The organism is Microcoleus sp. CZ3-B2 (assembly GCF_036705055.1).
Taxonomy (GTDB): Bacteria; Cyanobacteriota; Cyanobacteriia; order Cyanobacteriales; family Microcoleaceae; genus Microcoleus.
In genome coordinates this window covers 1-40,487 of the sequence record NZ_JAUBTN010000055.1, presented here as the reverse complement: position 1 = coordinate 40,487, position 40,487 = coordinate 1, and the positions used below count along the sequence as shown (strand labels likewise).

Below are 40,487 nucleotides of genomic sequence, written 5' to 3'. Positions count from 1 at the left end.
GACTACTGACTACTGACTACTGACTAATGACTACTGACTACTGACTACTGACTACTGACTAATGACTACTGACTAATTACGCATTTGGTTTAAGAATGCAATAAGTTTTCTGGTAAAACTATCAAAGTAGTGCCTTTTCGTCCCACGACAATGACGTTTTGGTTGGGAGGGATGGTAGCCTTGGTGTCTTCGCAACGAGCTTGCCAAGAATTCCCCTCATAAATCACCCGTCCAGCTTCGCCGGGGGGAATTTCTGTTAAAGTTTTAGCTTCGTGAGAATCTGCGATCGCCCTTACCTTGCCTTTTGGTATCAAGCGCCGGGACACCAGCACAAAAACTGTCGAAAATACCATCCACAGGAATATCTGTAAATTAACATAAGGTAAAACTAGAGAGCATCCAGCTACAGCGAAGGCGCTCAGCCCCATCATAAAAGCCACAAAAGCAGTCGGGAGAAATAACTCTGCCAAACAGAGCAAAGTCCCAGCTAGCAGCCAAAGAAGCGTGGGAGTCAAGATCATAAAAGAATTGGTGATACTATGAAATATCTTAGATTGGAAATTTGAGATTTAAAAAGTGTCAACAACAGACTCTGCAAGGGTTTGCGAATTGCTAGCCCGATCGCGGTATCGGGTTGAGGCTGCTCCGGCCCCAGTCAGGGTTCGATCGTACTCAAAGTTAAAGTTTTAGTAACTTAGATTACAATTCTAGCCGATCTCCATTGGCAGCAACTACAATTTCTAGCGCCCCAAAGGCAGTTAAAAAATTGATAGGGGCTAAAATCAGTTTATTCTCAAGCTCGTGAATTGGAGCTGGAGAATCAAATATCTTCAGAATGTTTTTACACAAACTCTTTCGATATGATTAGTAGTTTCTCAGAACCCATTTATTGCCCGAATCTGAGCTGTCCCGAACCCCGCAATACCTTTGGCCGCCAGCACTGTGCAGCTTGCGAAACCAATTTAATTTATCGGTATTTGTGGGCTGTGGGCCCAGCAGCCGAGGAAGTGCCGGCGGGTAAGGTAATAGCCGATCGATATTTTGTCATTGCACCCCAACTCTGGCTAGAAAGCCGTCCCTCTATTCCTCCTAGCGTCCCCGAACAACTGCCCGATAGCATCGCGCCATACCTGCATTTGTATCCCCAACGGCTGCATACGCCGGAAGTATACGGTTTTTGTTCCGTGGGGGAAGCACCCGAAGCCACTGAGGTGCTGTTGCTGGAAAATGTGCCAGTTAATAATTTTGGTAGCCTGCATCCTTCTATTTTAGAAGCTTGGGCTCACACCGGTGCGGCGCGCCAAGTTTACTGGCTGTGGCAAATGCTTCAACTGTGGACACCGCTTTCGGAACAAGGAGTCGCTGCGAGTTTGCTGGTACCGGAAAATTTGCGGGTGGAAGGTTGGCGGGTACGCCTGCTGCAACTGCACCCTGGAAATTTTGTACCGACGGTTAAGGATTTGGGAGATGTTTGGTCTGGTTTGGTGGAATCTGCCGCGCCAGAGGTGCAGTCGAGACTCGGAGAGATTTGTCTGTTTATGCGCCGCAGCAGCATGAATTTAGAGGCGATCGCCCTAGAACTCAACGATTTATTATTAGAACAAGCGGCTTTATTGCCCCTGCACTTAGAAGTAGTAGGCATGACTGATACCGGGCCGCAGCGCGCCAAAAATGAAGACAGTTGCTATCCGACTGCTGCGGATTTACAATTTAGCAAAACTTCAGATGGCGACAAACTAATTCCTTACTTAACAATGGTTTGCGATGGGGTTGGAGGCCACGAAGGAGGAGAAGTTGCCAGTCAATTAGCCGTGCAGTCCCTGAAAGCTTTAGTCCAAAATTTGCTCGCAGAAATCGCTGAACAAGAAGAGTTGATGACGCCAGAAATGGTAATTAAACAACTCGAAGAAATAGTCAGAGTTGTGAACAATGTGATTTCCAATCAAAATAACGAGCAGGGAAAAGAGTTGCGGCAGCGGATGGGGACGACTTTGGTGATGGCCCTCCAGTTGCCTCAAAAAATTAAAGTTTCCGATGATTTACCGTCGAATAACAGTCACGAACTTTATTTGATCAATGTTGGAGACAGCCGCGCTTATTGGATTGGCAAAAATTACTGTCAGCGGCTGACTGTGGACGATGACGTAGCGTCAAGGGAAGTCAAGCTAGGACACAGTTTATACTGGGAGACTCAATTGCGATCGGATGCAGGAGCCCTGACTCAAGCTTTGGGCACGCGAGACGGCGATTTCCTACGCCCGACGATTCAGCGATTTATTCTCGAAGAGGAAGGCTTACTGCTGCTGTGTTCCGACGGTTTGGCCGACAACGACTGGGTAGAGAAATCTTGGGAGAATTACGGCCCTCCGGTGCTAGAGGGCCAAATGTCTTTGGAAGCTGCAGTTCAGTCTTGGATTAGCCTCGCCAACGAGAAAAACGGTTACGATAACACCTCTGTCGTGGCAACTTACTGTCGGACGTCGCCGGAGAAATTGGTACTGTTTCATCCCGCCTCCGCGCCAACCTCAGCAGCAGTGTCAGCGCCAGTGTCTCTCCAGTCGGTGTCCCTGCCGATGTCAGGGTCAGCATCTCTCCAGAAGACTGGGAAGATCCCAGAATCTCAGCTTTCAGAATCGTCCAAACAGTTGCTGTATCCCGAAACAGCCCCCGCCCCGGAACCAGTTAAAAAACAGCAGTCCAAACGTTGGTTGCCGCTGTTGGGGCTGTTGGGGCTGATGTTAGCCTGCGCTGGTTTAGGTTTGTGGGTACGCAGCCTCCAAAGCCCTCAGCCAGAGCCCGAACAACTTCCGCCACCGCCGGAAACTTCCGCCCCGAGTCCTGCAGAAAGTCCCTCGCCCGGTTCACAGAGTCCCTCGCCCGGTGCTGAAAGTTCCTCGCCGTCGCCAGAATCAACTCCTGGCGAAATTCCCGCGCCTTCGCCAGAATCAACTTCTGGCGAAAGTCCCTCGCCGTCGCCAGAATCAACTCCAAGCGAAATTCCCGCGCCGGAAGCGGAAACTCCTTCGCCATCACCGCAATAAAGGAGATTTCAATCAGCGGGACTTTTTAAAGAATGCAGATACTTTCCGGCGGCACGGCAACTCGAACTCGATCGCCAATTTGGTGCCGCTGTAAGTCATCTCGGTGCAAGTTTTGTCGGCGAAGGGCGATCGAGCTTTTAGCAGTCAAGCGCACCCTATACCGCGTATCAGTGCCAATATAAATCGCCTCTTCTACTGTTCCCGGCCAGCTATTTTCAGCATCATAATTAGCCGGATAAATAGCAGCTTTTTCCGGCCGCAACACCAAGGTAACAGTTTTCCCAGCCGGCAAATCTTCTGCAGTCGCAACTAACACGGGCAACTCTTGGTCAACCAGCACGACTACTTGACCCTGTTGCCTTTCTACTACTCGCCCGGTCAAAAAATTGCTGTCGCCAATAAAATCAGCAACAAACCGCGTTTTCGGATATTCATAAATATCAACAGGTGTCCCGACTTGTTGCAGTTTTCCTCCTTCCATCACTGCAATTCTATCCGACATTGTGAGCGCTTCTTCTTGGTCGTGAGTTACATAAATAAATGTAATTCCCAATTTTCGCTGCATTTTTTTTAATTCTAATTGCATCTCTTTACGCAATTTTAAATCCAGCGCTCCCAGGGGTTCATCTAACAGCAAAACAGAAGGCTCTTTGACCAACGCCCTCGCCAGCGCTACTCGCTGCTGCTGTCCCCCTGACAGTTGGCGGGGATAGCGTTTTTCTACATCTGTTAACTGTACTAATGCTAAGGCTGCCGCCACGCGATCGCGAATTTTTGGCTGAGGCAAATTCTCCATTTCCAACCCAAATGCAGCATTTTGTGCTACTGTCATGTGCGGAAATAAAGCATAATTTTGAAATACCGTATTCACTGGGCGGTGAAATGGCGGGCGATTTTGCATCGGTTGGCCGTGAATGTAAATTTCGCCTGCTGTGGGAGTTTCAAAACCTGCGATCGTTCGCAAAGTTGTAGTTTTGCCACAGCCGGAAGGGCCGAGCAAAGAAAAGAATTCGCGATCGAAAATTTGCAGGTTGATGTTATCTACAGCTAAGAAATCTTGACTGCGGACACTTTTAAATATTTTGGAAATGTTGACAAGTTCGACTGCGTGCATTGTGTTAGTATCTATGAGTTATAGCATTTCGAGCGAAAAATGAGGTGCCGCTGGGCATTACCTCACAACGCGATCGAACTGCTATATGAGCAATAAAAAATATGAGTTATAGTCCGGTTAAACTGATATATTTTACTATTCTTAATTACTTGTTTAGGAACGGGCAAGATGCTTGTTCCACAAAACTTAATTTTATTGTGGAACGGGCCCGAGAGCCCGTTCTTAACGGTGGCGCAACTCCAATACAAACTAAAAATTTAAGCAAACCAGCCCGCCACCTGTTTGATATCTACTTTCCCGCTCCTGCTTTAACTTCCGTCCAAGCTCGATCGTACAATGCTGTTGTTTTCCCGACATCCTGCAAAAACTTCATTTTAGCAAGCACCTCAGCCGGCGGATAAATTTGAGGATCTTTCAAATCTTTAGGATCGATTAAACCTCGATCGATGGCTGCTTTATTCGGCGAACCAAAGTGGGTGAAATTAGAAATTTTTGCTCCTATCTCTGGTTCCAAAGTGAAGTTGATAAATTTCTCGGCTAACTCTTTGTTGGCTGCACCTTTGGGAATTGCCATATTGTCAGAAAACACAATGGTTCCTTCTTTGGGAATAGCGTAACGGAGATTTGGGTTCTCTTTCATCACCTGAAAAATATCGCCGCTCCATTCCATTGTCAGATTGACTTCTCCTTGCTCCAGCAGAGTTTGACCCGTGTCTGGGACAAAAGCGGCAATGATATTTTTATTTTTAATCAGCAAATCGCGGGCTTTGTTAATTTCTTCGGGATTTGTGGTATTTGGGTCAAATCCTAAATACATTAAAACCCCTGCAAAAGTGTATCTGGCATCATCTTGCCATGCGACTTTTCCGGTATATTTGGGGTCGAACATTGCCGCCCAACTGTTGATATCGCCCTTGGTGGCGTTCAAGTTGTAGCCAATTCCCATTGTTCCCCACTGGTAGGGTAGAGAATACTTATTTTGGGGATCGAAAGATTGATTAATAAACTTAGCATCAAGGTGGATTTTGTTGGGGATGTTCTGCAAATTTAGCGGCTCAATCATATTCTCCGCTGCCATGACTTTTACCATGTAATCGGCGGGAAATATTAAGTCGTAACCGGGGTTTCCCTGTTTGAGTTTGGCGTATAGTGCGTCGCTGTTCTCGAAAGTGTCGTATTGAATTTTAACATTGTTCTCTTTCTCGAATTGGGCGATCGCTTCTGGGGCGATATAACTTGCATAATTGTAAATGTTGAGGACTTGCTGTTGGTTGCCACCTGTGGGGCTGCAGCCGAAAGCTACCGTTGCACTCATCACAAACAAAAGTAGAAAATTCAGCAGGCGTTTCATAGGTTTGGTGAGTTATATCGAACAATAATTATGACACAAAAAACATTTTTTTAACTTTTTTGAACTTTGAGCGACGATACAACCAGCAACAAGGAAGCCAGCAACATCAAAGTTGAAATAGCATTGATAGCTGGCGTTACTGAAAATTTTATCATGCCGTAAACAAATAGTGGCAGAGTCATGGAACCGACGCCAGTGGTGAAGAATGTCACGACAAAATCATCTAGAGACAAAGTAAAAGCTAGCAATGCTGCGCTAAAAATAGCGGGCCAAATCAGCGGAAAAGTGATGCGCCAAAAAGTCCGCCATTCGTTAGCGCCCAAGTCAAAAGCTGCTTGTTCTAATTGAGGATCGAGTTCCGCCAAACGCGCCCTGACAGTAATCGTCACAAATGAAATATTAAAGACAACGTGACCGATAATTACTGTAGGTAAGCCGAGATTGAGGCGAATTCCGGTGAGATTTTCTACGATCCGAAATGCGAGGGTAAAGAAAACTAGCAGCGAAATGCCGATCGTAATTTCGGGCATAATAATCGGCAAAAACAGTAAAACTTCTACCGCTTTCCGTCCCGGAAAATGAAAGCGTTCCAACGCTAGCGCCAGCATTGTACCGAAAATTGTCGCTACCACAGTGGAAATAGCTGCAATCAGCAAGCTGTTGTTGAGTGCGGGCAAAATTCCGCTGCTGCTGCTAGCAATCGTCGCACCTGTATTGCTAAACAAGCTGCGATACCAATCGAGGGTAAAACCGCGCCAAACGGCATTGAATCTGGATGTGTTGAAGGAGTAAATAATTAAGATGAGAATTGGCAAATAAAGAAAGGCAAATGCTAGTGTAGCTTGTACCCACAGCCATTTTTTCCCAGTCGCCCGCACTAGCAAATCTAGTTTAGTTTTAGTCATTAGTTAGTGGTTAGTGGTTAGTGGTTATTGGTTATTAGTTAGTGGTTAGTGGTTATTGGTTAGTGGTTATTAGTTATTGGTTATTAGTTAGCAGTAATTATTAGTGAACAGTCAACAGTCAACAGTCAACAGTCAACAGTCAGTAGTCAACAGTCAGTAGTCATTGGTAATTCGGAATTAGAACCAACCAATAAAAAATAATAATCAACTGCCCGCCACCAACAATCAACTACCAAAAACCATCGCCTCAAATAAATAATCTCATAAACCCGCCCTCACCTAACTGTAAATCTCAATTTATAGCGGTTTTCAAGCTTAGTGAGGTATGCCCAATGCCCTATATCCTATGCCCAATGCCCACTCCTAGCACCTCATGTTACGCTCGAAAGGCTATACCTCTTTAAGTTTCATCAGAGACGCGGAAGTAAACCAAAACAGGAATCAATATGATTACTGTTAATAACATAGAAAGCGCGGAACCAAAGGGCCAATCGCGGGCTTTCATAAACTGATTTTGAATTAAGTTTCCCACCATTACTGTTTTAGATCCGCCCAATATATCGGGAGTAATAAAAGCGCCAACTGAGGGGACAAATACTAAGATGGAACCTGCAACTATTCCGCGAGTTGTTAATGGGAAAAATACGCGCCAGAATGTTCTAATATCATTTGCTCCTAAATCTTGAGCTGCTTCTACTAATGAAAAATTGAAGCGTTCTATGCTAGAATATAAAGGTAGAACCATGAAAGGTAAATAGCCGTAAATCAGACCGATCGCCACAGCGAAAGGTGTAAAAAGCAAGTTTAACGGTTCGCTAATAATTTGCAGGCTTTGCAGGGCTGTGTTAACTACTCCTTCGCTACGCAGCAGAATTATCCAGGCGTAGGTTCTCACCAAAAAGTTAGTCCAAAATGGAATAATTACCAGCAAAAGTAAGGCATTTCGCCAGCGGGGAGGACGGGTGGCGATGAAAAATGCTAGGGGATAGCCCACTAAAAGGCAAGCAGCGGTTGTTAAAAAAGCTAAAAAGAGCGATCGCCCAATTACTCCTAAAAACAGTCCGCTGAACAAACGCTGGTAGTTGCTGAGAGTAAATACCCAAGTAACGCCGCCGTAGGTACCGCGTTCTAAGAAACTGTACAAAAGTACAATTAGCACCGGCAAAATGAAGAAAACGATCAGCCATGCGGAAGCGGGAAATAATAACAGCAACAGGCTATACAATTTTCGATGTTCGATGTTCGATTTGCGATCGGGAAGGATCGATTTCATAAGGGTTTGTGGCTACCCGTGCGTATAGGACTAATAATCCCACACATTTTATATCAAATCCGCAGGTTAAGCGGCAGCATTTATCTAGGGGGTAGAATTCGGGCTTTGAGCTTCCGGCGAGGGTAATTGGCGGTTTAAGTCAATATTCAAGTTTTCGCGGCGGAATTGGAAGCGGAAGACGACTTTGCGATCGCCCGCTGCATTTTCTGTCGGATTCGCATCTAATTCTCCCCGACCAGAAACTAATACTTTTTGCTGCAATTGGGCTTTTTTAGGAAAATTTACCTCATCAGAAAACATATAATTAGAAACAGCTAAAGCCCTTCGCAAACTCAGTTCCAGATTTTTTGGTTCTGCACCAGCAGAACTGGTATGTCCTTCAATGACAACGCGAGAAATTTGTTTTTCAAATTGTTTGTTAGCAAAAAGCACTTGGCTGTAAATGGGAATGAAGGCTTGCAAAAACTTTTTCCCTTCTGGTTTGAGGACAAAACTGTTATTATCAAACAAAATGCGATCGCGAATGCTGACATCTCCGGTTCCGGGGTCAACAGTAAAAACATCTTTGTCTCCAAGTTTCCCTTCTAAAGCATTGACAATAATCTGCGGTAATCCTTTAAATGCGTCTTGATATTGCTGCAATTCCAGTCGCAGTTTTTCCACCTGAAGGATTTTTTCATCCAGCATTTTCACCTTTTCGCTGAGTTGAATTTGCACAGTGATGAACAGGAGGGCGAACAACATCAACAAGCCGGACATTAAATCGCCGATGGACAGCAGGACGCTGGAATCTTCCTCTTCTTCTATTTCCGGTGCATTGTCTAAATCGGATAAATCGCTCATGTTTGTGGTGTGGCTGATTTGTTAATTAGTTCTTAGTCAGGACTTTAGTCATTCTTAAATGCGGACTGAAGTCCTCACTACAAACCTGACTATTTTTACCTTATTTCTTCGTCCCTAAATTATCAGCAGCCGCTACCAAATAATGAGCAACCTGCATCAAACCATCGGAAGATTCTTGCAAACCATTGCACACTTTCGCCATCGAAGAATCCGCTTCTTCAAAAAACTTGTGCTGCGATGACGTAGTTTTTTCCAAATAGCCAATTAATTGATTATTACCAGATTGCAGGGCGCGATCGAACTGATCTGTCATATTTTGATAAGCACTCTCAACCCGCCGCACTTGTTCTTGTTCCGCTTGCAAAGCTGCATTTAATTGATTTACCAAACTTGTATAGGTAGTTTGCAATCTTTCTCCTTCGATATTGAACTGATTTGCCATTTTTTCATAAACGCTTTCTACCCGCAGCACTTCTTGTCCGGTTATCTTCGCTAGTTCCTGTAACTGCGCCAAACGCTGGCTGGAATTCAACCCCACAGAATTAGCAAACTGGCTCACTTCTGCGGCTGTTGTCAAAATTTTGTCCATACTTTCGTCAACTTGCTGCGACATCAATTTGCGCTTCTGCGATTCTTCTTGAAAAACTTTTTGCAAGCCCAGTACAACCTGCGCTAAACCTTTTTGCTGTTTACCTAAAGTACCTTCTAATAAATTATTTTGTGCGGTAAAAAATTGCTGTAGAGAGGATTGATATGTTACCCGAAAATTATCTAACTCTTCCTGGACTGTGACGCGGGTATTTTGCAGCATTGTGTCAACATTTTGTAAACTGCCAACCAGATTTTCTCGCGCTTTTTCCATCAGTCCCGAAGCTTCATCGCCTACTGCTTTAATGGTATCTGACTGAGTTTGAAAAGCTGCGTGGGTGGCATTTAAAATATTGGTCATTCTGGCTTCAACTCCTTCTAGCATTTCCTTTTCTTGTGCTGCTTGAGTGTGGAGAGATGCTTGCAAGTTATCTTGAATTCCTTTAAAGGTGTTGGCTGCTTCTTGGGCGCTTTCTTGGAAGGCTGTTCTTTGCGCTTTCATGCCTTCAATGCTTTCTCCAACTCCCGATCGCATTTCGGTGGCCATTTCTTGCAAAACGCCGTGGGTGTCGGTTTGAAATTGTCCTAAAATCTGCTGCAAGTTGTTGGCAAATTCCTGCAACTGCACTAAGGTATCTTGCTGGAAAGTTTGAATTGTCAGGATAGATTGTGCTAAACTAGAAGAGATTCCGCCCAATTCGTTCTTGAGTTCTCTGACAGCTTCGGATGCTGATTGAGTTAACTGGGCGCTTTGATCTAGTCGCCCTACTACTGGTTCGATTACTTCGGTGCGGAGTCCTGAAAGTAGATTGTTTAATATTTCTTCGCCTTGGTCGGCTTTAATCTGTTTGAGTAGGGATAACTCTTGGCGAATGTCTTGAAAAACAGGGGTCATTGCTAAGGCGATTTGCTGTCCGAGTTCCTGGGAGTTCACATTGCTTTGTACTTCAACAATTTGAGCAAATCCGGTTTTCATTGTTTCGGTTGCAAGGGCGATCGCACTTTCAACACCGCCACCGCTATAGGCGCCAGAAAACATTTGTTCTGGGGTTTGTAATTTCGCGATTTTATCTAATTTATTGCGTAAATTGGATAGATCGGCAACCCGCGCGCGATCGCCCCAAGCTAAGACAAGCGTAAATATGCTAGAAGATCCCAAACCCATCAAAGAAGTCGAAAAGGCTGTTTTCATTCCCTCCAGCAACGTGCCGATCGAAGGTAGCAATTCTTTGGTATCTTGCAAAGAACCCAAATTAACATCTTGCAAGCCGGTTTGAATGCCGTAAAATGTACCTAAAACCCCCAGCGCGACTAAGGTGCTCGGTACAAACCGCCACTGACTCCTAGGTACGGATCGCCCTAAAATTGCGGGATACTGAAACAACATAAACCGCCCGGATTTTACCTGCGCCCTGTAAGCCTCGCCATCGGCGGTGATTTCGCCCGCCAAGTGTTCGCTAAACCAGTCTAGCAGAAGTTTCCAGGTATCAGGTGGTGTTTCCCACTGCCGCAACTCGATCGCCCCTGATGTACCGCTTTCTGACTTCGAGCTCAAATAGTTGACAGATTCAAGAGTCGATCGGCTTTTCGCGCCGAGATACCGCTGATATTGCTTCACAGAAGTATACTCGCCCCAAACAGCCACGCCCAGCAAAATTAGCGCCGCCCAGTGAAAAATGCTGTTCTGCCAAATTACCCCAAAAATAGCAGTCAAATAATTAATTAATTGCATATTGACAACCAGTTAAATTTGTGTATTTTACTCGAATCTCAATTATCGGAAAAACCAACATTAACGTTTTAATATAACATTTCCTACCGTCCAAAAAACACTATAACTTTCAGCTAATCGATCGCATATTTCACTTTTATTCATAAATTATGTCATCATAAATCAAAAATGCAGAGGTACCAAATGTCAGCAGAATCGCCAGCCCCAAAAGTAGTCGTCGTCGGCGCAGGATGGGCAGGTTTAGGAGCCACCTATCACCTAGCCCAGCAAGGCTACGACGTAACTTTGTTAGAAGCAGGCCCTCAGCCGGGAGGCTTAGTCGCGGGGTGGAAAACCGCCGGCGGGCGTTCCGTAGAAGCAGGAATTCACGGCTTCTGGTATCCCTACAAAAATATCTTTTCATTAGTCAAGGAATTAGGACTCGATCCGTTTACGTCTTGGACTCGTTCTTGTCAGTATTCCCCCGCCGGCTTGGAAGTAGAATCGCCAATATTTCAGAACGAACCGATCCTTCCCACACCGTTAGGAACCTTTCTCTACACCAAATTTAAAAGACTGCCATTAGTCGATCGACTTTCAGCCTTACCTTTACTCTACGCCGTCCTAGATTTCGACAACTCCGACGAAGCTTGGCGCAGGTACGATCGCGTTACAGCCCGCGAATTGTTCAAACAGTTTGGCGTATCTGCGAGGCTGTACCGCGATGCCTTTGAGCCGATGTTATTAGTAGGTTTATTTGCACCAGGAGAACAATGTTCTGCCGCCGCAGCTTTGGGAATGCTTTATTATTTCATCTTAGCACACCAAGCGGATTTTGATGTAGTTTGGTGTCGCGGTACTGTCGGGGAAAAAATCTTTCGACCCTGGGTCGATCGCCTGGAAAAAATTGGCGCTAAAGTATTGACAAATCAACGAGTTACTGATTTAATCGTTGATAGCAACAACCGAGCTACAGGCGTGGTTTGTGGCGATAAAACCTTCGAGGCAGATGCAATTATTTTTGCAGTTGGCGTTACTGGAATGCAAAAAATTATTAGCACCAGCCCCGCTTTGCAAAGCCGCCAAGAATTTAGGGACGTAATGAATTTGGGTGCTGTTGACGTGTTAGCTGTCCGTCTCTGGTTTGACAGAAAAATTAACATTCCGCTACCTTCAAATGCCTGTTTTGGATTTAGTTCAACTACGGGTTGGACATTTTTTGATTTGAATGCTTTGCACGACGAATTCCGAGCGGAACCGGGAACAGTTGTCGAAGCTGACTTTTATCACGCCAATCAATTAATTCCCCTGAAAGATGAGGAAATTGTTGCTTTAGTGCAGCGGGATTTAGCGACTTGTATTCCCGCTTTTCGGGATGCAAAAGTAATTGACAGCAGCGCGATTCGCTTGTCGCGGGCGGTGACGCATTTTGCACCGGGAAGTTATCAGTATTTGTTGCCGGCGGTAACAAGTTATGATAATGTATTTATGAGCGGCGATTGGGTTGTTACCCGTCACGGTTCTTGGTCGCAGGAAAAGGCTTATGTTACTGGTTTGGAGGCGGCAAATTTGGTAATTTCGCGTTTCGGAATTGGCAAAAAAGCGGCCATTATTCCTGTAGAGGCTGATGAGCCACACATTCAAGTTGGGAGACAGATTAATCAGTTTGCTCGCAGTTTGACTAATACTTTTCTTCCCGATTTTTGGCTGCCATAATTAGAAGGAAGTAGTCAGTAGTCAGTAGTCAGTAGTCATTGTAGGGTGCGTATTTTTTAGGTTTAGTACAAAAAGCTATGGTTTTCTCTGATGACGCACCCTACTAATGAGATCAAAGAAACCGGGGTTTTTACCGATATTGACAGTTATTGTAGGGTGCTAAATGCACATTTTACAATAACTGCTTAAAGCAATAAATTCCCTCTTCCTGATGACTAATGACTAATGACTAATGACTAATGACTACTAACAACTGCCTACTGCCTACTGACAACTAACAACTGACAACTGACTAAAAACTATCGCCAATAAGGCCTGCCTTTCCAAAAAACTCCCACCGTAATTCCGATTAGTGAGGCTTCCGATAAACTTGCTAACAAAGGAGGTATGGGCAGAAATGACTTTAACAGCAAACCGAATAGCACGCACAAAACTAAAACCCACAAATTAATTTTATTGAGCAAATATTGCTGGTGCCAATGCTCTAAAAAGTACACTGCTAAAGCTCCCATTCCCACTGCGGCAACGAAAGGTATCAATATTCCGAGGGAGGAGCCGTAGAGAAGCGTCACGACGTTGCGGATTGCGCGCGATTGCGTGAAACCCCAGGCTAAAAATAGCTCAACTCCAATCACGATTGAGTTGACGAGGGCGGCAATTTGCAGCATTTCTCGCCAAGGTAAAAGTTTTAAGCGGCGCAGAAAATTGCTCATAATCGGCTGATTCGGTAGGTTGCTTTGATTTTATCAGAAATTTGGGGCTAAAACCCCACGATCAGCTTGACGACTTTTAAGGTGCTATGATTATAATAATTGTCAAGGTTGAACTCCTTCGCCATCGTGAAACGGTTGAGAGACACACTTTTAGGCGTCAAATTTTGGGCAAAGAGCGGCGAAAACTCTTAAAACAGCTAGGGATTAAAAAATAACATCCCACCATCAGAGAACTAATACTTTTGACAGGAAGTGTAGGGCGGGGCACGCCCAAACAGTAGGTTCGTATCCTACTACGCTTGGGGAGATAGACTCTCTGAGATTCACTAAGTTAGGCTCGTTAATTGGTGCTACTGCACGGTTAATTGGTTTAAGCATTGCCGCTGTGGATAGTGGGTTTTAAAGTCGTTCGTAGAGCCAAGAATCAGGAGTGCATTCACGCGCCCTGAGTGTCAAAACAGTTTTGTCCGGGCGATCGACATTAACGACTATTTGTAAAGTAAAATGAAGACAAAGGGCAGTCTCTTGACAAATTCACCAAGAGCATCTGCCTGCTTGTTGTTGGAACCGTGAAAGGAAAAAAGTTATGGTGGAGAACACTGTCGATTGTGCTGTAGCTTGCGTCAATGGCTGCGTTTTGGGCGACAAGTGCCCGAAGCGAGAATACGCGGCGGCAACGTCAAACTTTATTGAAAATACCTCTCTCGACAAAATGCTGGAAATGGCAGAGGAAGCGATCAGAAGGAAACGGACGGAACCTCCCAAATGGGTAATTCCTGATTTTCCCGAATAGAGTTAGCGCTACTTAGAAAAAGCATCGCCCATTGGAAAGGGCGATGTTTTTTGTATTCCCAATGAAATATAGCATTTCGATCTCTCATATGAGGTGCTGTCGGGCGGAGCGAAGCGGAGGGATGGGGCTCCGTGGCCCGCGCAGGGCGGAGCGAAGCGGAGGGATTGGGCATACCTCACAACGCGATCGAACCGCTATAGCCGAGCCAAATCAAGATATTTCTTGGGATAGAAGCTAAAAAAAATAAAAACAGTTATAGTTGCAATTAATTACAGCAGTTGGCAATTAATAACAATTAAGATAAAGCCAATAGCAAAAGTTCCAACTATTGAATAAAATCCAAAAAAATCTGGAGTAGATATCATGGCACAGCCAAATAAACGAGCTGAACAAGCAACTGAAGAGCGCGAGAATTCCAGCGATTTGCCTCAAGAAATTACTGAATCTTACGGCACTGGCGTTATCGTTGAACCGGGATTGAAGCAATATGAAATCACAACCTTGAACGACAGCGGTTCGGAATACGGTTCGAGCAGTTCCCAACTCAGCGGCGACGATGGCGAGGTTGCGGCGGCGGAACAAGAACGTGCGACTGGCGAGGAATTGGTGGGGGGAAGCGCTCCAACTCCCGACCAAGATATGGTTGACGAACTCGGAGCTGCAGCGGGCATTGAAATGGCGGACGGAGCTATTTTGCACACAACAGATATGTTGGAACATCGAGATGAAAGTCGGTGGGAATTAGACCCAAGTTCTGCGGAAGATTATCAGGAGAGGCCGGATTTATAGGTTTATTTGTTGTTACTCTAGGGGAGCAGTTGCCTAAATATTTGATTAATAGGTAAAACGCAGATTGAAGGCCGATGCAATGCTCTTTCAATGCCGATATTTTCAAGGTTCGTAATGCGGACGACTGTCCGCACTACGAACGGCTTTCGTTATGGTCATTGACCGGATATGGTATGAATGCAAGATGTCTAATCTGCGATTGGTTAGCAGCCTCCAATTTGGACACCGGAGGCCGCCATTTGTCGCGCTTTTTGTCGGATTGGAAGTTCGATCGCAAATTCTGTTCCTTGGCCTGGTGTCGAACAACACTGCAAACTGCCGCCGTGCTTTTCTGTGACAATGTGCCAGCTAATTGACAAGCCGATTCCGGTACCTTTGCCGATCGCCTTTGTGGTAAAAAATGGGTCAAAAATACGATCGCACAACTCCTCGCTCATTCCCGGCCCGCTGTCATAAATTTTAATGATTGCTGTGTTGGAGTTGCTGACTTTCGTACAAATCCGAATCACGTAGGGATTTGCTTTAATTTCCTCGAAGTTTTTTTCACTGCAGGATTCTTCTATCGCATCGATCGCATTAGCTAAAATATTCATAAATACCTGATTGATTTCCCCGCCGCAGCACTCTACATTTTTTAAATTGGGGTCATACTCTTTAATAACTTCAATCGCGGGACGGTTCGCCTTAAATTTCAGCCGATTGTGCAAAATCATCAGCGTGCTGTCGATACCTTCATGAATATCAATCAACTCCATTTCTCGCCCTTCTTGCCGCGAAAAATACCGCAGAGACAGAATTATCTCGCGAATGCGATCGCCCCCTATCTGCATCGAGCTGAGTATTTTCATCAAATCTTCCTGGATGAATTCTAGCTCCACGGCTTCTGCTGTTGATGTGATTTCCGGTGCCGGAGCGGGATAGTGCTGTTGGTAAAGTTCCAGCACCTTGAGAATATCTTCAGCATAATCGCGAACGTAATTGAGATTGCCGCAGATAAAATTCACCGGATTGTTAATTTCGTGAGCAATTCCTGCTACCATTTGCCCCAAAGCCGACATTTTTTCGCTTTGAATTAATAGCGATTGAGCGTGCTTGAGATCGTGCAGGGACTTCTGCAAATTTTCCTGTATTTGTTGCCTGTGGTTAACCTCTGCTTGTAGCTGCAGGTTGGCTTGAGAAAGTTGCACCGTGCGATCGTCCACCCGTTGTTCCAACTCAGCAGCCAGTTGTTCCAGCTTAATTTGAGCTTGTTTGCGATCGACAATTTCCTGCTCCATCTGCACATTTTGCTGCTGAAGTTTTTGAGTCAGCTTGCAGACGCTCAAATGCGCTTTAGCGCGAGCTAAAACTTCTTCATTTTGAATCGGCTTAGTAACGTAATCAACAGCCCCTAAACTAAATCCCTTTACCTTATCTTCCGTCTCATTCAGCGCCGTCATAAAAATCACCGGAATCTCTTTGGTCAAATCGCCAGCCTTCAAACGCCGGCAAGTTTCAAAACCGTCAATTCCCGGCATTAGCACGTCCAACAAAATCAAATCTGGCAGCGAGTATTCAGCTTTTTTGATCGCGCTCTCTCCCGTCCGCGCCACTAACACTTTAAATCCCGATTCCGTCAAAAAATCAAACAGCAATGCCAAATTATTCGGGTTATCATCAACGATCAAAATTGCGCTTTCTTCCCAAGATAAGATGCTCATAGTTTTACTAATTCCTGTATTTTTCTACAAATTCTAAAATTTTTTCTTCTTCAAAGTTTTTAGCTAATTGATTGAGATGGTTGGCGAAAGAGACATATTTAATATCAAGTTGTGCCAATTTTTCTGCTTGTTTTTGAATACCTCCTAAGTCACCCATCATGGCTAATTCAAAGAGTAAATCGATTTGCTCTGCCGGAGGAGCAATGATTTCTTCATGCTGAATTTGAGATTGGTTGTGAAAAACTTCAGATTCCGCGTTCGGGTATTGCAGCTCCTCGCAAATCCATTCTAAACCCAAATGAACTTGCAAGCAATTTAAAAGTTCCTCAGCCCGGATCGGCTTGGGAATAAAAGCATTGCATCCTACTGATAGACTTTCCTGCTTTTCCGCTTCCATAATACTAGCAGAAGTGCCGATTGCCACCACATTTTGCAGTTGGGGCAACTTCCGAATTTGCCGCATCGCTTCAAATCCGTCCATCACCGGCATCACCAAATCAATCAAAATACAATCCGGTTGAAATTCTAGAGCTTTATTCACACAATCTTGACCGTTGGTCGCCTCAATTATTTCAAAACCCAACGGTTCCAGTAGATGAATTAAAATCGAGCGATTTTCCCACCGATCGTCCGCCACTAAAATTTTCTTATCAGCACCCTTGAAACCCTTAATATTTTTGGGATAATACTTATTATTTTGAGCTGGGTTGTCAACTGCCAGCAACTCCAACTCAAAGGAGAAAATGCTACCTCTGCCTAAGGTGCTTTCTACTTTCAATTCACCGCTCATAATCTCCACTAATTGGCGGCTAATCGCCAATCCTAAGCCTGTTCCCTCAGTATGGCGCGGACTATTACCTACCTGTTCAAAAGGTGCAAATATCTTTAGCAATTCATCGGTAGCGATGCCAATTCCCGTGTCTTCTACTTGAAACCGAATCTTCACGTTCGCAGTAAGAACTTCAGTCTGGGTTCCATCCTTTACACAATCGACTGCGGAAACCTTAAAAGTAACTCCACCCCTTTCAGTAAATTTAACTGCATTGCCAATTAAATTAATTAAAATTTGCCGTAACTTCTTTTCATCAGCCAAGATTGTAGCGGGAAGAGATGAAAGATATTCGCAATTAAAAGCTATATTTTTTTGACCGGCTCGGATGCTAAAAATGGCAGTTATGCTTTGAATAAAATCTAGAAAATTAAATTCTGTTGGCACGAGTTCCATTCTTCTAGCTTCGATTTTAGAAAGGTCTAAAATATCCTCTATCAAAGCGAGCAAGTGTTCGCCACAGCGGTGAATAACGCCAATTCCCTCCTGTTGTTGGGCTGAGAAATGTTTGTCGCGCTTAAATATTTGAGCGTAACCTAAAATGCCGTTGAGGGGCGTTCGCAATTCGTGGCTCATGTTAGCTAAAAATTCGCTTTTGGCGCGGCTGGCATCTCGCGCGTTGGCTTCGGCTTTTTGGCGTTCTTGAATTTCTTCGGAAAGCAGGGCATTTTTTTCGTTTAATTCTTGGGTGCGTTCTTTAACTTTTGCTTCTAGGGTAAGGTTGTATTCTGCTAGTTGTTGGTTCGCCGTTGCTAAGTTTGTGTAAAGGCGGGCATTTTCCAGGGCGATCGCAGCTTGGGAAGAAAGCAGTTTTAATACTTCCAATCGATCGGGAGTAAAAGCGCCTGCGATCGAATTATTTTCTAAATAAAGGATGGCTGTTAATTTGCCTTGATAGACGATCGCCACGCATAACACCGATTTCGGCTGGTGTTCGATAATGTAGGGGTCGTTGTTGAAAATTGCTTCGCTGCAGGCATCGTGGAGGACAATATCTTCGAGAGTGCGATCGACAAAATTGATGACCGATCGCGGATACGGATAATCCAAGCCCGCGCCCGATAACACTCGCACATCTGCGCCCGCTTCTCCCGCAGCCTCGATCGCAAAATCACCATTTTTCGGCGCGATCAGACACCCACTTTGGGCACCCGCATTTTCCAGCACAATCTGCATCAATTTTTGCAGCAAAGCATCGACGACAATTTCGCCGGAGATAGCAAGAGATGCTTTCATAACTGTCGCGAAATCTAAAGCTTTGTGACTGCCAATAACGGTTGCAAAAGTTGCATTCACAGTCTGGTTACTCATTGTTAAACTTTCACTTTCCGGCATCCGTACAATTAACTGCGGATATCGTTCCTCTAAATCAGCAACCTTAGCATTCGCACCCCAGCGGATATAACCGTAGTAAGCGTCAGTCATGTAAACCTTAGCAATTTTCTGCCTACCGAGAGAAAGATAAAACTCGGCGGCTAATTCATTAGCCAAAGCTTCTTCCTGAATGTATTCCTGTTCGCCGGAATGTTGAATTGCGCGATCGTAAAAATCCATCGCCCGGTCTTTTTCTCCCAACACCCGCGCCTTTTCTGCCTCAACTAACTCGTATTTGTGCTGGTAATTCATCGGTGCGTGGTGCGCCCTTTTCTGCATTTTTTCCTGATTCGCTGCTACCTGCATCAAATGTTTTTCCTGTTCTGCACTGTCAGCAGTTGGATACACAGCCAGGAGTGCGAGGGAATAGTAAAAATTGTGCGTACCTAGCATCATGAAGCCAATTGCTGCTGGTGCATATTTGGCTGCTACAGATCCATCAATAACTGCTTGTTCTGGCTTTTTAAATAAGTAATTTAGCAGCAATTTAGCAAGATAATAATTAAAATTTGACAGATAATTGTTAACTTGTGGCAGGCGAGCCAATATTTCTGTCCCTTTAAAATCTTTACCTGTTGATTGAGATTTGTTTGGGTATATATCTCGCAAATTTAAAATAATCCCCCCCCATATTCCCAGCATTTCTAGAGAAACGTCTTGTTTTACATTCTGTGCTAAAGTGAAGTATTGTAATTGTTTTTGTAGTGCCTTTTCTAAGGGTTCTCCAATCAAAAATGAAGCAGAACAACTGTTGAGAGCAGAATAACAAGTATATTCCATATCTCCTGTTTCTAGACCGCTTTGTATCGCCTCGCTCAAAGGTGCGATGATCTCCCTACCGTGTTCTTTCGAGTGGCGGATAAAAGTGTTAAACATAGTATAAACTTTGCATTTCAGTTCTTTAGCATTAAATTGCTCTAATAACTTCAAACCTAATTGTCCCGAATGATATCCAGCGTCTATATCTCCTAAGGCCCCAGTCAGCAACAAGCCATACCAACTATAGGCGATCGCCCCAAGTGCTGAATTACCCCGTTTAATCGAAAAATCAACCATTGTGAAGACAATTTGCGGCAATAGTTCTGGTTGTGTTGTAAAAACAGAAGAAAGCAGAACCGAAAGTATACGCATTATCGCCAACTCATAGTCATCAGTCATTACCGGAATATTTTCTAGTTCCTCAATCTGAGGTAAATTAACTCCACCCAAACCCTCTGGGGGGATTTCCAACAGGGAAAATTCCAACATTTCCAAAGCTTTTAAACCAGTATCGATGGCTTTCAGCATCTGGTTTTGAGATATATAAGACTGGATTTGGAGTTCGTAAACCTTAACTTTGTCGAGCAGGATAGTGGCTTGTTGCAACAAGATATCGGCTAATTCTTGCGATCGCCCAAAGTTAGTATTGAGATATTCAGCCTCCGCCGCTTCTACGTGCAGGTTCAGCGTCAAGTCATAATCCGTCTGCCAACTTGACCCTATACTTACGGGGGACTGAGGGGAATTAATCAGTTCCAAACCGACATTCAAATATCTGACAGCAGCTTCGTAAGCATTGGATGCTTTAGCTTTTTTACCAGCAATCAGATTCAGTTTTGCCAGTTGATCTTTTGCGGATTTTTCTGTGAGTAATTCAACACCAAAATTAAGTTGATTGACAATATCAAAGACATTTTCTTCAATCTCGGAGACGGGAGTATTCTCCAGCAGCAGTTGACCGATTGTGAGGTGCGTTGCTTGCTTGGCCTCATCGGGAATCAAAGAATAAGCTGCTTGCTGCACTCTGTCGTGCAAAAACTTGTAGCCAACCTTAACATCTTGCAGCCCCGACAGCCCGGTTTCCGAACCTTCAAAAACCAGCGGAATTTTGTAATCGTTGCTCAGCGGCAAAATTAGCCCTGCCTGAAGAGCATCCCAGAGACTTAATGCTGTTTCTTTTTGAGATTTTTGGCTGACAATTGCCAGGACTTCTAAATTAAACCGGTTGCCAATACAGGCCCCTAATTTTAAGGCTGACTGCGCTGCAGCGGACAACTTCCGAATATTTCGAGCGATTAACTCTACGACATTGCAGTCAGTAATCCCGATTGCTTGGATGTGCCCGATATCCCACTGCCACCTACTCGATGGAAAATCGTAAACTAACAGTGTTTCTTGATAAAGAGTTCTGATTAACTGAGTCAGAAAGAAGGGATTTCCTTGGGTTTTGTTAAAAAGTAGCTCTGCTAAAACTTTGATGTTTGGGGAAATTTGGCTTTCTAAAGTTTCATAAATTAATTGCTCTACATGACTCAAATCTAAGGGATTCAAAACAATATTAGTGACTTTTTCTGGAAGTCCTGCCTCATTTTTTTGGATGTTTTCGATGGTTTGAATCAGCGGATTGGTGGCGCTGACTTCGTTATCTCGATAGGCTCCAATTAGCAGCAAATATTTGCTTTCTGAATCCGTCACTAGCAGTTCAATGAATTTCAGCGATGCGGAATCTGCCCACTGCAAATCGTCGAGAAAAACCACTAGCGGGTGTTGTTTGGCAGTAAAAACGCTAAGGAATTGTTTAAACACCAGATTAAATCGGTTTTGCGATTCTGCCGGCCCCAATTGCGGGACTTCCGGCTGTTTCCCGATAATTAGTTCGACTTCGGGAATCACGTCTGTGACAACTTTACCGCTGGTTCCCAAAGCGGCTAGCAATTTTTGTTTCCAAGTCTGAATAGATGCTGCACTTTCTGTTAGCAACTGCCGAATCAATGACTGGAATGCTTGAATTAGGGAAGCGTAGGGAATGTTGCGCTTGAATTGGTCAAATTTACCGGAGATGAAATAGCCGCGCTGCCGAACAATGGGTTTTTGAACTTCATTTACCAAGCAGGATTTGCCGATGCCGGAGTAACCGGAAACCAGGATTAATTCGACCCCCCCTGCCCCCCTTGCTAAGGGGGGTGAAGAAAGCCCTGAAAGCCCCGCTTTACCAACGGAATGCCACTCCGAAATTCCCCCTTTAACAAGGGGAATTCGCTCCGAAATCCCCCCATTAACAAGGGGGGATTGGGGGGGTTCTACACCGCTAACTCTCTCGAAAGCGCTGAGTAAAGCGGCGACTTCAGCTTCTCTACCGTAGAGTTTTTGGGGGATGAGGAGTTGACCGGCGCGATCGGCATTTCCGGCAGTAAAATCAGATATATTGCCAGTAGCTTGTAGTTGCGCCAGACAAGTTTCGAGGTCAAATCTCAGCCCGTCAGCGCTTTGATACCTATCTTCCGCCATCTTCGCCAACAGCTTCATCACGATGGCAGAGATTGCTTCGGGAATTTCCGGCTTCAAACTGCGGGGAGTGGGGGGGATTTTAGCGATGTGACAGTGAACTAATTCTAAAGGGTCGATCGCCCTAAATGGCAATTCACCAGTCAGCATCTCGTAAAAAGTAACACCCAAGGAATAGAAATCGCTGCGGTAATCAATTGCCCGATTCATTCTACCAGTTTGTTCCGGCGAAATATAAGCTAACGTACCTTCGAGCAAATTGGGATAGCTGGGAGTTGCGTTTTCTCGAACCAAGTGCGAGGAGATGCTGAAGTCAGTAATTTTGACCTGATAGGTTTCGGGATGGATAATAATATTGTGCGGTTTAATATCTTTGTGAATTATTTGGTTTTGATGGATTTTGCCTAAACTTTTGGCTAGTTCAACGGCAATTTCCAGAAATTGTTTTAAGTCAAGTTTGGTCGCCATTAAAAAAATAGATAAAGCCAAGCCTCCAAAATCTTCTAAGGTCAGCGCTACACCATTTTGATTGGTTTCTAGACGGTAGCAATTGACAATTTCTTCGATATCTTTCAGATTTTCTCGGATTTTATATTCATGTCTCAATCGGGTAATTTCTTCCAGAGTTGGATACTCGCTGTTCAGGGTTTTGACGATGACTGGCAAATCCTGTTCTTGCCAGATTCCCCGATAAATTGCAGTATTGACACCAGAGTAAATCTTTTCAGTGATTTGATAGCCTGTTAGTAAAATCATAGTTTAATAAATTTGAATTTAAAGGGTTTGCAGCCCATTTGCACGAGTTGTACTATTGACGAAAGTTAATTAGTTGTGTCAGAGGGGTGGTCGGCGCGGGCGATCGCAAAACTTCCGAGATATACTCAAGCTTAGTACAAGTCTCAGAGCTTTGTCATTAGTTATTTAACTTAATCTTTAAACAGGCTTGGTACTTGCGTGTTATTGCGTAGGGAAAATGTGCTAAATTTTACTTAATTAAATGAGATTCTGCGGTTGAAACCGCCGTCTTATCTTCTTCCTAATGACCAATGACCAATGACTAATGACCAATGACTAATGACCAATGACCAATGACTAATGACCAATGACCAATGACAAATTACCAATGACCAATGACTAATGACCAATGACCAATGACTAATGACCAATGACCAATGACTCCTCAATCATTGCGAGTCAAACCCTGAAGGCTAACTTGCAAAACCGACAAACCTAAAATCAGCAAAAATAACACTAGGGCGATGGTACAAGCATAACCAATTTCCAAATCCTTAAAAGCCCGTTCGTAAAGATAATAAACAACAGTCTTAGAACTATTGCGAGGGCCGCCCTGAGTCATAATATAAACTTCTTCAAAAACCTTAGTAGCAGAAATCGCCGAAATCACCGCCACCAAAACTAAATAAGGCTTCATCAGCGGCACAGTAATATCCCAGTGTTTCCGCAAACCTTCCGAACCATCAATCGCAGCAGCTTCGTAAAGTTCTGCCGGAATAGATTGCAGCCCCGCCAAATAAATCACCATGTAATAACCCAAGCCTTTCCATATAGTAACTGCCATCACGCTAAAGAGTACCACCTTGGGATTTGCCAGCCAAGAAACCGGAGGTAAACCTAACATTTCCCCGAACTGATTCAGCAATCCAGTTTCAGCAAACAGCCACTTCCAAGCAATCCCGGCGACAACCATCGAAATCACCGCAGGCGTGTAGTATGCTGCGCGGAACCAGTTCATCCCCCGCAGCTTTTGATTGCACAAAATGGCCATTCCCAGCGGTATAACAACCAATACAGGCACTACACAGATCAGATACAGCAGCGTATTGGTCAAAGTTTGCCAAAAAGTGCGATCGCGCCACAACCGATCGAAATTCTTCAAACCCACCCACTGCGGCATTTGAGTTAAATCGTATTCGTAATTAGTAAAACTCAAATAAAAAGCTTGCAGCGCCGGCCACAAAACCGTTAAAGTCAAAATAAACAAAGCCGGAAACAAAAACAAATAAGGCGTCAGATTTCGTCGGGAAAAATTCAAATGCATAAATTAGTTGTTATTGGTTATTAGTTATTAGTTATTATTTTACTCATCATACCAAATCTAGTTTCATCGGAATGATTAAACCGCGAAGACGCGAAAAGCGCGAAGGAAGAACTGCATCTTCTTCTTCCTCTTCCTTCGTGTTCTTTGCGTCTTCGCGGTTCGTTTAATCTTATTCCATAATTGTTATTTAACCCCAGAAAACAAAGCCTCCCAATCTCCCGGAGAACGAGAATCTTCCCCCTCTTTTACCTCAAATGTCACCTTACAAGCCTGCGGTTCTGACAAAGCTTGCACGCACAATTCTGCAATATCTTCCCGGCTAACTTTACCCCGAATATTGTCTCCTTGCTCGAATATCAAAGCTTTGCCGCCCGCTTCTTCAGTCAAAGCACAAGGTCTGACAACAGTATAAGGTATGCCGCTCGATCGCACGCAATCCTCACCTTTCAACTTCCAAGTCAAAATTCCCCCCAACATATCATTCATCCTCACAGCCGGCGGTTCCTCTTCCAAATTAAGTCCAGGGCGGCCCGGGCGCGTCACTCCAGCCGAACTCACCATCACAAATCGCGGCAACGTCTGCCCGCCATCAGCTTTAATAGATTCTAATTCCAGTTGAAAAACGCCCGGTGTAAATTTTGGATTCAGCCCGCCGTCGTATTCAAACTTGCTCAGCATTAACTGAAAAGAATAAATATTGCTCGGATCTAATTTCGAGCCATCTTTCACAGTTTTCGCCCGGAATACTGGAATTAACTTATCGAAGGGAACGGTGACAGTAATCCAAGTATTGTAAACAGTATCAAACGAATAGCTATAGCCAATGCCGTCCCATTTAGCCTCGCTACGCACGATCAACTTGTAGCGCTTACCATCCCCTTTTACCCGCAGTTGGAGGCCGCTAAATCCTGTGAGATTGAGGGGAGAATCGAAGTTTCGGGTGCGGACGGAAGCAAAGCCGCCGGAGTTTGCCGTGGAAACATTGCCCGTGAATATAGCTGTACTGTCTGTAAGGACGATCGAACTTTCGCTAGTGCCGCCCATCACAACATCGTCGAGAGCGCCCCAAGTTTCTTTTAAATCTTGGGTAGGTTTTGTGAAGTCGAAAATGATTTTTTCGCCTGCTTTAACGAGCTGGCTGCGAACAGCTTGCACTAAATTCTTGATGCCTTTGTATTCAACTATTTCGGGAACATCCACAACTTCCGGCATATAAAACTTGATGCCTTGATAGTATTTTTCCCTGGTTGGGGTGTCTCCTTCTACAGGTTGAACTTTGGTGCCGGTGCAGCAGATAACTGCATCTACCCCCTCGGTTACTAAGGGCGTTAGCGTCTCGGCGAGAGTGATATCTCCTTCGACTAATTCAACATTTTTTCCGAGAATTTCTGTTGCTCTTTTGGTATCTCTGACGAGACAGCGGACTTTATATCCCCGCTGTTGCAGCCGCTTGACAACTCGCTTTCCCACCCCGCCAGTCGCACCGGCTACGAGTACGAGTTTGGGTTCGTCTTTTTTCTGGTTGCTGCTGCTTCCGAACAGTTGTTGCAGCCAGCTAATGCTGCCAATGAAGGGAATAACGCCGAAATAAGCCAAGGTTTTGACAAATCTGCCGGCATCCCATTGGGCGGTATTTTTTTCTGTCACAGTCGCTTCCTCAAATTTGGCTCAAATCTACTTAGCTGCTTTTGTATTTTAGTCGAATTTTCGATTTGTGGATTTGGGAGGCGATCGCACTTTTTTTCATTTAACAATCGGTTTCGGATGAATTTGTCTCAGCGGAATCTCAATAATCAACTCGGTTCCCTCTCCGGGGGCAGAAATGCAGCTCAATTTGCCGCCGTGTTGTTTCACCACAATTTCCCAGGAAATTGCCAAACCTATTCCTGCACCTTTACCCACCGGTTTGGTGGAAAAAAACGGCTCAAATATTTTCTGGCGGACTGTTTCTTCCATACCCCAACCGTTGTCCTCGATCCGAACTTTTACGGCTTTTTCTTCCGAACAAACTTCTGTCACGATCCGAATTTGTCCGCTCTTGGCTGGCTCTTCTTTGCCGCCGCGCTGCGACGATAAGTGCTTGTTGACAAAGGCATCTTCTAGGGCATCAATTGCATTTGTCAGCACATTCATAAACACTTGGTTAATCTCAACTGCGTAACACTCAACCAAAGGCAGAGAGCCATATTCTTTGATGAGATGAATTGCAGGGCGATTCCCAAGGGGATAGCTTTGCTTCACGGGCTTCGGCTTAAGTCGGTTGCTCAAAATCAACAAAGCGCTGTCCAATCCATCGTGAATGTCAACTGGTTTAATCTCTGCTTCGTCAATTCTAGAGAAATTTCGCAGCGACTGAACTATCTCGCGGATGCGGTTAGCTCCTACTTTCATTGAACCCAGCAACTTGGGTAAGTCTTCAACTATAAACTCTACTTCTGCTGCTTCTATTTCTACTTTAATTTCTGGCGAAGGCGAGGGATAGTGCTGTTCGTAAAGCTGCAATAAATTGATGAGTTTTTCGCTGTATTCGTTGGCATAGGTAAGATTTCCGTAAATGAAATTAATCGGGTTAGTGACTTCATAGGCTACCGCCGCCACCAACTGTCCCAAACTCGACATTCTTTCGCTTTGCACTAATTGAGTTTGAGCGCGCTTAAGCTCAGACATCGCTATTTTTAAATGAGCGGTTTTTTCGCGTTCTCTGGCGACAGATGCTTCTAATGCTGTATTTAATTTGTTGAGTTTGTCGGCTTGGCGCAGGACTATATTAATCATTGCTTTTTTTAGTTCCAATGCTGCTTCTATTTCGCATGGTTTCCAAGGCAATGATTGGCAACTAACATTTTCTTTCCACAGCTCGAAGGATTTGCGAGGAGACAGTCTGGGGCTGCCATCTTCATCTATTTCAAGTTTTTTGTTGGGGTTTCCCGCCCAATTGACTGTCTGAATTACTTCTGGGCGAAACCACAAAACGTATATTTTTTGAATTGGCGATATTGCTACGGCTAAACACCCGCTGACTGTATCTTTAAAAGCCTCAGCTTCTGGATAGAATTTGGTCAACGAGTCTGTATAAAATATTTCTTTTTTGAGGTTTTTTTGCACCCAATTAGTTAAGCATTTAAGAGATTCTCCTTGAGGTGTTTCTCCGATTCGATAGCAATTGTCTCCAAATATTATTGCTGCTCCCTGGGCGTTGACTGCTTCCAGCAAATTGTGCTGGCATTTACCGAACACTTCTGACAAGTTTTCGGCGGTTGATATGTCTTCAAAAATCTTGGTTTGAATTGATTTTAAATAAAGTTTGTAATCGTAGTCTTCGTTTCCTTCTTTTGATTGCAGTTCTAAGGACATTACTTGTCCGATAAATTCGCAGGCGGCGCGCACTTCATAGTTGAGATATTTTGGTGTATAGTTGTGGCAAGCAATCAATCCCCACAGTTTTTGATCTTTGATTAATGAAATTGACATCGAAGCTGTCACACCCATATTTTGCAGGTATTCTATGTGAATGGGAGAAACGCTTCTCAATACGCAAAAGCTGAGGTCTACAGGTTTGTTGGGAATAGAATTGTTGCCGGAGACGAGGGGGACTGGTTGATAATTAATATCGGGAATCAACCTCAACCAATTTAACGAATACAGTTTTCTGGCTTGTTTTGGAATATCTGTATTGGGGTAGTTTAATCCTAAGAAAGGAGTCAGGTTTTCTGCTTTGTCTTCGGCGATGACAGCGCCGTTACCGTCGGGGTCAAATTGATAGACCATTACTCTATCAAATTGGGAAATTCTTCTGATTTCTTTGACAGTTTGCTGACATAAATTTTGGAGATTTGTGGCGTTTTGAATTTGGCTGACAGTGGATCTTACTGAATGATAAAAGCTAAATACCGAAAGACTTTCTGTGGTAGTGGCTAATTCTAATTCGACCATCAAAACTCCTTCTGTTCGGTGGAGTATGCAGTCAAATTTTAATGATTTACCTGCTTGTTCGATGGAGACTTTAATGGGATTGACGGTTTTTAAGTTTTCCTTTTCCAAGCAAGCATTAAATTTTTCTAGCTGAGCGCGATCGAATAATAAGCTCAAATTTTGACCGATCGCACTTTTGGCATCGAATCCCAACAACTCTTGCGTATTTTCGCTAACTTGCAGTATTTCTAGTTCAGGTTCTCGCACAACAATTAGCACCCCGTGCGGCTGAATGTGTCCCGATAGGTGAATGGGCTCTTTGTCGCAGTTTGTTAAGTCAACTTCTTCGAGTGCTGGGATTGTGATTTGTCGATTCATTTTCTCTATTTGGTTCTGTAAAATTTTGAGAGGGTTCTATAGATTTGAGATTTGAGTCGTGGGGGCGGGTTGATATCTCTAGACTGGTGGATTGATTTGTTGGTGAGGGGAGCCCCTACTATAATTTGTCGGGCGTTACCTTGGTAGTTGCTAGAAAATGGGCTTTGCAATCATCTCCAGAAGTGTTCGATCGCGTAACGGCTCGATTCCTTGACTGACCCTAGCAATTAATCATCCGAGCGTCCGCTAGTCGAAAACGATCTAGTCAAAAATCAACCAGCAGTTGTGTTGCTGCTCTACCGGCCCGGGCATTCTAGATATTTTTGCAGACTTGGCTCTTCAGTTGCGATCGATCCCCCCTGTTAATTATGCCAGCACTTCTTACTATTCTTCAAGAACTTTTAATAATTTTCCACAAAGTTAATTTTGTGGTAAAATATGGCTCGCTGGAACGGGGAGAGAGAGATGTGTCTTCCGACCGGCCCTGGGAGGAAAATATTAAGTTAAGCTAATGATGACAGGAGCTGAAAGTCAAGTTACGTTAAGCTCTTTAAGTATATCCAACAGGCCCGACAATTAGACTAATGCTCGACTTCAATACAGCTACTCAGTTTTCCCATACCTACTGCATAGGTATCTGTGCTTTTTTAGTTCCGGCAAACTTGCTGACTACTTTGCAAACAGGGATTTTGATCGGACTAAACCGACCTCGAATGCAAGTTTGGGCGTCTGCTGTTGTGGCTGGATTTTGGGCTGCCGCAATGTTATTTCACGTTTTTACCTGGTTCGCGATCGGGGTTGTAATGCCTCCGACATACATCTTGCTAGCTATGGCGATCGCTTGTCTGACTATCAATATCTGGGCAGTGGCGCATCCTTCCAGCATGATGCAATTAATTAAAGTTGTGATATCAGCTTTCAGGGGGATTTTAGAAGAAGGAAGAAGGAAGAAGGAAGAAGTCATTAATCATTAATCATCAGTCATCAGTCATTAGTCATTAGTCATTAGTATTAGTCCTGTCCCCCGCGAGCTTTCCGTACAACGTCATCAGGAAGAAGGAATAAGGAAGAAGAAAGAACTTGGCATTTGATAGCATTAACAAGGAAGAAAGAAGAATTTGATAGCGAGCTATATCAAAAGTTTGATGGAGAATATTGATTTTTTCTAAAATATTCCTTGGTGGCTAATCCTGGTTCGCAATCTGATTTTTATAATCCTTATTCTGGTTCGCGATCGCGACAATCTTCATCTTCCGGGCCGCGGGGATGGATCGTGCAGTTGAGCGCATGGCCGCCGTCGCTTCTGCCGTAATAGTAGCGACATCCGTTGCAAATTGCGGGAGGCTCGATCGCACTTGGGTAAAGCGGATAATCCGTCACCAGTAACGAAAAGTCTCGCTGAGTCTGAAAAGTCCCGATAATAGCGCCCGAGAGTTCGACAGCTTGGCGGATGTTTTCGATCCTGGTGTAAGGAGGCCGGTAAATGTCAAGATAAAGGCGAAGGCCATCGCCTTCTTGCTCGTGGCGAGTAATAGTACCTCGGAGCAAACCGACGCGCGACGCAATGGCGGAGGAAAATTCATCCAATGATGTGCAGTAACCGGAGAAAATGTGAATGTGTTCGTCGGTAGTAACTCTCACAGTCAGGCGAGTCGGAATCAGCACTCTCAAATAAGCGTCGAGTTCGTCAAAAACCGGTTCAGCGAGGGAGAGCATTTGATTTGCATCTTCGTGGTTGAGGCCAAAAAATTTAGAAACCTTGTGCATGAGGGCTGCTAAAATATCAGATACTTCAGTTAACAGCGATTGCAGCCTGTTATCAACGGCGATCGGACATTCTCTAAGCACTTTTAAATAATCCTCCAAGCGATGGGCAATTCGCTGAATGCTGCTAAATCCGAGCATAGCAGCTCCCCCTTTGATCGAGTGCGAGGCTCGGATGAGCTGGTGTATTCTTTGGGGAGCTTGCACAGTGTTTTGCAGGCCAAGCAAGCCTTGTTCGATGATTTGGATGTGTTCTGTGGCTTCTTCTAGAAAGTAGCCGATGACCCGCTGTAATTGTTCTGGCAGCATAATTTTATTCTCCGAAATGCACCCAAATATTATTAGTCATTAATTATTAGTCATTAGTCATTAGTCATTTTAGCTGCTCGCGAAGTCGAAGGCTAGTCATTCGTCATTGGTCATATCACGTTCGGTCTACGATCGTAACAAAAAAGGTTCCTAGTGCAGACTAAATTCCGTTCCCGGATTGCGGACTTTAGTCCGCACTACCAACCAATTCTGCCAGGGAATTTATTCCCTGAGAGCAGGCGTGTAAGTCGGTTAAAACCCACCCATTTTCTGGGTTTTTTAGTTTTTTTTAACCCAATGCGAGCTAGTCGGTAAACGAAAAATCCAAAATGTGATTAATCACAAGCCCTTGTAGGAGGGAAAGGAAAAATTAATTGCCCTCGCTGGCAATCTCCTCGCGCGTAAGTCCGAGGTAACTATCAACCTGTATGCTGTTTGCTATAAACTGTGGAAACTCCTTGATATGCTCCCCACTGATTTGTATTTTGTAGCTCTAATCTTTTTTATTCTGACTCACGCCAACTGTAGTGGCAAGGCTGAGAATTCTTAACTGTTGACTGTGCTTTTTTTTGCTCCGACTGTAGCGGTTGCTACGCCAAATAGCAGTATCGCAGCACCTGCGAGTACCGCCAGCGCGGGCACTTCCCGAAACAGCAAATAACCCAAAAAACTCGCCGCTACTGGTTCAAACAATACGGCAAGAGTTACTATAGTTGGGGAAATTTGCACTACGGCCCAGTTTAAAATGGTGTGGCCGATTAATTGAGGCAAGACAGCCGTCAACAAAATATAAAAATATACAATGTGCGAATAATCGGTATAACGGGTGCCCAAGGCGAGGGGGAGAGGCAGCAGGACGATCGCACTAACAGTATAGGCGATCGCGATATAACCGCCAATTCCCAGTCCCCGCCGCTGAGCTTCGCGCCCCAACAGCAGGTACAAGCTGACAGCCCAGGAACCAGCCAGAGCCAGGAAATCGCCTAGGAGTTTACTGCTGCCGGCACTTTCTGCGCCCGCACTCCCCAGGGCGATCGCCATTCCCCCTGCAAGGGCTATAGTAATGCCAGCGATCGACATTTTGGTGAGTTTTTCGCCAAACCAGAAGCGCGACAACAGCGCTATCCAAACCGGAGTTGTGGTGACGAGGGCTGTTGAAGCCGCAATCGAAGTATAAGAAAGTGAGGTAATCCAGAGAGCAAAGTGCAGGGCGAGACACAAACCAGCCGCCGCAGCATAGCGCCGAGCTCCCGGTTGCAAAGAATTCCACTGAATTTTCTGCCAAGCCGGAAGCAGAATTAAGGAAGACAAACTCAAGCGAGAAGCGGCGAGGATCAGACTGAAACCGAGGCCGCCCGCGCCTGCTTCCATGTTCGCCAGCCGAATTAAAATCGAAGAAGTTGAGACTGCCAAAACGCCGATAATTAACAATAGGGCGATCGACCAATTCTGCGGTTGTTTCGGAAAATTCATTTTTTCGAGAATTGGTAATGGGGAATTGGTAATTGGTAATTAGTAAAATCTAGATCCCAATCTGTGCAGCCAATCATAACTTTTAATTTTATCTTACCTTCTCCTCTCTTTCTTCGCGTTCTTTGCGCCTTCGCGGTTCGTTAAAAAAAAGCCCATCGCCAATCCTTAAAAATTACCACACTCAAAAACAACAATCTAGAGCGCGCCTAAAATAACCTTAAATCTGCTATAGTTTCAATACCGCAGGGCAGGGCGGGTTTATGAGATTGTAGATTGTGGGCAATTATTGTTGGCGAACCCGCCCCCTACAAAATTCAACATCACACAAGTCCGAATCATTTCGTTTTTAGTTGCATCGGTATTGTTCCAACAGTCAACAGCCAACAGCCAACAGTCAACAGTCATTCCGGTTGAACCGGAATTTATCTTACAAAGTATAACTATCTATGGCTCCTACAGTTTTGATTACAGGCGCTTCTCAAGGAAGCGGCAAAGCAACGGCACTGTTATTTGCCAGCAAAGGTTACGATGTAGTGATGGTGGCTCGCGAGCCAGAGAGATTGGCAGCAGCAGCGGCTCAGGTGCAGCGTGAAGGCACTTCCGCTTTCCCTATTGCGGGGGATGTGGGCGACATTCAACAAGTGCGGGCGATCGTCCAAAAAGCCCTAGATACTTGCGGAAACATTGATGTTTTGGTGAATAATGCCGGGATTTGTCTTGCGGGGGCGATCGAGCAAACCACCTCCGAAGATTGGCAGCAATTAATGAATACCAATTTTTGGGGCTGCGTTAACACAATTCAAGAACTTTTACCACATTTTCTCGATCGCAAAACGGGTACAATCGTCAATCTTGGTTCCATAGGCGGCAAAATGCCCTTGCCTCAAATGACCGCTTATTGCGCCAGCAAATATGCAGTAACCGGTTTAACAGAAACTTTGCGATTGGAATTAGCGCCCCGAGGCATTCACGTTTGTGCCGTACATCCGGGTTTGATCGACAGCGATTTTTTGGAAAGAGCTCAATTTCGCGATCGAGACGAACCAGCAGTCGAATTGCGCCGCCAACAAATGACCGAAATGTTGAAATCAAACTGGGCTTCTCAGCCGGAAGATATTGCTAAAGCAATCTGGGATGCTGTAAAGAATCAGCGTGCAGAAGTTACCGTCGGCCCAGCTTTCTTTGCATCGGAAGCCTATCGATTATTCCCCGGTTTGATGCAATTATTCATGGGTAATTAGTCATGGTTATTAGTTATTAGTTATTAGTTATTAGTTATTAGTTATTAGTTATTAGTTATTAGTTATTAGTTATTAGTTATTAGTTATAGCAGTTTTCACTCTCAATGAGCGATCGAGCGATCCTTCAATCCTTCAATCCTTCAATCTAATATCTCAACCTGTACCTTTTTGAGAAAGGCTATATTAATTATTAGTGCTGTCCCCCACGAACGTTATAAGGAATGAAAATTTAATAACTTCAGCGATTGCTCGTTACCAGGCTCTGCCTGGTAATGCAGATCCGGAGGCTCTGCCTCCTTTTATCTGGCAACTTACAGGAGAGACGACTGTAGGAGGTGTTTAAGTTATTAAGTTTTCCATCCTAAGTGCTTGTCACCAAGGAGAACCAGATCGCGCTTCAGGGGCGAAAAAAAGCCTCTGTTGACCTCTCTGCTTCGGGAGAGAGGAGTGTGGCAGATAGTTTGAGTTATTAAATTTAAATTTCTCAAAAAATAGACGGTTCAACCAGACCAAATACTATTATAATGACAAAAAAACCAGAAAATATCACCATGCAAATCACAGCATTAGCAGCAAAAAAAGCAGGCGGGTTGCTTGAAGAATACAAATTTGATGTCGCAGCGCCCAAGGTGCACGAATGTCTAATAAAAGTGTTAATTTGTGGCATCTGTCACTCGGATTTGCACATGATTGACAACGATTGGGGTCAATCAAAATATCCCCTGGTTCCCGGTCACGAAGTTATCGGAGAAGTGGCAGAAATAGGGTCGCAAGTGACTCATTTAAAAGTAGGCGATCGCGTTGGTGTCGGCTGGCAAAGGTCGTCTTGCTTGCATTGTCGCGACTGCTTGCGCGGTAACGAAAATCTCTGCGATGAAAACCAGGGATTAATTGTTACAGGGCCCGGCGGTTTAGCCGATTATTTAATGGTAGATTCCCGCTTTGCTTTTCCTATTCCCAAAGGCATCGATTCCAAAGTAGCCGGGCCGTTGCTGTGTGGCGGAACTACTGTTTACGCCGGTTTGCGAAACGCGGGAATGAGTTCTGGGCAAGAAATCGGCATTCTCGGCATCGGCGGTTTGGGACATCTGGCCGTGCAATTTGCTAAAAAATTAGGCAACCGCGTTACAGTTTTTACTACTTCCCAAGATAAGGCAGAATTTGCCCATAAAATGGGGGCGGACGAAGCTATTGTAGTAGGAAAAGGCGAAGTTCCTCAACCGCCTAGCAGTAAATTAGATATTTTGTTGAGCACTGTTCCTGCTGCTTTGGATTGGGTTCCCTACATTGATTTTCTCGATTCTGACGGTGCCCTGGCTTTTGTGGGAGTTCCCGACGCACCTTTGAGTATTCCGTTATTTTCGCTGCTGGCGAAGCGCCGCCGAATTACGGCTTCTCCGATCGGCGGTCGCGCTATGATTCATGAAATGCTGTCAGTTTCAGAGAAGTTTGGAATTGAGCCGATTGTCGAAGTTTTTGCGATCGCACAAGCGAATGAAGCAATCCAGAAAGTCCGCGACAATAAAGTGCGCTATCGCGCAGTTTTGACAGTAAGTTAGATCCTTAGTAAGGTGCGTAATTCGCACCCCAGACCTACAAATTACAGCAGAGAACTAGCATTAATCAAACGGCCGGTTAAATCAGCAGGCGTTACATTCAGCACAGTACCCAACAAAGCCTGATTAGAACCAAATCTAATATTAGTAGCTTCCACGCGCCCGTTGCCGTCTGGATCGAGACTTTCCTGCGAGATACCGCCCTTGGCTAACAAACTCATTCCCCCCGTTATAGTTCCAGGATTTAGCAGCAGCAGTCTCGGATCGTCCAAGCTATAACTTGTCTGTTCCAAGAAGACAAGAGTAGTGCTAAAATCCACACTAAGTCCGATAGAATCATTCGACTTATCAAAGTCCACAATTACTGCATCAGGAACTTCTATTCCCCCTACTCCCATTCCCGCTTGATCGACTCGAAAAACAAAAACATCTCTCCCCGCACCTCCTTTGTAAATATCCACATCTCTGTCGCCAATTAAAGTATCGTTACCATCACCGCCAACTAACAAATCAACACCTTGACCGCCGCGCAGCAAATCATTTCCCACACCGCCATCAATAAAATCGCTATTTCTATCCCCTGTCAAAACATCATTCCCACTTTTTCCCAAAATATCGTCATCACCTTTGCCGCCGTAAATAGAATCATTGCCGGGCCCGCCTGACAGACTGTCCTTACCATCGTTGCCGAAAATCCGTTCTGCATCCGATGAACCCGTGACAGTATCATTGCCGCCCAGCATCCAAACTCCCCCAGAAAAACTAGCAAGTTGTCCCGGTACAAGTGTAATATTTTCAGGAGAATTGTCTCCTACCAAACGAGAGATGCGTGAACGATCGGGAGTGAGTACCATAGTTGTAAATTTTTTGCGATTAATGGATATCTGACAATTATTTCCATCTTGGCACAGCCGATCGCAAAATCGCAGATTAAAATAAAAGTTAAAATTAAAGTTAAAATTAAAGCCGATGCCAATTATCTTTGTAGAAGACTTGAGCAAAGTTTATCCAGTAGCGATTAAACAACCGGGACTTAAGGGAACAGTCCAGCACTTTTTTAACCGCACTTACCGCAATATCAAAGCAGTTGACGGCGTTTCTTTCAGTATTGAACCCGGAGAAGTGGTGGGGTTTCTCGGCGCTAACGGTGCGGGCAAAACTACGACGCTGAAAATGCTGACTGGTTTAATTTATCCCTCTGATGGTACAGTGACAGTGTGCGATCGCACTCCCTTCCGCCGCCAAGCAGATTTTCTGCAAAAAATTACCTTAGTGATGGGGCAGAAACAACAGTTAATTTGGGATTTACCAGTGCTCGATTCTCTGCGAATCAACGCCGCTGTCTATGGAATTTCCGATGCAGATTATCGGCGGCGAGTCGGAGAATTGACAGAAATGCTGTCACTAGAAGGCAAGTTAAATCAAGCAGTGCGAAAGCTATCTTTGGGCGAACGCATGAAAGCAGAATTCATGGCTGCCTTGCTGCACCAGCCGGAGGTATTATTTTTAGATGAACCGACTTTAGGTTTAGATATCAACGCACAGTTTAGCGTCAGGCAATTTCTCCGGGAATATAACGAGCGCTATCAAGCAACGGTACTTTTGACAAGTCACTACATGGCTGATATTACTGCTTTGTGCAAGCGCGTTTTGTTAATCCATGAAGGGCAATTAGTTTATGATGGCAGTTTGGACGGATTGCTCGACAGGTTTGCACCTTATCGGGAAGTTCAAGTAAAATTAGCCGAACCCTTGGCCAAAGATAGCGCTTTTGGTTACGGCGAGGTAGAATCAATTGAAGGTAATTCCGTGCGGTTTTTGGTAAAAAGGGAGGAACTGACGGTAAGCGTGTCGAAGATTTTAGCAGAATTAGAAGTTATCGATTTGAGTGTTACCGATCCGCCAATTGAAGAGGTAATTGGTCGAGTTTTTCGCACGGGTAAAGTGTAGATATTACTCCTATCTCCCTTGACAAAGGGAGCAAACAACCGTCAAACATTTTCTTTGTTAAGGGGTCAAGAAAGCATCAAATTATCTTTTAAGAAAGGGGATTTCGGGAGATCGTGATTTATTATTACCAGCCTTTTTACCCTGCTCGTGTCTCGTTACCAGAATCTGCCTGGTAGCGCACATTAAGAATCTCTACCTATTTCTTCTTTCCTTGAGTTAAATTCAGTATTCTTTCAGTGAAAATGAATATGAAAAAAAACATTAAAATTGCTAAAACTTTGCTCGTCACCTACTACGCTTATATGCTCGAATACCGGGAGGAATTGTTTTTGTGGGCGCTGTCGGGAGCTTTGCCGTTTATCTTGATGGGTGTGTGGATGCAAGCGGCCGAAAGTGGTGAATTTGCGCTGAAGCAGATCGACTTTGCCCGTTACTTTTTAGCAGCTTTCATAGTCAGACAAACTAATGTGGTTTGGGTGATTTGGGAGTTTGAAAAAGAAGTCGTGGAAGGTAAGTTATCTAATAGATTGTTGCAGCCTCTAGATCCCGTATGGCATCACTTCGCATCTCACGTTTCCGAAAGGTTTGCGAGGCTACCGTTTGTATTAGGATTAGTGCTGCTATTTTTTGCACTTTACCCGCAGTCTTTTTGGCTGCCGAGTTTGGGCAGATTTTTGCTGTTTTTGTTGGTTCTCGTTTTCGCTTTTTGTTTGCGGTTCCTGATTCAGTATACCTTTGCGCTGTTTGCTTTTTGGATCGAGAGGGCAAGTGCGATCGAACAATTCTGGTTTTTAATGTACCTGTTTTTATCGGGACTTGTCGCGCCGCTAGAAGTGTTTCCCCCAGCCGTGCGCGAAGTAGTTTTGTGGACACCGTTTCCTTATTTAATTCATTTTCCCGCTGCAATCTTGATAGGATTGCCCGTAGATGTAGGCCGCGGTTTACTGGTAATGTTGGGTTGGAGTGCGGTGTTTTTTGTGTGGAATCGCTGGCTGTGGCGGCAGGGTTTAAAGCAGTATTCCAGCATGGGAGCTTAAATAATCATTAAAATTTAAAAAATTGTAGAGTGCGTCCCAGTAAGATATCGATGGTTTTGGGTAGGTGTGCGATCGCCTCCAACGATCGCCCCGAATACAGGTGTTTGTGCTTTGGTTGCTGCAAAACAAGTGGGGATTTTGCGAGTCGGAAACGGTGATGAAGTTAATGCTTTGAGCAATTACCGCCTGAATTGTTCGATCACCCTCCGCCAAAACCCAATATTTCTGTGGGTGCTGGCGGCTTTTGCATTGAGGCGCGACGCTGGTAAATAATTGTGGTATAAAATAGAGTCGATCGGCTGCATACTACAATACCGAGCAGAGGAAGGTTGAAACCCCGCCAGCGTCAAACTTGCGTTTGCTTGGGCCATCGAGGGCGAACACCTTTGCGGTGTAAAGAAAATAAGGTAATTTTAATCGCCCTTTCTTCAAGCCGCTCTTTTATGGTTCAAGCCTGTATAAACCTGATGTCAACCGCCGAGTCTTTTTTAAATGCAAACAAACTCTAGGGGACAAGATATTGGTATGTTGTTAAAAAAACTTGTTTGCGAAAATAATCCCCAGACAGTTGCAGAGTTAATCGACGCACAACTCAAAACTGGTCAACTGACTTGGACTCAACTCAAAACACAAGTTTTCGAGCAGCACTGGCGGGACGAATCTTTGCAGGATGTCTTCACAGAAATTGCAGCTAAATTAGATAGAGAAACAGCGAGCGAACTGATAGAATGTTTGACGGATCAAAACGGTCAACCGGAAAAATTTATTAATTTGTTTTTAGCAGCGGGCTGCCTGTTAAAAGTTAAAAATGGCATCAATAAAAACACCGAAAAAAAACTGTTAAATGCTTTAAAAAAGCTATCACAATACGGTACGGCTTTCCTGATTCTTTATCAAAACGCTCAAGAATTGCAGGAAACTTATCAAATTCGCGATCGCTCGATCGCAACGATCGCCCAAACCTGGAAAAACGACCCCCAAACCCTGCCCTGGCTGAAAATACTCGCACACTCCAGCGACAGCGGCGAAGTCCGGGCCACAGCAGTCAAAGCCATAGCCCGCAGTTGGTCTGACGAGCCAGAAATTTACCTGATGCTCAAAAAACTCGCTAAATTCGATACAAGTTGGGCAGTGCGATCGGCTGCGATCGCAGAAATGGTCGCGGGTTGGCCCGATAAAAAGGATACCTTGCAACTGGTGGCCGCCCTGGCTAAGTTCGATCGCAGTCCGACCGTCCGCACCTGCGCGCTGGAACTGTTGGCCCGTCGTTGGCGCGATCGAACAGATACCTTACTGCAGCTGAGAACCGCCGCCGAATCCGACGAAAATTTGGGAGTGCGAGTCGCAGCGTGGCAAGAAATAGCCAGAGGTTGGCACAGCGTTTTAGGTACTTTCTCCCTGCTCAAAAACTTGACCGAGACAGGAACTTCTACCCTGCGAACATTAGCTGTGCGGGAGTTGGCAGCGGGCTGGCAGGCCGTGGCAGAAGTTGGCCTGCTGCTGAAAACCCTAGCCGTATCCGACAGCAGCGAACAAGTGCGGACAGCAGCGATCGAAGAATTAGCTTCGCGCTGGCGGGCCCAACCAGAGATTTATCCGCTGCTCAAAAGTCTCGCCGAGTCCGACCAGAGTTCCACCGTCCGGCAGGCAGCAGTCCAAGGAATTGCCTCTGGCTGGCCGTCTAACCCCGCAACTCTGCCTTTTTTGCAAAATATAGCTGCGGGCGATCGCGACGCCGAACTGCGCGAAATAGCCCTGCAACAGATTGCCGCAGGTTGGCCCGACAGCCCGGATACATTGCCCCTGCTGCAAAAAATAGCGGCCTCAGAGGATTATTGGACTGTGCGCCAAGTAGTAGTAGCAGCTGCAGCCACCTTACCGTCAGCCAGTCTCGAAGTCTTTGAGTGGTTGAAAAATCTCGCCGAGTCAGACAGACACCTCAACGTCCGAGAAACTGCGGTGGAACAGATAGCAAGGGGCTGGGGACACCGCGACGAGACTTTGCTTTTTCTCAAAAAACTCGCGGAGTCGGAGGGAGACGCTCACCTGCTGAGCGTGCTGGTGCGAGAAATAGCGCGGAAATGGCCCGAAGAGCCGGAAACCTTGCTGTGGTTGAAAATTCAGCTTGATTCTGGCGAGGAGGAGGTGCGGGAAGTGGCGGTGCAGGAACTCGCTCGCAACTGGCCTTCGGGTGCTGAAACTTGGAGGATGCTGGAGGTTAAAGCAGAGGGCGATGAGAGTCCGGCGGTTAGGCAAATCGCTTTGCAAAAGTTAGCTCGCGGGCGGACAAATGAGTCTCAAACTTTTGAGTGGCTGAAAATTCGGGCAGCGCAGGATGAAGATTCTCAGGTGCGGGCGATCGCTCTGGTAGAGTTAATGCGGGGGTGGAAAGACGAGCCTGGAATGTTTGAGTTTTTGCGCCAGAGAGCTCTGACTGACTCCTACGATAGAACAGGTTCTTTTGCTTACAATCCCAGATTTACAGCACTCGAAGCAATTATCGAACATTATCCCGAAAATGCGGAAACTTTGCCTCTGGTGCGATCGCTGGCCGTTTCCGACGCCGACGAGCAAGTGCGAGCCTTAGCGGGCCGCCGACTCAGGAGCGAAGATTGGTAAGTGGTTAGCTGGGACATAAATTGCGGCGATTTATGTTGATTTTTCCGCGCGATTTATGTTAATTTTTGCCCCGGAGCGCGGGTTATGGTTCCACCAAAAACTCAATTCATATCAAATCCGGTAGCATCGGAATGATTCAGATATATATTCTCGGACTCTGTGTACTCTGCGTACTAATAAGGTTA

General features: G+C 44.9%; 27 protein-coding genes. 11 read left to right on the top strand and 16 right to left on the bottom strand.

Going from position 1 to position 40,487, the window contains the following annotated elements; genetic code table 11:
• Positions 1-89: 89 nt before the first annotated feature.
• Positions 90-521 carry an NfeD family protein gene (locus QUA97_RS21320; protein ID WP_194065929.1) on the bottom strand — a complete coding sequence of 144 codons (432 nt, stop codon included), beginning with the start codon at positions 519-521 and terminating at the stop codon, positions 90-92.
• A 339-nt stretch (positions 522-860) separates the two neighbouring features.
• Here QUA97_RS21320 and QUA97_RS21315 point away from each other — a divergent pair, with 339 nt between their 5' ends.
• Positions 861-3,041 (top strand): protein phosphatase 2C domain-containing protein, encoded by a 2,181-nt coding sequence (locus tag QUA97_RS21315; protein WP_333195888.1) that lies wholly within the window; start codon positions 861-863, stop codon positions 3,039-3,041.
• A gap of 25 nt (positions 3,042-3,066) precedes the next feature.
• On the opposite strand, the gene QUA97_RS21310 is transcribed toward QUA97_RS21315, so the two are convergent.
• The 6 genes from QUA97_RS21310 to QUA97_RS21285 all read right to left on the bottom strand — a co-directional run bounded on the left by QUA97_RS21310 (position 3,067) and on the right by QUA97_RS21285 (position 10,847).
• The gene (locus QUA97_RS21310; RefSeq protein ID WP_333195886.1) at positions 3,067-4,155 is read right to left on the bottom strand and encodes an ABC transporter ATP-binding protein; all 1,089 of its coding nucleotides are present in this window, start codon (positions 4,153-4,155) and stop codon (positions 3,067-3,069) included.
• Positions 4,156-4,444: 289 nt separating this feature from the next.
• Positions 4,445-5,506 (bottom strand): ABC transporter substrate-binding protein, encoded by a 1,062-nt coding sequence (locus QUA97_RS21305; protein WP_333195884.1) that lies wholly within the window; start codon positions 5,504-5,506, stop codon positions 4,445-4,447.
• A 50-nt stretch (positions 5,507-5,556) separates the two neighbouring features.
• Positions 5,557-6,411 (bottom strand): ABC transporter permease, encoded by an 855-nt coding sequence (locus QUA97_RS21300; RefSeq protein WP_333195882.1) that lies wholly within the window; start codon positions 6,409-6,411, stop codon positions 5,557-5,559.
• A 400-nt stretch (positions 6,412-6,811) separates the two neighbouring features.
• Positions 6,812-7,684 carry an ABC transporter permease gene (locus QUA97_RS21295; protein ID WP_333195880.1) on the bottom strand — a complete coding sequence of 291 codons (873 nt, stop codon included), beginning with the start codon at positions 7,682-7,684 and terminating at the stop codon, positions 6,812-6,814.
• An 84-nt stretch (positions 7,685-7,768) separates the two neighbouring features.
• Positions 7,769-8,527: an OmpA family protein gene (locus QUA97_RS21290; protein WP_333195878.1), complete on the bottom strand. Its 759-nt coding sequence runs from the start codon at positions 8,525-8,527 to the stop codon at positions 7,769-7,771.
• A gap of 100 nt (positions 8,528-8,627) precedes the next feature.
• Positions 8,628-10,847, bottom strand: coding sequence for a hypothetical protein (locus QUA97_RS21285; RefSeq protein ID WP_333195875.1), 2,220 nt, complete (start codon positions 10,845-10,847; stop codon positions 8,628-8,630).
• Positions 10,848-11,030: 183 nt separating this feature from the next.
• Between QUA97_RS21285 and QUA97_RS21280 the strand changes: the two genes are divergently transcribed.
• Positions 11,031-12,542: a hydroxysqualene dehydroxylase gene (locus tag QUA97_RS21280; RefSeq protein ID WP_333195873.1), complete on the top strand. Its 1,512-nt coding sequence runs from the start codon at positions 11,031-11,033 to the stop codon at positions 12,540-12,542.
• A 299-nt stretch (positions 12,543-12,841) separates the two neighbouring features.
• Here QUA97_RS21280 and QUA97_RS21275 read toward each other — a convergent pair whose 3' ends face one another.
• Entirely contained in the window at positions 12,842-13,255 is a 414-nt protein-coding gene (locus QUA97_RS21275; protein ID WP_194065920.1) for a peptide chain release factor 1, read from the bottom strand.
• A 586-nt stretch (positions 13,256-13,841) separates the two neighbouring features.
• On the opposite strand from QUA97_RS21275, the gene QUA97_RS21270 reads away from it, so the two are divergent.
• Together QUA97_RS21270 and QUA97_RS21265 are read left to right on the top strand one after the other, a co-directional pair.
• Positions 13,842-14,048: a hypothetical protein gene (locus QUA97_RS21270; RefSeq protein ID WP_194009348.1), complete on the top strand. Its 207-nt coding sequence runs from the start codon at positions 13,842-13,844 to the stop codon at positions 14,046-14,048.
• Between the two features lie 363 nt (positions 14,049-14,411).
• The gene (locus QUA97_RS21265; protein WP_194065919.1) at positions 14,412-14,837 is read left to right on the top strand and encodes a DUF6335 family protein; all 426 of its coding nucleotides are present in this window, start codon (positions 14,412-14,414) and stop codon (positions 14,835-14,837) included.
• A 203-nt stretch (positions 14,838-15,040) separates the two neighbouring features.
• Here QUA97_RS21265 and QUA97_RS21260 read toward each other — a convergent pair whose 3' ends face one another.
• The 5 genes from QUA97_RS21260 to QUA97_RS21240 form a co-directional block, all read right to left on the bottom strand.
• Positions 15,041-16,537 (bottom strand): hybrid sensor histidine kinase/response regulator, encoded by a 1,497-nt coding sequence (locus QUA97_RS21260; protein WP_194065918.1) that lies wholly within the window; start codon positions 16,535-16,537, stop codon positions 15,041-15,043.
• Positions 16,538-16,544: 7 nt separating this feature from the next.
• Positions 16,545-22,760 carry a hybrid sensor histidine kinase/response regulator gene (locus QUA97_RS21255; RefSeq protein WP_333195868.1) on the bottom strand — a complete coding sequence of 2,072 codons (6,216 nt, stop codon included), beginning with the start codon at positions 22,758-22,760 and terminating at the stop codon, positions 16,545-16,547.
• A gap of 424 nt (positions 22,761-23,184) precedes the next feature.
• The gene (locus tag QUA97_RS21250) at positions 23,185-24,063 is read right to left on the bottom strand and encodes a carbohydrate ABC transporter permease (protein ID WP_333195866.1); all 879 of its coding nucleotides are present in this window, start codon (positions 24,061-24,063) and stop codon (positions 23,185-23,187) included.
• A gap of 183 nt (positions 24,064-24,246) precedes the next feature.
• Complete coding sequence (locus QUA97_RS21245; protein WP_194065914.1) at positions 24,247-25,710, bottom strand: CIA30 family protein; 1,464 nt, start codon at positions 25,708-25,710, stop codon at positions 24,247-24,249.
• A 96-nt stretch (positions 25,711-25,806) separates the two neighbouring features.
• Positions 25,807-28,353: an ATP-binding protein gene (locus tag QUA97_RS21240; protein WP_194065913.1), complete on the bottom strand. Its 2,547-nt coding sequence runs from the start codon at positions 28,351-28,353 to the stop codon at positions 25,807-25,809.
• Positions 28,354-28,937: 584 nt separating this feature from the next.
• Between QUA97_RS21240 and QUA97_RS21235 the strand changes: the two genes are divergently transcribed.
• On the top strand, positions 28,938-29,327 hold the full coding sequence (locus tag QUA97_RS21235; RefSeq protein WP_194065911.1) for a hypothetical protein: 390 nt from the start codon (positions 28,938-28,940) through the stop codon (positions 29,325-29,327).
• 244 nt (positions 29,328-29,571) lie between these two features.
• Here QUA97_RS21235 and QUA97_RS21230 read toward each other — a convergent pair whose 3' ends face one another.
• Together QUA97_RS21230 and QUA97_RS21225 are read right to left on the bottom strand one after the other, a co-directional pair.
• On the bottom strand, positions 29,572-30,426 hold the full coding sequence (locus QUA97_RS21230) for an Hpt domain-containing protein (protein ID WP_333195863.1): 855 nt from the start codon (positions 30,424-30,426) through the stop codon (positions 29,572-29,574).
• 546 nt (positions 30,427-30,972) lie between these two features.
• Positions 30,973-31,899 (bottom strand): DMT family transporter, encoded by a 927-nt coding sequence (locus tag QUA97_RS21225; protein WP_194065909.1) that lies wholly within the window; start codon positions 31,897-31,899, stop codon positions 30,973-30,975.
• Positions 31,900-32,345: 446 nt separating this feature from the next.
• Between QUA97_RS21225 and QUA97_RS21220 the strand changes: the two genes are divergently transcribed.
• Positions 32,346-33,140 carry an SDR family NAD(P)-dependent oxidoreductase gene (locus QUA97_RS21220; RefSeq protein ID WP_333195860.1) on the top strand — a complete coding sequence of 265 codons (795 nt, stop codon included), beginning with the start codon at positions 32,346-32,348 and terminating at the stop codon, positions 33,138-33,140.
• A gap of 524 nt (positions 33,141-33,664) precedes the next feature.
• The gene (locus QUA97_RS21215; RefSeq protein WP_228049722.1) at positions 33,665-34,699 is read left to right on the top strand and encodes an NAD(P)-dependent alcohol dehydrogenase; all 1,035 of its coding nucleotides are present in this window, start codon (positions 33,665-33,667) and stop codon (positions 34,697-34,699) included.
• 41 nt (positions 34,700-34,740) lie between these two features.
• On the opposite strand, the gene QUA97_RS21210 is transcribed toward QUA97_RS21215, so the two are convergent.
• Positions 34,741-35,550 (bottom strand): calcium-binding protein, encoded by an 810-nt coding sequence (locus QUA97_RS21210; protein ID WP_194065907.1) that lies wholly within the window; start codon positions 35,548-35,550, stop codon positions 34,741-34,743.
• 115 nt (positions 35,551-35,665) lie between these two features.
• Between QUA97_RS21210 and QUA97_RS21205 the strand changes: the two genes are divergently transcribed.
• The 4 genes from QUA97_RS21205 to QUA97_RS21190 all read left to right on the top strand — a co-directional run bounded on the left by QUA97_RS21205 (position 35,666) and on the right by QUA97_RS21190 (position 40,302).
• Complete coding sequence (locus tag QUA97_RS21205; RefSeq protein WP_333195857.1) at positions 35,666-36,646, top strand: ABC transporter ATP-binding protein; 981 nt, start codon at positions 35,666-35,668, stop codon at positions 36,644-36,646.
• Positions 36,647-36,894: 248 nt separating this feature from the next.
• Positions 36,895-37,683, top strand: a complete 789-nt coding sequence (locus QUA97_RS21200) for an ABC transporter permease (RefSeq protein ID WP_194065905.1) — start codon at positions 36,895-36,897, stop codon at positions 37,681-37,683.
• Positions 37,684-37,749: 66 nt separating this feature from the next.
• A complete protein-coding gene (locus QUA97_RS21195) occupies positions 37,750-37,956 on the top strand; it encodes a hypothetical protein (RefSeq protein WP_228049721.1) in 207 nt (68 codons plus the stop codon).
• A gap of 219 nt (positions 37,957-38,175) precedes the next feature.
• On the top strand, positions 38,176-40,302 hold the full coding sequence (locus QUA97_RS21190; protein ID WP_333195853.1) for a HEAT repeat domain-containing protein: 2,127 nt from the start codon (positions 38,176-38,178) through the stop codon (positions 40,300-40,302).
• Positions 40,303-40,487: the final 185 nt, after the last annotated feature.

Bases quoted from the DNA above. Each gene is read 5' to 3' on its own strand.
- QUA97_RS21320 (WP_194065929.1), bottom strand. From the start codon at position 521: ATGATCTTGACTCCCACGCTTCTTTGGCTGCTAGCTGGGACTTTGCTC.
- QUA97_RS21315 (WP_333195888.1), top strand. From the start codon at position 861: ATGATTAGTAGTTTCTCAGAACCCATTTATTGCCCGAATCTGAGCTGT.
- QUA97_RS21310 (WP_333195886.1), bottom strand. From the start codon at position 4,155: ATGCACGCAGTCGAACTTGTCAACATTTCCAAAATATTTAAAAGTGTC.
- QUA97_RS21305 (WP_333195884.1), bottom strand. From the start codon at position 5,506: ATGAAACGCCTGCTGAATTTTCTACTTTTGTTTGTGATGAGTGCAACG.
- QUA97_RS21300 (WP_333195882.1), bottom strand. From the start codon at position 6,411: ATGACTAAAACTAAACTAGATTTGCTAGTGCGGGCGACTGGGAAAAAA.
- QUA97_RS21295 (WP_333195880.1), bottom strand. From the start codon at position 7,684: ATGAAATCGATCCTTCCCGATCGCAAATCGAACATCGAACATCGAAAA.
- QUA97_RS21290 (WP_333195878.1), bottom strand. From the start codon at position 8,527: ATGAGCGATTTATCCGATTTAGACAATGCACCGGAAATAGAAGAAGAG.
- QUA97_RS21285 (WP_333195875.1), bottom strand. From the start codon at position 10,847: ATGCAATTAATTAATTATTTGACTGCTATTTTTGGGGTAATTTGGCAG.
- QUA97_RS21280 (WP_333195873.1), top strand. From the start codon at position 11,031: ATGTCAGCAGAATCGCCAGCCCCAAAAGTAGTCGTCGTCGGCGCAGGA.
- QUA97_RS21275 (WP_194065920.1), bottom strand. From the start codon at position 13,255: ATGAGCAATTTTCTGCGCCGCTTAAAACTTTTACCTTGGCGAGAAATG.
- QUA97_RS21270 (WP_194009348.1), top strand. From the start codon at position 13,842: ATGGTGGAGAACACTGTCGATTGTGCTGTAGCTTGCGTCAATGGCTGC.
- QUA97_RS21265 (WP_194065919.1), top strand. From the start codon at position 14,412: ATGGCACAGCCAAATAAACGAGCTGAACAAGCAACTGAAGAGCGCGAG.
- QUA97_RS21260 (WP_194065918.1), bottom strand. From the start codon at position 16,537: ATGAGCATCTTATCTTGGGAAGAAAGCGCAATTTTGATCGTTGATGAT.
- QUA97_RS21255 (WP_333195868.1), bottom strand. From the start codon at position 22,760: ATGATTTTACTAACAGGCTATCAAATCACTGAAAAGATTTACTCTGGT.
- QUA97_RS21250 (WP_333195866.1), bottom strand. From the start codon at position 24,063: ATGCATTTGAATTTTTCCCGACGAAATCTGACGCCTTATTTGTTTTTG.
- QUA97_RS21240 (WP_194065913.1), bottom strand. From the start codon at position 28,353: ATGAATCGACAAATCACAATCCCAGCACTCGAAGAAGTTGACTTAACA.
- QUA97_RS21235 (WP_194065911.1), top strand. From the start codon at position 28,938: ATGCTCGACTTCAATACAGCTACTCAGTTTTCCCATACCTACTGCATA.
- QUA97_RS21230 (WP_333195863.1), bottom strand. From the start codon at position 30,426: ATGCTGCCAGAACAATTACAGCGGGTCATCGGCTACTTTCTAGAAGAA.
- QUA97_RS21225 (WP_194065909.1), bottom strand. From the start codon at position 31,899: ATGAATTTTCCGAAACAACCGCAGAATTGGTCGATCGCCCTATTGTTA.
- QUA97_RS21220 (WP_333195860.1), top strand. From the start codon at position 32,346: ATGGCTCCTACAGTTTTGATTACAGGCGCTTCTCAAGGAAGCGGCAAA.
- QUA97_RS21215 (WP_228049722.1), top strand. From the start codon at position 33,665: ATGACAAAAAAACCAGAAAATATCACCATGCAAATCACAGCATTAGCA.
- QUA97_RS21210 (WP_194065907.1), bottom strand. From the start codon at position 35,550: ATGGTACTCACTCCCGATCGTTCACGCATCTCTCGTTTGGTAGGAGAC.
- QUA97_RS21205 (WP_333195857.1), top strand. From the start codon at position 35,666: ATGCCAATTATCTTTGTAGAAGACTTGAGCAAAGTTTATCCAGTAGCG.
- QUA97_RS21200 (WP_194065905.1), top strand. From the start codon at position 36,895: ATGAAAAAAAACATTAAAATTGCTAAAACTTTGCTCGTCACCTACTAC.
- QUA97_RS21190 (WP_333195853.1), top strand. From the start codon at position 38,176: ATGCAAACAAACTCTAGGGGACAAGATATTGGTATGTTGTTAAAAAAA.